Origin of the sequence: Nocardia uniformis NBRC 13702, from assembly GCF_001613345.1 — a bacterium.
GTDB classification, from domain to species: Bacteria; Actinomycetota; Actinomycetes; order Mycobacteriales; family Mycobacteriaceae; genus Nocardia; species Nocardia uniformis.
On sequence record NZ_BDCE01000099.1, the window covers coordinates 1 to 46,899 of the forward strand.

General features: G+C 64.6%; 44 protein-coding genes and 2 pseudogenes. 20 read left to right on the top strand and 26 right to left on the bottom strand.

Going from position 1 to position 46,899, the window contains the following annotated elements:
- Positions 1–214: 214 nt before the first annotated feature.
- On the bottom strand, positions 215–1,708 hold the full coding sequence (locus tag NU1_RS35095) for an MFS transporter (RefSeq protein ID WP_067528325.1): 1,494 nt from the start codon (positions 1,706–1,708) through the stop codon (positions 215–217).
- Positions 1,709–2,616: 908 nt separating this feature from the next.
- Between NU1_RS35095 and NU1_RS35100 the strand changes: the two genes are divergently transcribed.
- Positions 2,617–2,979: a nuclear transport factor 2 family protein gene (locus NU1_RS35100; protein WP_157553439.1), complete on the top strand. Its 363-nt coding sequence runs from the start codon at positions 2,617–2,619 to the stop codon at positions 2,977–2,979.
- A gap of 108 nt (positions 2,980–3,087) precedes the next feature.
- Here the strand turns inward: NU1_RS35100 and NU1_RS35105 are convergent, their stop codons facing one another.
- Positions 3,088–3,801 (bottom strand): GbsR/MarR family transcriptional regulator, encoded by a 714-nt coding sequence (locus NU1_RS35105; RefSeq protein WP_067528329.1) that lies wholly within the window; start codon positions 3,799–3,801, stop codon positions 3,088–3,090.
- 307 nt (positions 3,802–4,108) lie between these two features.
- On the opposite strand from NU1_RS35105, the gene NU1_RS35110 reads away from it, so the two are divergent.
- Positions 4,109–4,849, top strand: coding sequence for an alpha/beta fold hydrolase (locus tag NU1_RS35110; RefSeq protein WP_307645609.1), 741 nt, complete (start codon positions 4,109–4,111; stop codon positions 4,847–4,849).
- A 72-nt stretch (positions 4,850–4,921) separates the two neighbouring features.
- Entirely contained in the window at positions 4,922–5,125 is a 204-nt protein-coding gene (locus NU1_RS40875) for a DUF1330 domain-containing protein (RefSeq protein WP_084522099.1), read from the top strand.
- A 228-nt stretch (positions 5,126–5,353) separates the two neighbouring features.
- On the opposite strand, the pseudogene NU1_RS44415 reads toward NU1_RS40875, so the two are convergent.
- Positions 5,354–5,483 (bottom strand): annotated as a pseudogene (locus NU1_RS44415) (barstar family protein); the annotation flags it as partial.
- 763 nt (positions 5,484–6,246) lie between these two features.
- On the opposite strand from NU1_RS44415, the gene NU1_RS35120 reads away from it, so the two are divergent.
- A complete protein-coding gene (locus NU1_RS35120; RefSeq protein ID WP_067528335.1) occupies positions 6,247–6,555 on the top strand; it encodes a DUF7677 family protein in 309 nt (102 codons plus the stop codon).
- Positions 6,556–6,633: 78 nt separating this feature from the next.
- Here NU1_RS35120 and NU1_RS35125 read toward each other — a convergent pair whose 3' ends face one another.
- Positions 6,634–8,361, bottom strand: a complete 1,728-nt coding sequence (locus NU1_RS35125) for a hypothetical protein (RefSeq protein ID WP_067528337.1) — start codon at positions 8,359–8,361, stop codon at positions 6,634–6,636.
- 92 nt (positions 8,362–8,453) lie between these two features.
- On the opposite strand from NU1_RS35125, the gene NU1_RS35130 reads away from it, so the two are divergent.
- A complete protein-coding gene (locus tag NU1_RS35130; protein ID WP_157553441.1) occupies positions 8,454–8,684 on the top strand; it encodes a hypothetical protein in 231 nt (76 codons plus the stop codon).
- A 433-nt stretch (positions 8,685–9,117) separates the two neighbouring features.
- Here NU1_RS35130 and NU1_RS35135 read toward each other — a convergent pair whose 3' ends face one another.
- From NU1_RS35135 to NU1_RS35140, 3 genes are all read right to left on the bottom strand, one after another.
- Positions 9,118–9,864, bottom strand: a complete 747-nt coding sequence (locus NU1_RS35135; RefSeq protein ID WP_067528342.1) for a DUF4190 domain-containing protein — start codon at positions 9,862–9,864, stop codon at positions 9,118–9,120.
- Positions 9,865–10,094: 230 nt separating this feature from the next.
- The gene (locus tag NU1_RS40880; protein ID WP_084522100.1) at positions 10,095–10,286 is read right to left on the bottom strand and encodes a DUF397 domain-containing protein; all 192 of its coding nucleotides are present in this window, start codon (positions 10,284–10,286) and stop codon (positions 10,095–10,097) included.
- Positions 10,283–11,176, bottom strand: coding sequence for a DUF5753 domain-containing protein (locus NU1_RS35140; RefSeq protein WP_067528344.1), 894 nt, complete (start codon positions 11,174–11,176; stop codon positions 10,283–10,285). Before NU1_RS35140 ends, NU1_RS40880 begins: the two co-directional genes overlap by 4 nt.
- A gap of 196 nt (positions 11,177–11,372) precedes the next feature.
- Between NU1_RS35140 and NU1_RS35145 the strand changes: the two genes are divergently transcribed.
- Together NU1_RS35145 and NU1_RS35150 are read left to right on the top strand one after the other, a co-directional pair.
- Positions 11,373–11,591: a hypothetical protein gene (locus NU1_RS35145; RefSeq protein WP_157553443.1), complete on the top strand. Its 219-nt coding sequence runs from the start codon at positions 11,373–11,375 to the stop codon at positions 11,589–11,591.
- Positions 11,588–12,016, top strand: a complete 429-nt coding sequence (locus NU1_RS35150) for a hypothetical protein (protein WP_157553445.1) — start codon at positions 11,588–11,590, stop codon at positions 12,014–12,016. Before NU1_RS35145 ends, NU1_RS35150 begins: the two co-directional genes overlap by 4 nt.
- 165 nt (positions 12,017–12,181) lie before the next feature.
- Here the strand turns inward: NU1_RS35150 and NU1_RS35155 are convergent, their stop codons facing one another.
- From NU1_RS35155 to NU1_RS35200, 12 genes are all read right to left on the bottom strand, one after another.
- Entirely contained in the window at positions 12,182–13,165 is a 984-nt protein-coding gene (locus NU1_RS35155) for a glycoside hydrolase family 113 (RefSeq protein ID WP_067528350.1), read from the bottom strand.
- 498 nt (positions 13,166–13,663) lie between these two features.
- Positions 13,664–13,921, bottom strand: coding sequence for a hypothetical protein (locus NU1_RS35160; protein WP_067528352.1), 258 nt, complete (start codon positions 13,919–13,921; stop codon positions 13,664–13,666).
- A 5-nt stretch (positions 13,922–13,926) separates the two neighbouring features.
- On the bottom strand, positions 13,927–14,268 hold the full coding sequence (locus NU1_RS41995) for a DUF6247 family protein (protein WP_067528354.1): 342 nt from the start codon (positions 14,266–14,268) through the stop codon (positions 13,927–13,929).
- Between the two features lie 159 nt (positions 14,269–14,427).
- Positions 14,428–14,895, bottom strand: coding sequence for a DUF6881 domain-containing protein (locus tag NU1_RS42890; RefSeq protein WP_212762202.1), 468 nt, complete (start codon positions 14,893–14,895; stop codon positions 14,428–14,430).
- Between the two features lie 280 nt (positions 14,896–15,175).
- A complete protein-coding gene (locus NU1_RS35170) occupies positions 15,176–15,439 on the bottom strand; it encodes a DUF6959 family protein (protein WP_067528356.1) in 264 nt (87 codons plus the stop codon).
- Positions 15,440–15,477: 38 nt separating this feature from the next.
- Positions 15,478–15,951 carry a hypothetical protein gene (locus NU1_RS42000; protein ID WP_157553447.1) on the bottom strand — a complete coding sequence of 158 codons (474 nt, stop codon included), beginning with the start codon at positions 15,949–15,951 and terminating at the stop codon, positions 15,478–15,480.
- A gap of 1,656 nt (positions 15,952–17,607) precedes the next feature.
- The gene (locus NU1_RS44505; protein ID WP_443093790.1) at positions 17,608–17,859 is read right to left on the bottom strand and encodes a DUF7660 family protein; all 252 of its coding nucleotides are present in this window, start codon (positions 17,857–17,859) and stop codon (positions 17,608–17,610) included.
- Positions 17,847–23,999, bottom strand: a complete 6,153-nt coding sequence (locus tag NU1_RS35180) for a putative T7SS-secreted protein (RefSeq protein ID WP_067528358.1) — start codon at positions 23,997–23,999, stop codon at positions 17,847–17,849. The genes NU1_RS44505 and NU1_RS35180 overlap by 13 nt, the downstream gene beginning before the upstream one ends.
- A gap of 8 nt (positions 24,000–24,007) precedes the next feature.
- On the bottom strand, positions 24,008–24,673 hold the full coding sequence (locus NU1_RS35185) for a hypothetical protein (protein ID WP_084522105.1): 666 nt from the start codon (positions 24,671–24,673) through the stop codon (positions 24,008–24,010).
- Positions 24,674–24,723: 50 nt separating this feature from the next.
- On the bottom strand, positions 24,724–25,062 hold the full coding sequence (locus NU1_RS35190) for a YbaB/EbfC family nucleoid-associated protein (RefSeq protein ID WP_067528360.1): 339 nt from the start codon (positions 25,060–25,062) through the stop codon (positions 24,724–24,726).
- A 144-nt stretch (positions 25,063–25,206) separates the two neighbouring features.
- A complete protein-coding gene (locus NU1_RS35195; protein ID WP_067528362.1) occupies positions 25,207–25,605 on the bottom strand; it encodes a hypothetical protein in 399 nt (132 codons plus the stop codon).
- A 129-nt stretch (positions 25,606–25,734) separates the two neighbouring features.
- Positions 25,735–26,301, bottom strand: a complete 567-nt coding sequence (locus tag NU1_RS35200; protein WP_067528364.1) for a TetR/AcrR family transcriptional regulator — start codon at positions 26,299–26,301, stop codon at positions 25,735–25,737.
- Between the two features lie 113 nt (positions 26,302–26,414).
- Here NU1_RS35200 and NU1_RS35205 point away from each other — a divergent pair, with 113 nt between their 5' ends.
- Both NU1_RS35205 and NU1_RS35210 read left to right on the top strand, forming a co-directional pair.
- Positions 26,415–27,863, top strand: coding sequence for a DHA2 family efflux MFS transporter permease subunit (locus NU1_RS35205; RefSeq protein ID WP_067528366.1), 1,449 nt, complete (start codon positions 26,415–26,417; stop codon positions 27,861–27,863).
- A 32-nt stretch (positions 27,864–27,895) separates the two neighbouring features.
- On the top strand, positions 27,896–28,417 hold the full coding sequence (locus tag NU1_RS35210; RefSeq protein ID WP_067528368.1) for a DoxX family protein: 522 nt from the start codon (positions 27,896–27,898) through the stop codon (positions 28,415–28,417).
- On the opposite strand, the gene NU1_RS35215 is transcribed toward NU1_RS35210, so the two are convergent.
- On the bottom strand, positions 28,374–28,754 hold the full coding sequence (locus tag NU1_RS35215) for a winged helix-turn-helix transcriptional regulator (RefSeq protein WP_084522106.1): 381 nt from the start codon (positions 28,752–28,754) through the stop codon (positions 28,374–28,376). The genes NU1_RS35210 and NU1_RS35215 overlap by 44 nt on opposite strands.
- 78 nt (positions 28,755–28,832) lie before the next feature.
- Here NU1_RS35215 and NU1_RS35220 point away from each other — a divergent pair.
- Positions 28,833–29,467: pseudogene (locus NU1_RS35220) on the top strand (nitroreductase family protein).
- A gap of 8 nt (positions 29,468–29,475) precedes the next feature.
- On the opposite strand, the gene NU1_RS35225 reads toward NU1_RS35220, so the two are convergent.
- From NU1_RS35225 to NU1_RS35235, 3 genes are read right to left on the bottom strand one after another with little or no spacing between them, the layout of a single operon-like run.
- Complete coding sequence (locus NU1_RS35225) at positions 29,476–30,051, bottom strand: hypothetical protein (protein WP_157553449.1); 576 nt, start codon at positions 30,049–30,051, stop codon at positions 29,476–29,478.
- Between the two features lie 26 nt (positions 30,052–30,077).
- Positions 30,078–31,550, bottom strand: coding sequence for a hypothetical protein (locus tag NU1_RS35230; protein WP_067528372.1), 1,473 nt, complete (start codon positions 31,548–31,550; stop codon positions 30,078–30,080).
- A complete protein-coding gene (locus tag NU1_RS35235; protein WP_067528374.1) occupies positions 31,550–31,861 on the bottom strand; it encodes a hypothetical protein in 312 nt (103 codons plus the stop codon). The genes NU1_RS35230 and NU1_RS35235 overlap by 1 nt, the downstream gene beginning before the upstream one ends.
- Before the next feature lie 256 nt (positions 31,862–32,117).
- Between NU1_RS35235 and pheS the strand changes: the two genes are divergently transcribed.
- The 3 genes from pheS (at position 32,118) to NU1_RS35250 (ending at position 36,997) form a co-directional block, all read left to right on the top strand.
- Entirely contained in the window at positions 32,118–33,179 is a 1,062-nt protein-coding gene (gene pheS, locus NU1_RS35240) for a phenylalanine--tRNA ligase subunit alpha (protein WP_067528376.1), read from the top strand.
- A 31-nt stretch (positions 33,180–33,210) separates the two neighbouring features.
- Entirely contained in the window at positions 33,211–35,712 is a 2,502-nt protein-coding gene (gene pheT / locus NU1_RS35245; protein WP_067528378.1) for a phenylalanine--tRNA ligase subunit beta, read from the top strand.
- Positions 35,713–36,205: 493 nt separating this feature from the next.
- Positions 36,206–36,997 carry an alpha/beta hydrolase gene (locus tag NU1_RS35250; RefSeq protein WP_067528380.1) on the top strand — a complete coding sequence of 264 codons (792 nt, stop codon included), beginning with the start codon at positions 36,206–36,208 and terminating at the stop codon, positions 36,995–36,997.
- A 237-nt stretch (positions 36,998–37,234) separates the two neighbouring features.
- Here NU1_RS35250 and NU1_RS35255 read toward each other — a convergent pair whose 3' ends face one another.
- Genes NU1_RS35255 through NU1_RS35265 form a run of 3 tightly spaced genes read right to left on the bottom strand, consistent with a single transcriptional unit; the run spans position 37,235 to position 39,449 of the window.
- On the bottom strand, positions 37,235–37,642 hold the full coding sequence (locus NU1_RS35255; RefSeq protein ID WP_067528382.1) for a RidA family protein: 408 nt from the start codon (positions 37,640–37,642) through the stop codon (positions 37,235–37,237).
- Positions 37,643–37,659: 17 nt separating this feature from the next.
- Positions 37,660–38,409, bottom strand: coding sequence for an IclR family transcriptional regulator (locus NU1_RS35260; RefSeq protein ID WP_067528384.1), 750 nt, complete (start codon positions 38,407–38,409; stop codon positions 37,660–37,662).
- On the bottom strand, positions 38,406–39,449 hold the full coding sequence (locus tag NU1_RS35265) for a sugar kinase (RefSeq protein WP_245720454.1): 1,044 nt from the start codon (positions 39,447–39,449) through the stop codon (positions 38,406–38,408). The genes NU1_RS35260 and NU1_RS35265 overlap by 4 nt, the downstream gene beginning before the upstream one ends.
- Before the next feature lie 187 nt (positions 39,450–39,636).
- Between NU1_RS35265 and NU1_RS35270 the strand changes: the two genes are divergently transcribed.
- The 7 genes from NU1_RS35270 (at position 39,637) to NU1_RS35300 (ending at position 46,785) form a co-directional block, all read left to right on the top strand.
- Positions 39,637–40,947: a type III PLP-dependent enzyme domain-containing protein gene (locus NU1_RS35270; protein ID WP_067528386.1), complete on the top strand. Its 1,311-nt coding sequence runs from the start codon at positions 39,637–39,639 to the stop codon at positions 40,945–40,947.
- Positions 40,948–40,958: 11 nt separating this feature from the next.
- Positions 40,959–42,566: an N-acyl-D-amino-acid deacylase family protein gene (locus NU1_RS35275; RefSeq protein WP_067528388.1), complete on the top strand. Its 1,608-nt coding sequence runs from the start codon at positions 40,959–40,961 to the stop codon at positions 42,564–42,566.
- A complete protein-coding gene (locus tag NU1_RS35280; protein WP_067528390.1) occupies positions 42,563–43,183 on the top strand; it encodes a bifunctional 4-hydroxy-2-oxoglutarate aldolase/2-dehydro-3-deoxy-phosphogluconate aldolase in 621 nt (206 codons plus the stop codon). Before NU1_RS35275 ends, NU1_RS35280 begins: the two co-directional genes overlap by 4 nt.
- Before the next feature lie 8 nt (positions 43,184–43,191).
- Positions 43,192–44,637, top strand: a complete 1,446-nt coding sequence (locus tag NU1_RS35285; RefSeq protein ID WP_067528392.1) for a GntP family permease — start codon at positions 43,192–43,194, stop codon at positions 44,635–44,637.
- Positions 44,638–44,717: 80 nt separating this feature from the next.
- Positions 44,718–45,224, top strand: coding sequence for a hypothetical protein (locus NU1_RS35290; RefSeq protein WP_067528403.1), 507 nt, complete (start codon positions 44,718–44,720; stop codon positions 45,222–45,224).
- 41 nt (positions 45,225–45,265) lie between these two features.
- On the top strand, positions 45,266–46,303 hold the full coding sequence (locus tag NU1_RS35295; protein ID WP_067528405.1) for a hypothetical protein: 1,038 nt from the start codon (positions 45,266–45,268) through the stop codon (positions 46,301–46,303).
- 122 nt (positions 46,304–46,425) lie between these two features.
- On the top strand, positions 46,426–46,785 hold the full coding sequence (locus NU1_RS35300) for a DUF6188 family protein (RefSeq protein ID WP_067528394.1): 360 nt from the start codon (positions 46,426–46,428) through the stop codon (positions 46,783–46,785).
- The last annotated feature ends 114 nt before the right edge of the window (positions 46,786–46,899 follow it).

Sequence of the window (46,899 nt, forward strand, 5' to 3'; positions counted from 1 at the left end):
CCTGCTTCCGCAGAGCAACGGCTAGCGATCATCTCGGACCGTTTGGCATCCTCGGAACGTTCGCATCTGCCGCCTACGGCGCTGATCGGAGCGGCCACGGAGCGCGCCCGAAGACCAACGGGCTGAGGTCATCTCGATCAACTGCAACGCACGGTGAGGGCTTCTGCCGTTCAGCATCGGTCGTACCAGGCGGGCCCGGTACGACCGATGCTACTTACCCGGCGGACTCCTCGGTCTGGTCGTTCGCGTGCCGGGGCAGGTAGAACATCAACGCCCACATCGCTATCACCGTGCCACCGACCCACCACAGCACACCGGTGAACGCGGCACGGTTGAGCGCCCCGTCGGGTGAGCCGCCGGTGACGGCAAAGAACACGAGACCGTTCAGGGCGATGCCGAGCGCGTAGCCCAACTGCAGGGCGGTGTTGAACAAACCGGAGGCTGAGCCGACGCGTTCGTGTGGAACCTTCGCCAGAGTCAGGTCGGCGATCGGTCCGCTGATCATGCCGAGCCCGAACCCGAGGAACAGGACCGGGACGGTCATTGCGAGCAAGGTCAAATCCGCACGCCCGCTACTGATCTGGAGCCCGTACGCCGCCATCGCCGCGAGGGTGATCAGTGCTCCGGTCTGAGGCAGTCGACGCGCGAAACGTCCCGCGGTCTTCGTCGCGAGCATCGCACCCACGAACTCGCCGACCGCGAGCAGCACGAAGGCCAGTCCCGCCATCAGCGCGCTCCTGCCCAGACCACGCTGCAGGTACAGCGTCCAGGTCATGAAGAACAAACCGACCAACAAACCCATCATCAGCTGCGTGGTCAGACCACCGGAGAACTGCCTGACCCTGAACAGCGACAACTCCACCAGCGGGGCCTTATCAGCGCGGCGCCGCTGCTGGCGCAAGAAGACACCGAGTACGACCAGCCCACCGGCGAGCATGACGAAACACCACAATGGCCAGCCGTGGGCGTGGCCCTCGGTGAGCGGAAAAACGATCAGCACCATCGCGATCGCGGACAGACCCACTCCGGTGAGGTCGAGCCGGTCGGCCTCGGCCGCGGTCGACTCGGTGATGAACTTGCGCCCCAGGATGATCACGGCGAGCCCGACGGGCACGTTGATCAAGAAGATCGGCCGCCACGACAGCCCGAACAGGTCGGCGTCGGTGAGCACGCTGCCCAGCACCGGGCCCACGACATTGCCCATCGCCAGCACCGCTCCGAAGAGCCCGAAAGCCCTGCTGCGGTTCTCGCCGACGAACGTGACATGCAGGGTCGCCAGGACCTGCGGCATCATCACCGCGGCGGCACCGCCTTGGAGCACGCGCGCGGCGATCAGCATGCCGGGATCGGCCGCGAGCCCGCACAGCAGCGAGGCCACGGTGAATCCGATGGTGCCCAGCAGGAACACCTTGCGGCGGCCGTAGATGTCGCCAAGCCTGCCGCCGGTGATCAGCGCGAGAGCGAAAGTCAGCGCGTAGCCCGCGGTCACCCACTGCACCGCGGCCGGTCCGGCACCGAGGGACTGTTGCAGGGTCGGGATGGCGGTCAGGACGACCGAATCGTCGACGATATTCATGAGCTCGCCGGTCAGAAGGACCGCGAGGGCGATTCTGGCGGTCGTTGTCATCGCTGACGACGTGCCGGACGAATTCTGGGTTGGTGGCTCGGGGATGTGCTCGGGCTCGTTGTCGAGCGCGGAAGAACTCACGACAGGACTCCTGTTCAGGAATCGGGGAGCTCACCGTCGACCACACCAGGGCAAGACAACACACACCTAGGGCAGACGGCAGAGCTGCACCCGGGAAACAGCGGAAAAGAATGGGTGGTGACGCAACTCAGGCCAGCGCGACGTCCGCCCCTCACACATCCGAACAATCAGGACATGGGGGAATACGGACGGCTACATGGCCTGGGATATAAGTCACCACCTCCAATCCGCTACAGAAACAAGAGTCCACGCCCCGCCTCGCAGGAAAACATGCGGGGCAAGACCCAGTCCACCGTACGACAACCCGTAGATCGCCCGACACCGGACCTGCGGTGTCCTCCGCCACATCATGCAGACAGCGCGCCTCGAGGCCCCAGGACCCGTAGCAATAACCATCTGCTCACGCCGCGTGGCGCGCTGTTCGAACCGGCCACGCGGCACGGCCGAAGATCAACGCGCCGACTTCATCTCGGGCCTCGCGACGCACCACAATGCCGATGATCGAGCATGAATCGTCCTGTAGTTCCGAGGATCCGACGCTGTCACGGCACATCGCTGGTCTGTGCCCATATCGACGTTGCTGACCGCCATCCGAACCCTTGACAGCGTGACCGAATTTCTGGTCTGGCCTGGAGATTTCGATCTCGATAGATCTGACCGTGTCGAGGACGTTCACCTGGCTTCGGGTGCAAGATCGGTGGGGTTCGCAGGGGGCGGCGCTGGGGAGCGACGAATCCGCGCTGATCTTCACGCTCGAAGGAATAACTTACGAACACCTGTTCGTGACGTAGAACCGGGCAGCTCGCCGTTACGCGCGCCGGATGTCCAGTCCGACATGCTGTTTCGTGTCGTTCCGCTACCAGCGAAACGTAATGCCGCACCGTCACCGAGCTGACAAGGTCAGGACCATGGAGAATGAGCTACGGGAAGCCGAACTGCGACTGCAGGCTGCGCAATTGGCCGGGGACGTGGACGCACTGGATGAGTTGCTCGACGATCGGCTGATCTTCACTTTCGGCGCCGACACTTTCACCAAAGCCGACGATCTCGAGTTGCACCGCACCCGAGCTCAAGTGATGAGCAAACTCGAGGAAGAACAGCTGACCGTGCTCGTGGAAGGCACCACCGGGGTGACGTGGTTCCTCGGTGTCGTAGCGGGAAGCGTCCACGGGTCACCATTCGCGGCGAGGATGCGTTATACCCGTGCGTGGGCACACGACGACTCGCGTGGATGGCGAGTCGTTGCCGCTCATGCCTCGACTGTCGAGTAGTCAGCGCTTCGGGCGGCGGTCCCTGTCTGCCCGAATACTGATCCGCGCAGGATTCCAACACGCCTGACGCCAGCCTCTGGCCAGCCGCACGACGCACCATAATGCCGATTACCGCGCATTCGGGTAGAGGGCCTCACGGCCCTGCGCCGCAGCTCGCAGGATGGTCTCGCTGATGAAGTCGCTGAAGCGGGCCATGTTCGCCAGACGGGCGGCGGTCGGGGTGCCGGGGCCGAAGATCTCGACGCCTTGACGGGTGATCTCGGCGACCTCGGCCATGCCGCGGGCACTGTCGATCGTCGCCTGATACCAGACGTTGTCATCGACGATGTAGCGCACGCGGCGGCGTTCATCGGTTTCGCGGCGGACCAGGCCCTGGAGTTCGAGAAGTTTGATCGCCTTGGAGACCGACGGCGGGCTGATCTGAAGTCGCCCAACGACTTCGGAAGCGGTGAGACTGCCGGTGTCCGCGGTGAAAAGGCAGGTCAGCACCCGGGCCGTCGTTCTCGGCATGCCCTGATGCATGAGCATGGTGGTGAACGTTTCCTCGTAGTCGCGCACGGATTCGGCATCGCGTCCGTGGCCGGGTGCCGGGTATGGCCGCTCCCGGGGTGCGGGCTGCGCGCGTCGTAGGGCGCGGCGTTCGGTGGCGCGTTGGGCGAGGTCGGAACGGTAGGACGCGGGCCCGCCGTTGCGCATCACCTCACGCGTGATCGTCGAGGTCGGACGATCCAGACGCCGGGCGATCACCGCGTAAGGGAGGTCCTCGGCCAGTCCCAGGGCGATCTGCCTGCGTTCGGCCTGGGTGAGCCTGCCTCCCGACATGATGATCTCCTTTGTTCTCGATGCCGCCAATGTAGTGGCTCTGACTTGATCATCGCAACGACCCGACCACCCGTCGTTGCGTTATCTTCAAAGCCATCGCAACAATATTTGCATGACTAGCTGCATTTATGGCCACCAAGCGTCACCGAATCGATTGCTCGATCCAGGAAAGCTACGTAGCTTTTCCATTGTCAGGAAAGAGTGATTTACTCAGCAAGACCAGGAGAAACACATGCGGACCAACAGCAACGCCTCGACCGATTCGGCCTGGACCGGGATGGTGCCCGTCGGTGACACGGCGTTGGCCGTGACCGACACCGGCGGTCCCGGCATCCCGGTGCTCTACGTCAACGGCCACGTCGCCACCCAGAAGTACTGGCGCCATGTCATCACCGAGCTGGGGCCGGGATTCCGCCACATCACCTACGACATGCGGGCTCGTGGCAAGTCGGGGACCTCGGCTGACTACTCGTTCGAAACCAACGTCGCCGACGTCGACGCCGTCCTCGCGGCCCGGAATGTGGAGCGGGCGTTGGTGATCGGCTGGTCCTACGGTGCCTTCGTCGCGGCGCACTGGGCCAGCCGAAACCCCGACCGGACCGTGGGCACTGTGCTGGTCGAGGGCGCTCAGCCGCACGACTGGATCGACGAGGTCGATATCGAGGGCATGCGGAAACTATGGCGGCGGCTTGGCTGGTTGATGCCAATGATGCGCGCGGTGGGCCTGGGGGCGCGGATGAGCGCCGATCAGATGGCCGACAGCAACATCGAGGCCGGCGAGATCGCCCGCGAGCGGGTGCTGGGCCCGGTGATGGACGCCATCACCGTCCCGACCCGCTATGTGAACGCCTCCGGGTCCTCCCTCGGCAGCAAAGGCGATGAGCAAGAACGGATTCGCGCCAGTCTGGACAAGGTGGTGGAACGCAATCCGAACATCGAGATCCACGCGAAGGTACCCAGCAACCACGGCAACATCTTGCGCAAGGACTTCCGCACTGTCGCCGAGGCTGTCCGTGTGGTCGCCGAGCTCGACCGCACGCCGCGGTGAAGATCGACCCGAACCGGTTGTCGGCAAACGATCGTGCGCCGACAACCTTCGGTAAGAGCGTGATCGACAGCGATGCCTGAGGTTCGGGAAGGCGACTGGCCGGGACGTGTGGTTGTGCTCGAGTTTCCCGATCTCGTTCGGGTCAGGGCCTGGTACGACTCACCGGAATACCGTGCCGCTCGCGAAGTCCGGTGTCACCGTGCGGCTGGTCTTCGCCGATGGGATGTGAGCGGCTCGGGGCGCACTGCGGCAGGCAACGCCCGCAAATTCCGCTGACCGCGCTGAGGGAACCGGCCAGGCCGCGGCCGATCGAACGCACTGATCTGCCGAATTGAGTGCATTCGGATACAGGGTGTTACCGCAGGATGACCTCGATACCGTTGTCATCGAGGATCTTCAAAAGCAAATCGAACAAGGTTTGCCCTGCATCCACGCCCGGGTGTGTCAGCAAATGCTCCCGCGCCACATCGGAGTGCAGCCATTCCAGCGTGAACGGGCTGGAAGCGCCCCACCCTCCGCGCAGGCAGTCCCACAGAGCATCGAGGTTCCAGCCGAAGTAGCCGCCGGGGCCGTTGATCGTCTCGCCGAGCGCGCAGTAGAAGCTGACGATGTCGGTGACAGCCCGTCCGTCCAGGGTGAAGACATGGCCTGGGGCAGAGTCCGGCCGGCCTCGGCGTTGGTAGGCACTGGTCCAGAGAGCAACCGCCAACCACGCGGTTCTGTCTTCGGTGTCGAGCCCATGCCAGATGTCGCGGCGGTCCATTCGACCGTCACGGATCAGATTCCACACCCACTCGCCGCCGTACTGGGCGCTATCGCAGTACAGCGTCACGCTGAGATCGACCAAACGTGAATCGAGGCTCGATGGGCGAGTCGCGGTGACCGTCATCTCGTACACGAAATAGGAGCCCATCGATACACCGTTGGAGTCGAGCACGTCGAGCCAAGCGCCACCGAGCTGGACTCCGCCCGCAGACAAGGAGTCCAGGCACGCGCGGAGGCCTCCCTGTGGGTGACAGCCCAGAAGCTCGACCGCGAGCAGGTCTTCCTCTGCCCGTGCGGCGAAGAGTCCGCGGACATCGTGCACCTGCCCCCAATGTTCGCCATCCTCATCAGCTTTCAAAGCGCACATACCCAAGCCATCGGACTGATCGGCTGACATCCCTACCCCCTTCGCAAGCTGCCTATCCTATGCAACCCGGTACCGGCGGCGGCAAGCGAGAATGCTCGGCAGGATCGTTCAGACGACCGCACGAACACACGCACATGCCGCGACCCGCGCGGTCCGAAGCGGTCAGCGAGGGTCTGCCAAAGATGAACGAGCAGAGATCATCTCAGCGTCAGCAACGCACCGAATATCGGATGCCCGCGACCAACGACGTTGATACCCTCCGCGCATGTCGGATCGACTGAGCAACGGCGCATCGGGAGCGCTCCGCCGTTTTGCCGGATTGGTGGCCCGTGGATCGGTCGGTCATCCGATGCTGGACGGGATCAACTATTGGGACGAGTTGAAGGACTCGCCCTCGCAAATGGAGATCTGCTTCGCCATCTTCGCCAATGTTCTCGAGCTCGACGACCAGGGCGAGCCCGTCAACGAGAAGTTCGCCGAACGCCGCGCCGCACTGTGGCTCTATAAGTACTGCACGGGGGTACTCCCACCGGGAGAAGTAGCCCTTCAGCCGTGGGAGGTCGAGCTCTACTGACCAGACGGCCTACGCCGAATGCACGGTCATGCCGCGACCTGCGCGGTCCGAAGGGGGCCAACGCGGGTCTGCGGAAGATCAAGGGCCCAAGTCCATGCGGTCGCGCACAAGGCTCCGTGCGGTGTGGAAGAGCGTGGGCAGCGGGACGCGAGGCGCTGAGGCGCCGGTGAAGTACTTCCGGGCGTAGGATATGTCGAGTCCGTGCAGCTCCCACTTGTAGGCCTCGATGCCGGGCTTATCGATCCAGTCGCCGGGCAGAAACACCTGACGTCCGACCCTGCCGCGTTTGCTGCGGACCACCAATCCCTTGTCCACCAACGCGGATTCGGCGGCCCGGTGCCGGGCCGGTTTCCACCCGTTCCACATCCGGATGCTGCGATCAGTGGGTGCCGGCAGTGCGGCCAGCTGCAGATACAGCGCCGCGGCATCCGGGTGCACTCCGAGTTCGGTTGCGATGGTATCGACCAGATCCGGAACGCTCAGCGTGGGATCAGTCTCGAAACGGCCCGCGGGCGTGCGTCCGGAGTCGATGGACGCGCGCATTGCGTCGACTTCGGGGCCGAATACCCAGTCCAGGAGCAGGAGCGCGGCGCGGCGGTAGTCGCGCACGACCGCGCGTAGATCGGCGCTGCGGTCATCTCGCTGGAAGCTCGCCGGGCGGAAGTACAGTTCCCACTCGTCGGACCGACGGCGTTTGGCCACGATCAGACCGTCGTCGAAGGTGTCCGCATCCGGGGACTTCGGCCACGGCTCCGATTCGCGGCGGGTGTGCAATGCGGTAATCGTCTGGGCAGATACGGTACCCAGAGATAGCAGCAGGCCGGGCTGGCGCAGCTGCGCGCGCAGGAGTTCGATGGTGCGTGGGACCCCATCGCGGACGGGATCGCTTGCGGGGAGGTAGGCGTAGGCCCAGCGGCAGAACTGGATCAGCGGTTCCCAGCGCTGTCCGAAAGGCCACAGGGCGTCCGATTCTCCGATGATGTTGAATCCTGTAGTGAGGGTGCTCTTTTCCAGACGAGAGTCCAGCTGCGCCGTCAACATCGCGGAGCCATCCGGGTCCGCCAGCGTCGCGCACAGCACCGCCGCCGATGGCCGGAAGACCAGCTGCGAGTCGTTCAGTTCCATCTCGACCAGCACCGCGGCAGCGAGAGTCGCGGGTGGCACGTTGGGTCGTCTGCCGAACTGTTCGACCCAGTAGGCCGCGAGCCGTTCGGTCAGGGCGTGGATTCCGCCTGGCTGCCAAAGCTCAGCAGGGTCCTGCGGGAGAGAGCGCTCGAACAGCGCTGTCGCCGTGAGCTTGTCGCGGTCGTAGATCTCGCTCAGCTCCCGCTGCGCGTCTTTGGACTCCGCCGCCGTCACACCTAGTGCCGGGCGCTCCCGCGCATCGAATCTGCTGTCCCAGCCGTACCATTCACCACGACCGATCAGCACCTGGGTCGAGGCCGCGTGACTCAGGCCCGTCCGCTCGGACAACAGCCGGGGCGCTTCCGGATCCCAAGGCACCCGGCCCAGGTCCCGCACCAGAGCCGGGAAACGGTCCGCGTCCCAGTCATACTTTGCGGCAATGGAACCCATGCACATCCCCCGGAAGAAGCGGCGACCAATGGTCGCGGTGTACTCGATATGGAACCATCCGGGACCGACATGCCGCGCACCCGGGCGACGGCGCCAGACGTCGTAGAGATCGACGACGCCGAGGTCACCGGCAACGCCTCGCCACCCAACGCTATTCGCCTTTTCCGCGTGCTTGGCACGTCTGGACCGTGCTACAACCAGGATCGCCGACCGAACGTGCAGTTCCTCCACCAGAGGAGAAAAGCTGGTCTGAGCCTCCGTCGGGCACGCCGTAATGCCGATGAGGGTGAACTACTGGCCTCGTTTCGAGATACCTTCGCTCCATGACGGTTAGCGTGCAGTCGGCCGACGTCACCGAGCGCAGCGTCACGGAACTGCTCTACCTGGCCGTGGGCGGTGCTCGGTCTCGACTGGCCCGGGTCATTCAGCGCTATGGCGACAATCCTGCCGCGACCCTGCTGTCTGCGACCGCAGATGACGAGGTTGCTGGCTACGAAGCACACCCAGACAGAATTGTGCTGCTGCACATCGCAACCCGGCCATCGCAGCGCTGATGCGGAACCGGCAGACAGCTCCTCCTCGAGATCCGAGCACGACACCCCGGGCAGGCCATTGTCGCGGAAACCGATCGTGAAGCCCTCGGGTTCTATCTAGCCGTAGGGTTCACCGCACGATCCTTGGGCGAGAAGTACCTCGAGGTCGAACGATTCGAAGTGTGCTGGTCCCCGCCGGTCTGACGGGCAGTCGATCAAGCCGAGCGAGAATATCCGGAAATGCCGCTGATCGCTCGGTTCGAAGCGGTCACGCGGCACGGCCGAAATTCAACGCGCCGAAATCATCTCGGTCTAGACAACGGACCATCCCGCCGAGGCGTCGGGCGCGAGGCCGGGACGTGATGGCCTGCCCCCACAGCCATTTGATGCTGTCGCCATCGATGTTGGTGTATTCCGGTTGAGAAGTAGCGCCGATTTCCTGGTTGTGTTTGCCTCAGCGCGGCACAGTTCCGGTGAGCTTGCCGCCATTCGCGTCGACGACCGAGCAGGTGACCTTCGTACTGGTCTTCCATCTGGCCTCGTTGGAGGGATACAACACGAAGACCCGCAACTGCTCCAACATGGGACTCTCCGCCAGCATTTCGCCCAATGTGGCGGTACAGGCATCTGCTGCCTGCTGCTTCACCTCCGACACACCCGGCCAGGAACCGTCGAGGAAGACCTCGGTGATTGCTTCCGAATGGTGCGGTTGATCGCAGGGCACCACGGTTACCTGACCGACGCGATCGGACTCCACGCCGTCCTGGATGCAGTCGCCCACCTTCACGTCGAAGATCGATATCGAACCTGGGCCGTCCACCGATGCCGAGCTTTCCACCGATTTCGACGACGTGTCGTCGGAAAGCAGAGCGCCACCGGCAAAACCGCCGACGGCCACCAACACCCACAAACTCGACGCCACCAGTCCGCCGATGGCCAGCCCCCGACCCGCTTGCCCGCGTGACCTGATCTGACTCAACGCGATCAGCCCGAACGGTATGGCGAACAGGCACATACCGAGCACACCCGTAATCAGTGCGGCGATGGCGAGACCATTGGTGCCGGGACGCTGCGGCGGTACGCCGGGCGGGTACCCGGGTGGCACGCCGGGATAGTAGGGGTGCGTGCCGTATACCCCACCCGGTGCGGATAGCGGGTAGTCGGACGGCATGGGCATGTGCTGTGGCGGTTGCGGATTCATGACCCCCCTGGATTCTGGCTGCTCGGTCAGCGCTAGCCGGTCGTTACCGTACCGTCTAGTTCATGAGATGGGCACATCGAGGGCGATGTATCCATCAGACGCTGCTCGTGTACAGCCTCGAATCCGTAGGCGGCAGTTGATAATCCGCGGTGTCAGGCCCGCCGCCCGGCTCTGAATTGTTCAGTGTCGCTGATGGAAATGTTCTGGTCAGGACACTCGTCTGTATGAGGTCAAGCCTTCCAGATGCCGCTCTCCAGGAACGCATCCCACGCCTCACCACGGAACCACAACTCCGGCCCGCCAGGGTTCTTCGAGTCGCGCACGCCGACCCGAGTTCCATCCTGGTAAACCTCTACGCAATCGGCGGCGTTAGAAGATCGACTGGACTTATACCACTGCCGAACGGGCGGCTGACTGTTCACGCCTCGTACTCCTTCGCAACTCGCGACACCAGATCGCGGGTGTCGTCTTCCGACAACGCTACCGCTCGCAGCGCCGAGATCGCTTCCTGGTACCGAGCCACCACGTCGGCTTGCTCGTGATAGAGCGCACCGACCGCGCCTTCGAGGTAGACAACGGTGGGTTCGACCAGGCCACCGTTCAGACGCGGGAATTCGAGCATGTGAAACGACTGGATCGCCAACCCTCGGTGCGGCCCGGTCTCGAATGGAATCACCCGAACGCTGATGTTGTCGCGGTTGCCGACCTCCGCCAGCCAACGCAGCTGGGCCGCCATGACGGCGGGTGTGCCTGGCCGGTGGCGCAACACGGCCTCGGACAGGAGCACGTCGGTCCTGAACCCGCTATCTGTCAGTCTGACTTGTCGCCGTTCGGCCAGCTCGATCCGGCGTTCGACATTGACGGCCGACAACCCGGGGACTTCCAGGCGAGCGAGCGCCCGCCGGTAGTCGGCCGTCTGCAGCAATCCGGGGACCAGGACGAGTTGGTGTGCTGTAAGGCAATTGGCCGCCGCCTCCAACCTCAGGTAGTGCGGGAAGTGTGAAGCGAACTGATCCGCGTAAGGTTGCCAGAATCCCTTCGAATTCCCTTGCAGCTTATCTTGTTTCGCCTGTTCCCTCACCTCGCCCCAAAGCCGCAACGCCTCACTCCGGACATCCGGTGCCACCTTGTACAGGTCGAGTAGTTGACCGATTTGCGCGGTAGCGATCTTGGTAGGGATGCCATCTTCCAGACGCAGCAAGGTCTGCTTGGACGTCTCGATGTGCAATCCGGCTGACAGCCCACTGACCTTCGCGCCTTCGCGAATTTGGCGAAGGAACTTTCCAAATGCTCTGCGGGACACCGTGCTCATTTCATTAGCCTCGCTATCCGGGTTGTCACTAATTGGACCGAACCAATCTGGCCCTCCAACAGATTTTCATGGTCGGGCCAATTCGCGCGGTCCTTTAGGTGAATTGGGGGTCTACTTGAAACACACCTCCGGGCGACGACCTCGGCCAAGCCGCCACTCGGAAACCAGAGCGGATACCGACAAAGAGGACATCGAAATGCCTTGGGAATCCTGGGTTTTGCTCCTACTGCTCATCGGCGGTCTGGCCACCACTCTCGGCTCACTGGTGGCGGACCTGCGCGACACCGACAGCCGTCAGGCTCGACAGACCGCGCTCGCACTCGAACTGTCCACCGGCAGCACCTATCCCCGCGCCGTGCGACACCCGCACGGACGCCACCGCGCGGGCGGCCCGGTCCGGCGGTGGCGGCCATGACCGGCGTGTACTCCCGCCTCGACCACCATCCTGTGTCGGCGGATCGACTCGATCTGCGCTCTCCTCACGGTGTCCGAGCGCTGCTGCACCCGCACCGCCAGTGCATCCCCGGACCAGGACACGCCGCCGGAAGTTGCGCCCGATTGCGGCAACTGCTCGACATCGCCGACCGCAACGAATGGTATTGGCTGCGTGCGGAAATCACCCAGCGCTACGGCCCACGCCTGAAAATGCTCGAAGAGCACACCGTCGCCGCCACCGAGGGCCGAATGACCCAAACGGAGGCGATCGAAGCCAGAGTCCACCACCGTGACTGCGACCCACCGTGCGCCCGCGCCCGCGCCGCCTACGAAACCCTGAAGGACGATTTCCTCGCCCCGAAATCCGCGATCGTCCTGCGATTCCCCGATCGCGGCGACCTCTGAACATCGTCGCTCGCCCTTCGTGCGGTTCAGTGCGGTTCAGGGACAACCGGAGAGGCAAGAGATCACCCGCGCCATTTTTGATGTGCAGCAGCATGTTTGACCGTGACCTGCGCTCAGGCGGTTGGGGCGATTTTGTTGTTGACGCGGCAGTTGCGCGGCGGAATGTCAGTCTTGTTGCGGTGCGCGCGTTTTCGACTCGCCATAGCGTTGTGCGACCGCGTGGAATGCCGCCTTGGGGCGGCGCGGGGTGGATTCGCTGACCGCCACGACTCCGAACCCGGCCTTGTCGAGGTCTAGCCGGGGGTCGTCCCGGTGCGGGAAATCGGGCATGGCGAAAGTGAACACGAAGCAGCCGTATACGCCTTCCGCGGTGTACTGGTCGATGAGTTCGCTCAGGTATCGGGCCTGCACGGTCTCGTCGCGGGGGTGGTCGCCGCGGATGTGCGGGGCGGCGGCGAACCAGTTGACGATCTGGAAGGAGCCGGCGCCGCGCAGGTCTGCCCCGGTGAACGCGCCGCAGCCGAATTCGGTGATGACGACGGGCTTGTCGTGGTCACGGACGAGGCTGCGCAGGCGGTCGGTGTAGTCGGCATGGTTGCGGGCGCCGCGGTAGAGGCTGACACCGACCAGGTCGAACAGCGACCAGTCGACCTGCTCCCACCCGGCCGCGCAGTAGGTGAGGGGGCCGTGGAAGCGGCGGCGCGCGGTGGTCGCGGCGGCGGTGAGCAGGGTGTGCAGGCGGCGGTCGAGTCTGCGGCGCAGCAGGCGGTGCCAGCGCAGGATGAGTTTCAGGCGGATAAACGACTTCGGCCCGGGGACGATGCCGGGCGCGGTGTGAGTGAACTCGCTGCCGACCATGAGCGTTACCCGGTCCGGATGTTCTCGCCGCAGTTCCTCCGCTGCTTGCGCGACGGTGTCGAGATGTCGCAGCAACTCCGGCTGCGGCCGGTCGGGCACGTTGGGCCGCAGGTAGACGTCGAGACCGGTCTCCAGGGCGGTGTGGGCTGCCTCGATCAGCTGTGCTGTGTCGCTGCCGATGAGCATCACGGTGTTGCAGTGCAGGTCTCGGGCGATGATCTCGAGATCGCGCCGTTTCTCGGCCTCGGGTGTATCGCCGACCAGATAGGAGATACCGCGGACTGTCAGCATGCGTGGGCCGGTGCCGTAAGCACCCGACTCCGCCCCATCGACCGACCTCCGCCCGCTACCGCAGATAGTTTTTCGAGTCGTCCGAGCGCGAAAGGCGCCTCACGCCAGGACGACTCAGACGTTATCGCACATAAGTACATCAAACCGGAAGGACTGCAACATCCGCGCATGCCGCTGTTGACCGCGCCAGGCGTTTCGGTCACAGCCTGTTCAGGGAAGTCTCATCCGATCCACCTCGGCTCAGCATGGCCCAACGATCCGTGTGGCCGGTAATTGCTGTACACGATGCGCCAGTTAGTACCTACGAATACGTAAGCGGCAGTTGATAGCCCGCGGTATCAGGTCCGCCATCCACGACGTGATCCTGTCCGGTCAGTTCGGGATACTGCGGCGTGAGCGAAGAGGCGTGTGGTCGCGGAATGCCTCAATGGCGGCGGCAACTTCGAACGGTGTCGCTGCCTGTGCGATGTGGAGGAGATATGGGCTAGCGGTTGGGTGTCAGGCGAGCCACTGGAGACGAAGAATATGCACGGCACGGTCGCGTTCATCGATCATGAAAATCGCCTGCCCGGAGCCGGTCGGCCACATGAACACCCAGCATCGGACCGCGCCATCGGGGTTGTCAGGGTTCAGCGGCTCCCCGTTCCACGGAGCGACGCTCAAGGTTGCGCAGAGCTCGGCGAAGGCGTCGAGGGAGTCGACGGGTAAAGCCGCGATCTGGGAGACCACTTCCTCGTCGTGGACGATGCGGTACAAGGTCGTCAGCTGGCTTGCTGGCGTCGCTGCTCGATCAACGCCAACACGTCCTCCATCGAGCGGCCCGCGGGATTACCGCCGCTCGCTTCGATTTCGGCGGCCTTGGCGAGGACCCGGAAGTAGGCACCGGGGTCGCGGGCTTCATCGGCGGCGATGTAACGCCACTGGGTGAGGAACTTGTGCACACCGGTCAGAGATCGGGCATCCTTGGCTTGGTCCATGACCAAACCCCATTCGCGGTCGAAGACGGCGCGGAGGCTGGGGGTGAGGGACGCGCGCAGGGCCGCCGGGTCCGTGGGGGGCACCGCGGGACCGGAGGGGGCGGGGTGTTCGGCGGGGGCGGCCATGGGTTCACGATAGCCGGTGGTGGCGACAATGTCGCTGGTGTCGGCCTCCTATGGAGATCCCCCGACCCGTGGCTCCGGCGCAGTTGCAGCCGTGACCGAGGGTATCGATGTCGGTGGCGTCGAAGAGGTTGCCGACGCGGTGGTGGAGTTGTCGGACGGTCATCCTTGGTCCTCGTATGCGACAGCCGGCATGTCGGTCGTGGCCGCGGCACAAGTTGCCCAATGCTCGCCAAACCAGATGACCTGGTGCGTGGGGATGCCGTCGTATGGACAAGCAAGCCAACAGTGGAAGGAAACGTCATTGTTATCCGTCGAGTCCGCCACGGTTGGCGTCGTCGGTCGTAACATTGCATCTACCCTGCTTTGCCCCATACATCGTTGAACTGGTCCGGCGATATCACGAATGCCGAGAATTCTGGCTGCGCAGCAACGTCTTCGATTTCCCCCCACGGGGATTTCGCTTAATCCTACCTCGGCATTCTCGTTGGACCCGTCGGTGCGCAGCAAGCGCCCGTCTCGATACTGCTGAACCTTGCGCACTTCATATCCGTTATTGGCGATCTCGCTGAATATAATGACTGGCTCGGTGTCGAAATCGTGGTGCCAGATGATTTTCCAGTGTTTCATGTCTCATCGCTCTACATGGCTGACAGATAATTGCCGAGGTAGTCTTTGTGAGTTGCCTCGGTCTCTCACAGCGTAGTTTTGGACTGCGTGAGTCGCAATGTGGGATGAGGCCTATTAGGTTGCCCAATCACTCTTCGGCTATATTCCAGCCTGTTGTCTCAGCTACAGATTCGGTGGACGAGTTGATTTTGTCGGGTACTGGACGGCAAATCTCTCGGATTACTTCAAGTAGTTCTGGTGGCACACGATCTGAAGCCGTCAGTCCCGCGATCGCTTGCATTCAGTAAGGCAACCGCAATCCCTTCTTCTGCATCATTTCACCATAGGCCTTCTCCATAGAAGAAACCTGCTCCACAGCTTCCCTGATGCTGAATGCGGCATCATCGATGTTTCCGCGACTGAGTTCCGACTGAGCTCCCTTTAGAGTCTCGTTCAGGAGATGTAGGCTGTCTCCTTGTATTGTCAATGCTGGAAATCTCCTCCCCTCCCAGCTGATAAGAGAATAATCGCCCTGCGAATCTATTATTTTCGCTTCGTATTCCATTTGGTGCTTTCATTACCTCTCGTCCAAGGCGCAACATTTCATTTGGCACTGTTTCGATAGTCTTCCGCTACCTCTACGATATTGGGATCTTTGGACGTCGAGGCGCGATCTACAACTGCCCTCAGTAGATCCGACGCGTGTGCTTCGTCGAGAAGTTCGCAAACCCGTCGATACTCCCAATCTGTGATATCGTCTCGATCCAGTAGATTGTGCACGTGCGGATATAGTTGTTGGCTGAGCGCGTACTTTTCGAGGCGCATCAATGCTGCACGTGCAAGTCCGACATACTCGGGACTGCCCAGCGTTTCATCGAACAGCTCCGAGAAGAGTGAAGCTATGAGTGGCTTCGGTGCATCTTCCAGTGTGCGCAGAGCGGTTCTTCTGTATTTAGCACTCTTCAAGGCCGCGCGAAATTGAGTTGCCGCATCGGGTGAGGACCAGATTTCGTGCCTGAGGTGAAAGTGCTTTTGCTCCGTTTCGCGCAGTGCTTCCCATTCGGCATCGTCAACCATTTCACTCCTATTCTATTTTCCTGGCGTACTGCCGCAGAGTGGCGAACAGGTCTTGGATTAGAAAGTGTCCTGGGTTGCGTGGGGTAGATCGTACGGCTGCCAGCAGGCATGTCGATACGCGGAATCTCCAGGGCGACCCGCGACTCATAAACTCGGTCCGACTGCGGGCCTAACAGACACGGCGCCGAGTTGGAGATCTCTAATATTATTCTGGTCCACCAAGCGCGATTGACTTGTAGGACAGTGCCTTGTCTACGATCTGCTCTGATGTCAGGGGCGGAGTCGAGAAATCGTGGAAGATGTAGTCAATTATGTTGGGGTCGGCGACTGAGGCGTGTATCTGAGCGACCCATTGGTCTTCGATATCCTCGTTTTCGGCGTCACCTCGTCTCAGGTGCTCAATAAGTTCGACAAGCTGTTGCCGATTCAGTTTCTCCACGGCATCCTTGGGTAATGAGATACGGTCGCTGTTGCGGAATTGTTTCGGTATTCCGTTGGGGATGATGCGAGTTCTTGCGTACGATTTCCCAGGGATGATCGGTCGATATCCATGCGATCACACGCTCTATCTGTATTGTCGATGCCGTGCCGGAACTCTCTCAGGCTTCTTCTTATAATATGCAGGACCGCGTCTTACTCCGCAGGGTCGGTACGATCATGCTTCTCCTGCGCAATGCTGAAGTCGGCAGCTAGCGCGCTGACTCTAACGGGTGAGCGCTCATCGTCCAGGATAACCACGTTCAGCCTGTCTCCCACGGTCTGCGGTGGTGTATCAGCGAGCCAGTTTGGGTTCTTTGTATTGTCAAGGAATCCAATTAGGCCGCCTTCGAGTTCCACGTTGATCCCCCATGGCAGTATCTGCGCGACAATGGCACTGGATTCTCCGTGCAGCAGGCTAGCGGATCGCTCCAGGCTGTTATGCTCAGCATTCAACTAATAATCTCCACGGCGGAATCGAATAGCTCAGGCAAGCTTTGCCTCGTGTTTAGTAGTGTATTCTGTGCTATTTCGATAGCCTGGCGCTTCGCATGTGTGTGAGGGCGTCTCTTAGTCCGTTCGCGTTCGCTTCGTTTCCTAGTTTCCCCAGTCCCATCGCGTTGACGATAATTAGCACGCGATCGATAGAGTTTAGGTCAGTTGTCACAGAATTGTATCTATCGATTTCATCGAAGCTTGCGCGAAAGATCTTACGAATGTGACTACGCGCCTTTTGTTGTCCCTCGTCCCAACGGGTAAAGGGCCCATACATTGGGGTGGCAACTATCAGGTCAGGCCCTCCGTCGCCGCGAAGATTCTCCAGAGTCTGAGCATTGTCAAAATTGGGTGTTCCTCCATAGCGATCGTGCGCTAGGAAGGCGGGAAGAATCTGAGCATCACATCCAAATCCAACGTCAGGAAGGGTCCCAACTCTAAATTCAACACTATCGATATCTAGGAGGGCATCGCGCCAGGGTTTCAGCGAATCCTGAGAAGGGCCAGCCAGTGCCAGTTGCAATCTATCACTCTCAAACCGTAGGGCAGAATCCGCAGCCTCAGCCTCGGAAACTGGCTTCATCGTAGAATCTCCTTGAATCTACTCTCTCCCATCGGGCTTCTGTGTCAGGTCTGACGTCGCGGTGCCCAACTGCGTTGGTTCGGTGAGTCGGCGAACGCTCTCTACTCGTATACAAGTCCAGCGCAGAATAGCTGTGCAATAAATCGCCAGTTTATGTCATGTGGGACGGGCTCCGAATTCTTTTCATAGTATCCATCCATGTCATCGATCCATGCCGCTGCTGCTTCGATGAATCGCCCCGAATTGAGATTTTCGTATGCATTAGGATTTTGATCTACTGACGATGAAAGTTCGTTCAGGAATCTCACGAATGAAGTGCGATCGTACACGCCATCAGAGCCTAGCTCGGCCATATCTGACCTCCTGTTCCGCGGATCTTGATACTGGTGCCATCGGTCGTCGTTGTCATCTTAAAAGCGTCCCGAGCCACCTCGGCGGGCGTGGCCATAGTATATGGAACATGCGTGCCTGCCATTTGGAAGGCTACCAATCGTCTGTTGTCCAGCGTATATAGATGACCATCTTGTTCGAACAGTCTGATTGGTGGAATTGAGCCCACATCAACTCGTCCAGATTTTAGATCATCGGCAAGATCGAATACTGACCCGCCATCTCGGAACGACCCACTCACCGAATTCTGAGTAAACCGAACTGAATGTGGATCTATCGTCGTCGGCTGTCGACCGCTCGGAGAATCGCCTCTGTACGGTGTGAGCCCTAATGGGTCTATCCACGTGCTCGGATTGTGCGGGTAGATGTTTGGGTTAGGGGCCGGTGCAAGACCAAGCAAGTCCTGGGTGAGGTAGCGGCCTGTTGCGGGGTCGTAGATCCGATGGAGATTGTAATGTAGTCCGGTTTCTGGGTCGTGTATCTGCCCTGGGAATCGATAGGGTATGTCAGCATCGGGGTGCCAAGTGGTGACTCCCCAAAGGCTAATGCTTGCGGTCGCACCGATTTCGGTGGTGGTGGGATCTATTAAATCAATGGGAGTGCCGACTAGGTCAGAAATGATGGCGTAAAAGGCGCGATCGACTGATGGCTGGTCGGTGGTTTGGGTGATCGGCGTATGCGAGTCCGGCTTGTAGTTCCAGCGCATGGTGGACTCGGCGGTCGCTTGCTCGACGAGATGTGTTCCATCCCAGGTGTAATCGATGCGTTCGATGCCGGTGCCGTTGGTGGCGAGGTGCTGTTTTGAAGTCCGCCGACCGAGTGCGTCGTAGGTGTAGTGCCACCACTGGTGATCCGGCGTCCACACGTCGGTGAGTTGGTCGAAGGCGTCGTAGCGGTAGTGCCAGACGTCGGGTTTGCGGGAGAGACGGGTAGTTGTTTTTCGAGTGAGGCGGCCGGATTCGTCGTAGTGGTAGCGGGTGCGGCCGTTGCGGATGAGGAGGTTGTCGCGGAATTCGCGGCGGCAGTCGTCGGTGGCGGGTGTGTCTGTGGGGGTCTTTGCTGTGGTGGTAGGCGCACCGGGGGTGTAGCTGTCGGTGATGTTGCTGAGCGGGTCGTAGCTGTATTGCTCCGCGACATCACCGTTTCGAGTGAGGGTGGTGACGCGGCCGATCGGGTCGAGTTGGTAGTCGCGGTGGTCGGTGCCGATATCGGTGTGCGAGGTGTGGCTAGTGATGTATCCGTCTGGACGCCAGGCGTATTCGTCGGTGCGGAGCTGACGCGGTTCGGGCCGGGGGCTGGTGTCGAGGCCGAGGGTGGACAGGCGGGTTGGGAAGCCGGTGACGGTCTGATGGTGCAGGCGGCCGAGGGGGTCGTAGTCGTGGGTGATGGCGAGTTCGCCGATGGTCCATTCGGTGAGCTGCCCGGCGGGGTCGTGGGCGAAGCCGATGCTGTGGCCGTCGGTGTCGAGGCCGGTGGGGCGGCCGCACCAGTCCCAGCGCCAGCGGGTTTGCGCGCCGGTAGGGGTGGTGCGGAGGTCTCTTCTGCCCAGCGGGTCGTATTCGAACCGCATGGGCGTGCCCGCGTCTACGGTCTGGCTGCTCAGCTGTCCGCCGGGAGTGTAGGCGAAGTCGAGGGTGTGGATGGCGTCTTCGCCGGTGCCGCTGGTCGCGGTGAGCAGGCGGCCGAGGGGGTCGTGGGTGTAGCGGCGCCAGTCCCCGGAGTCGGCGGCGATTTCGGTGAGGCGGCCGAGGAGGTCGTAGCGGTGGTGGCGGGCGACGCCGGTGGCGGGGGTGACGGTGGCTACGCGGCCGGCGAGGTCGTGGGTGTAGGTCGTGGTGGCACCGTTGTAGTCGGTCTCCGAGGTCAGGCGGCCCGCGGGGTCGTAGCGGTAGTGCCAGGTGTGGCCGAGGGGGTTGGTTACCGCGGTCAGGCGGCGTTCGGTGTCGTAGGTGTAGCGGGTTACCGAGCCGTCGGGGTCGGTGCGGGCTACCGGCAGATCCCAACTGCCGTAGGTGAATCGGGTGATGCCGCCCGCGCGGTTGGTGTGGGTGAGTGGGTTGCCTTCGCCGTCGTAGGTCCACGACTCGTGGTGCCCGTCGGGGTCGAGGCGGCGGAGCAGTTTTCCTGCCGGGGACCACTGGTAGCGGGTGGTGTGGCCGAGCGGATCGGTGACCGCGATGGGGCGGCCGAATGCGTCGCGCTGGACGTGGGTGGTGGCACCAAGAGGGTCAGCCACTGTGACGGGGAGGCCTGCCGCGTCGACGGTGACGGCGGTGCGGGCGGTGTTCGGTTCGGTGATCGTCGCGACCGCGCCGTTGGAGTGATAGCCGTATTCGGTGCGGACCCCGCCGGGATCGGTGGTGGCGGTGAGGTTTCCGAGAGCGTCCCAGTCGCGGTGCTCGGTGCTGCCGTCGGGGTGGGTGATCGTTTCGGGGCGGTTGCGCCAGGCATAGTCGATGTCGATGGCTTGGCCATCGGGGCGGACGATGCGGGTGACGTCGCCGTCGGGGGAGTAGGTGTAGTGGGTGACCGTATTGTCGGGGGCGGTCACCCGCAGTGGTCGGCGGTCGGGGTTGTAGTCGATGCGGGTGTGCCCGCCGAGAGGGTCCATGAGGTCGCGGACCCGTAGGTCGTGGTCGAATCCTCGGGTGGTGACCGCGCCCTGGGAGTTGATGTGGCGGGTCAGGTGCCCGGAACCGTCGGGATAGTCGAGGTAGTCGAACCCGGCGTTGAGGATGCCGTCGGTGCCGTGCTGGAGGATCACGCGACCGGCACTGTCGTAGGTGTTGACCATCGAGGTGCCACGGGAATCGGTCCACGACAGCATGCGATCGCGTTCGTCGTAGGTGTAGCGGGTGGTGGCGCCGACCCCGTTGGTCACTGCCGTCAGATTGCCTGCCGCATAGTCGAATCGGCGGATCTCGGTCCTCGCTCCGTGGCCGCTGTCCGCGTGGGCGGCCGTATCGGGAAGGCCGGTGCGTGTATCGGGGGAGGCAGGGACTTCGACGTCGTCCCCGGATGTGCCGTCGACGACAGTCAGGGCGGTGATTCGGCCGACTGTCGGGTCGGTGGCGATCTCGACGCGATAGCCGCCGGTGTGGGTGATGGCGGTCGGTGCGCCATCGGCGTTGTAGTGGAAGCGGATTCGGTTGCGGTGCCGGTCGGTGATCGCCGAGATCGCATACACCCCGAGTCGCGCGTCGAGTCCGTCCAGAGCCGGTTCGGGGGCGAAATGCCAGACGATCTCGCGTTCGGGATCGGCGACACGGTAGGTGCCGATATCGGTGCGCACGCACGTGTACCGCACCCCACCGGCGAGCGGCTGCACCGCGGTGCCAGGGTCGGCATGCGGGTAGGCGAGCAGTAGTCCGTCCTCGCCGACGAAGGTCACCCGCTCGTCGTCGACGACCACACGCATATCCAATGTCGACGACCAGGTGGGGCCGAACCAGCGGCCCCACCGGTATTTCGAGCGATGCCGCCGCCGCAACACCAGGGGCAGCACCCCCGGCAGTGTGAGATCGGTTTCGGGGAGCAGGAATTCGCCGGTCGCCGCGTCGACCGGATCACCGCATTCCGCGACATCGCGAGCGGTTTGCGTGTTCGCGGGGTCGTTCGCCGCGTCGGCGACATCGCTGTTGGGATCGGCCGGGTCCGAAGGGGAATCCGAATCCGGTTGTCCGCCTTCGTTATTACGCTCCGGATCCGGGTCTCTGTTGTTCGAGTCATCTCGCTGTTCACCGTCATTGTCACGGTTGGAACTGTCGGTGTCGCGGTCTCCGGCACCGTCGCGATCACCGTTCGTATCTGAGTCGCGAGGAGGAGCCGATCCGCTATCAGGCTCCTGGCGTGGACCCGGCGCGGGGTCCTGGCGTGTCGTGTCCGGGCTGTCGGAGTGCGGACGAGTCGAGGGCCCGGCATCCATGGTGGTTCGTGGGGTAGTTCCGTCGCCGGGTTGTGGGCGCGGACCTACCGGAGTGCCCGGGGTCGGTCGAGCGCTCGGAGCGGGGGTTGTTCTCGGACTGTCGGGGGTGGCCGACGCGGGAGACGCTGGTCCTCGCGCGGCGGGGCTGTCCGCGCGGGTCGGCCCAGTGACCGGATCGGGGCGGGCGGCGGGCGCGGGTGCATCCCGCACCGGCGGTGCGGTAGCGGACGCGGGCTGCACGGCCGGTTCGTCCGCCCGCGGAGTGTGCTCCGGGGTCCGTGTGGGTGGGGGACCGGTGGTGTCGGTGCGCGCCGGCCCGTCGCCGGGTGTGCTGCCAGCGGGTTGGGTATGTGCTGGATCGGTGGTGCGCGGTTCGTCCGGGGTGGTGTCGGCGTCGGCGCGTGCCGGTGCGAGCGGCGAATCACCGGCCGGCCGGGTCGCGGGTGGGTCGGAGTCCGGACGTGTGCTCGGCGTCGCTGGTTCGTCGGCCCGTGCCGGTCCGTTCGTGGTGTCGTTCGGGCGTTGTACCGGCGCTTCGGGGGTCTCGTCGGGACGGGTCGGCGGGGTGTAGGTGTCTCGTTGCGGATCGGGTGGGTCGGAATCCGGCCGTGGCCCTGGGGTGTTCGTGTCGTCGAACCGTACTGGCGTGAGCGAAGGGTCGTCCGGTCGTTGCGCCGGTGCTTCGGGAGTCGGTTCGGGACGTGGTGCGGGTGCGTCCGTATCAGGACGCGACGGCGTATCGGAGACGTCGAGTTGCCCGCCGTCGTCGTTGTGTTCACGGCCGCTGGGCTGCTCGCGTGCGGGCGCGGGCGAATCCTGTGGGGCGGCTTGCACATTCGGGTCCGGACGCGCCGCTTCCGGGGCAGCCCCCGCACCCCGGTCCGGTGCCGGAGCATCGACATCGCGTTGGGGCTGCTCGTCAGGGCCTGTCGTATCCCGTTGCGGTGCATCGGTATCGACGTCGGAGCGGGCGGGTGGGGTGGATCCCTCGGGCACTGAGCGGTCGACGTCGGGGGTGACACGGCCCGGGGTGCCCAGGTTCGGGCGTCCGGAGGGAGCGAGGTTGTCAATCTTGTTCAGCAGCGATACGGGTTTGGCGGTGAGGCCGACGCCGCCGGTCGAAACGGCGGTCACCGCGTCGAAGGTCAACGCGCCGAGTGCCTCGAACGGGTTGGCCTTCGCGTCGTCGATCATCGCGTCGACCACCGGTCCCGGGTCTGCGGCGGTGACCGCCAGGTTCCCGGCCAGGTTCGACATGTTCTCGAGGTATTCGCCCGGATGGGTGAGGTTGTAGGTGTCGGTGGGGTTGAGTTGGCGGACGAACTGCACCAGCCCCGACCCTGCGGTCAGGAATCCGTCGGTGAAGCTCAGTTGGGCGTATTCGCCGATCTGCAATGCGTCGTCGAGGTTCGCGCCCATACGCGAGACGAACGGCGGTTCTTCCGGTGCCAACGCTTTGGCCGCCACCAACGAGGAGACCGTTTGCGCGGCGGCGGTGTCCCGGTTGCCCCGTGCTCGGGTCAGGATGTCGCGCGCCGCCTGGAACTTCGGCGTCCAGGTGTCGGTGACCTTGGCGGTTTCCTTCTGCTCATCGGTCAGCGAATTCCACCACTGCAGTACCCGGCGGCGCTCGGCGACCGCGGCGTTCCATTCCGTGATCGCGTCCGCGGCCAAACCCTGGGCCGCCGATACCGCCGCCGACCAAGCGTCCAGGGCGTTCTTCGCGTCGGTGAACGCGTCCGCGGCCTCGGTCCACTTGCCCGGTTGCGGTGTGAACCCGACCTGAAAACCGTCCGCGCCCAGACCCTCCCACTCCTCGATGTTCCCGACCGAGCGCAACCCCTCTCCGGTCTGATCGGCGGCGGTCGACAGCTTTCCCAAACTGGTGCCGGACTCGGTGATCGCCGACGGTTCCCCGCGGATCAGCTCCTTCGGATCCTCGGTCTCACCGAGTTCGCGTTCTTCGACCTGCCCACCCAGCGCCGAGGACACCTGGTCACCCAGATCGTCGAGATACTCGCCATAGGAATCCAATCCGACGCCGCGCGCTACATCGGCACCGACATCGAGTACGTCGTCGACGAACTCTCCCACCTTCGCGGTGGCCGATTCGACCGCGTTCTCGACGGCCCCGCCTATTTGATTGGCTTTGTCCTCGAGCCAGTCCCCGATCCCCACCTGAAGCCTTACTCCCCTTGACTGCCTTGCGGATTCAACAATGGCGCGTACTTCTGCTGGATCGCTTCGACCTGCGCGGCGGCACCGGTATTCCAGCCCGGCGCGGGCTGCCCATCGGAATCGGTGAGCAGTGCCGCAGGATTCCCCGCATTCAAATTCGCCAACGCCTGCGGGCCGACCGCTGCGACGATCTCGGAATTCATCTGCGACACCAGCGCGGCCCGATCGAACGATTCCCGGCTGTAATCGGCGTTGCGAATATGATTGAAGGGGTTGTCGGAGAAGGTATCGCCCCAGTCGCGTGCGGCCACCTCGTCACGAGTGAGATGCGGATTGCCCGCCAGGTTGGTCCACAACACCTTGAACATTTCCTCGGCCTTGGCATCCATCGCCTGGTAGCGACCCGCGCTCAGCCCCAACGCCCGCGCTATCTCATTGCCCGCCTGCACCAGCGCCCGCACGCCCCACGACCACCGCTCGGTGTAGGACTCGAACTCCGTCTGCACCGAAGCCTTACCCGCCTCCAACGCCGACAGCGCCAGCAATGACAACCCGCGCCCGGAAGCGGCGGTCTCCTTGATCCCCACCTCCGCCAACGCGTCGATCATGCCCGTGATGCCTTTGGCCGTCTGCTCCAACGCGGCCGGATCGACCCGCAACCCGTCAACCGACACTGCCAGCCTCCCCCATCAGGAATTCCACACCGAACTGAACTCGACCATGCCTACATCCGGTACGTGATCCGAAGCGGGGCAACCTCTTCCCACTGCGGATGTTTCGCGGCGGTCGGCACCGGACGGTTATCTTGCGCGAGTTGCCCCAGCAGGCGGGCGGCTTCGGTTTCGGCTTTCTCCCGTGCCTTGCGATGGCATTGGGAAATGACGGCAGCGAGCCGGGCGGCGTCGGAACTCATCGCGGCGTCGGAAATCCGCAAGTCCGTGATCGTCCCGTACGCATCGGTTTCGACTTCTACCAGCCCTCGCGATTCCTGCGCTCGACCACGCACTGCCGACATCGCCTCATCGACCTGCCGGGCGCGGGCGCCCTGCGATTCCGCATTCATGCGCGCTACCCCCTCGCCTGCTCCCCGGGAAACGCGGCCCCGAAGTGCCGCCCAACCGTCTGCCCGATGCTAACCGCGAGCCCGGGGGTCGACAACTCACGACACCGCCGAAATCCCACGACGTAGCGGGACTCACAGGAACGCCTACGCCCCGGCCGCAGCGTCGGAAGCCTCGGTCACGGTGGGTGGAAAGGCCATCGGCGCTGGACCGGTGATATCCACCGTCACCCCGGTCGGTTTCACACACCCTGCCGCGTAATCGGCCAGCCGCCATCCGCTCAACGTGTGATAGGGGTACTCGTCGGCAGTATCGAGCTCACCGCGCCGCGACAACCATCGGGCATACGGCTCCACGCCGGTGAACGCGCAGATCCATTCCACCCCACCGAATTCCGAAATACGGATCCGGTTACCTTCGGCCAGCGGCACCAGCAGCACCGCCGCCCGGAATGCCGCTTCCAATGCGGTCGGATCGCCGAAACCCGTATAGAAGGCGTCGATCTCCGCACGTAATGTTCCGATTTCCGGGCCGAGTTCGACCACACTTCCCCCTTCGGGCCATCCGCCGCGTCCCTGCTCCGGAGCATAGCGGAGGGCAACGGGCCGGAAACTCTCGTGGCACGGTGCGGAACGACCCGCGGGTGCGCCGGATCGGGTGGGTAGTTCTCGTCGCTAGTCGCCGTGTGCCTCGAGATCGTCGAGCATCTCTGTGGCCCACGTTGTTTCGATGGCGTCGGGGCCGACGACCTGCATGGCCGCCATGACGGTCATGAGCATGCCGGTGGCCATGAAGCGGCGGACTTCGCTGACCGGGGCGCCGGTGGTTTCGCGGATCATGTTGTACATATGGCCGTAACGGTCGCGGACATCGGGGCCGATGGCGGGGTCGCTGGCGGCGGAGAAGCCGTGGAGCAGGACCAGGAGTAGGTCGCGGTCGGCCAGGAAGATCTTGTAGGCGTGGCCCATGGCCGGGAGGATCTCGTCCGGATCGGTGGTGGCGGCCTCGGCGGCGGCCGTGCGGAAGACCTCCTCGATGCGATCGCAGACGCGGTGCAGTGTCGCGAGGAACAGCTGCTGTTTGGATTGGAACAGCCGAATGACGTACGGCTGGGAGACTCCGGCGCGGCGGGCGATCTCATCGGTTTTGGTTGCGGCGTAACCGGATTCGGCGAAGGCGGACACCGCCGCGGTCAGTACCTCCTCCATGCGTTCGCTTGCCTTCATGCGTGCCCGGGTCATGCGCTCATCCTCCTCGTCTCGTTCGGTATTGACATGTTATCAGTGGATGCATACTCTTCTGGCATCAAGTTATCAGTCGATAACAACAAGTTGAGACGTCGAAGGATCAGAGCATGACCTCCACCCTCACCGCCGCGGCTACGGCCGCAGCGAAACCCCGTCCCCTCGGGGCCGTACTGGCCGCTGTCGGCATCCCCATGTTCATGGTGACGCTCGACAACCTCGTAGTGACGAACGCGCTGCCGGTCATCAAGGCCGAGATGGGCGCATCGCTGGCCGATCTGCAATGGTTCGTGAACGCCTACACACTCGCGTTCGCCTCGCTGATCCTGACCGCCTCCGCCCTCGGCGACCGGTTGGGGCGGCGCCGGATGTTCCTGGCGGGCATCGCTGTCTTCACCGTGGCCTCGGCGGCGTGTGCACTGGCTACCGAGCCGTGGATGTTGATCGCGGCACGTGCTGTACAGGGCTTCGGTGCGGCGGCGGTGCTCCCGCTGTCCTTACCTCTGCTCGCGGCCGCCGTGCCGGAGAAGATGCGCAGCGCCGCCATCGGCATCTGGGGCGGTATCGCCGGCCTCGGTGTAGCGCTCGGTCCGGTGGTGGGCGGTGCGGTCGTCGATGGGCTGAGCTGGCAGTGGATCTTCTGGATCAATGTGCCGATCGGCATTGCCGCGATTCCGCTGGCGGCGCGGGTGCTCGGTGAATCCTTCGGCGGTGCACGGCGATTGGACATTCTCGGCCTGCTGCTGTCGGCAGGTGGCGTACTCGCGGTGGTGTGGGGTGTGATTCACGGTGCCGAGGACGGATGGACCACCGGCCCGGTGCTCACCGGACTGATCGGTGGTGTGGCGCTGCTGGCCGTCTTCATCGGTTGGGAGCGGCGTGCCGCGGATCCCATGCTGCCGTTGCGGCTGTACCGGGTGCGCGCGTTCGGTGCGATCAACACGGTGATGTTCACCTTCTCGGTGGGTGTCTTCGGCGCGATCTTCCTGCTGGCGCAGTTCTTCCAGGTGGTGCAGGGGTATTCACCGTTCGAAGCGGGTGTGCGGACGCTGCCGTGGACCTTGGCCCCGATGGTGGTCGCCCCGCTCGCCGGTCTCATCGTCGACAGGGTGGGCCCGCGCCTACTGGTCACCGTCGGGCAGGTGCTGCTCGCGATCGCGCTGGGCTGGATGGCATTCATCACCAGTATCGACGTGTCCTACGGTTCCTTCGTACTTCCCTTCGTGCTGGGTGGTATCGGCATGGGGCTGACCTTCGCGCCGTCTGCCACGGTGGTCATGTCCAGTGCGTCCCCGGCCGATCAGGGCATGGCCTCGGGAACCAACAGCACCATCCGTGAGGTCGGTGTGGCCATGGGCGTCGCGGTGCTGGCGTCGGTGTTCGCCTCGCACGGCTCCTATGTCTCCCCGCAGTCCTACGTGGACGGCCTGGTGCCCGCGGTGTGGGTGGGTGCTGTCGTGGTCGCCAGCGGGGCGCTGGTGGCGTTGCTGCTGCCCGGCCGCGAGACGAACGTCGCGCATGCCGAAATAGAAAGCCCCGCAACAGTGTCCGCGCGTTGACATAGATCTGCTCGAGCGCCTGGAGATTCATCATGTTCCAAACCCTCGCCCTGCTGATCATCCCGACCCTGTGTTTCCGGCTGCTGGGTGCGCTCGGCGTCACCCGCTTGGCTACCTGGCAGGTGTCGTTCGCACACGGTCTGGCGGTCCTGGTGTTGTTCACCGGCGCCTCGCACTTCCTGCCCGATTCCGTCGAGGCCGCCCCGAGCCACGACGATCTGACCGCCATGGTCCCGTCGTTCGTGCCCTTCCCCGACTTCATGGTCTACCTGACCGGGGTCTTGGAGCTGCTCGGCGCGGTGGGGCTGATCCTGAACCGCACCCGCCCGCTCGCGGGCATCGGTCTCGCGGTGCTGTTCGTGCTGATGTTCCCCGCGAATATCTATGCGGCCGTAGAAGATATCCCGCTCAACGGTGAGGCTCCCACACCGCTGTGGTTTCGCCTGCCGGAGCAGATCGTGTTCATCGCGGTCGCCCTCTGGGCGGCGGGGGTGCCGATGCAGACGGCCGTCAGTGCTCGGCTGCGCTCGCTCGTGCCTGCTCGATCTCGTTGATATGCAGCTCGGCCCAGTGTCGCAGCGCCGAAATCGGTTCTGCGAGACTGCGGCCGAGCTCTGTCAGTTCGTACTCCACTCGCGGCGGGATGGTGGGATGCACTGTGCGCGTGAGAAAGCCGTCGCTCTCCAGGCTCCGCAGGGTCTGAGTGAGCATCTTCTGCGATACGCCGCCGATGCGACGGCTCAGATCGGTGTAACGCATGACGCCCTGCTCCATGAGCGCATCGACGACGAGGACCGTCCACTTGCCCGCGATGTGATCGAGCACCTGACGCGTCGGGCATTTGGCGGAGTAGCAGTCGGCGGCCAGTCCGGAGGATTCGACGGTGGTCACCTCATCGAGAGTAACGCACCAATTAGTGCCTACTTCCGATAAGTGCCTCACTCTCCAATAGTGAGTGACATGAATACGATGTCTGTCGCCGAAGCGATCCGCACCCGCCGCACCGTTCGCCACTACCTTCCGACCGAGGTCTCCGCCGCCCACCTCAACGCCCTGCTGGAATTGGCCATGGAGGCCCCTCCAGTTGGAATCTCCAGGACCGCTCCATAGTCGCGGTTACCGATCCCGAGGTCCGCGAGGGCCTCACCCGGGCGACAGGCGGTCAACCCCAGCCCCGGGAAGCGCCGGTCATGCTGGTCTTCGTCGCCGAACCCCATGCCTGGCAACAGGACCGGTCCGACATCTATGACCAGGCCCGCGCCAACCAGGCCTGGAACGAGGAATTCATCACCGGATTCTCCGCTGCCGCAACGCAATTCCAACAGTCACTCGCCGAACGCGACCTCCTCCGCGAATACGCCGTGAAGGACGCGATGATCGCCGCCAGCTACGTCATGCTCGCAGCCACCGAACTCGGCCTGGCCACCTCACCCATGAACGGCTGGGACGAGGCCGAAGTCAAAAAGGTCATCGGCATCGACAATCGCGACGACCTGGCCATCGCCCTCCTGATGTCCATCGGCCACCCCGCCGAACAACGCCACCACCCCGGCCGCCGCCCCCTGTGCCATACCGTCTTCCGCGACAGGTACCTGGCTGCGTGACGGCATGGTCACCGTGCGGCGGCGACCCCGTGGGAGATGGCCAAGGTAATCAGATAGAGCACCGCAGGTGGCCCGAGGATGACCACAGCGCCGAACAGGAGATAGGGCCACAAAGGAGCTGCCAGCGCGATGAGGATGCCGATTCCACACCTCCTGGCAACACCGCCGAACCAGATCATCGCCAGAGGTATCGCGATCTCCGGCACCAGCCACCAGCCCAACCGCGGATGGATACCGCTGTCATGGAAGTTGACCGAGAGCACGATCAGGGCAGCGGCCGTCAATATGCCGACATACCCGACCCATTCGCCGAGAAAGGCGCGGATACGTTGCAGTCGCGTGCCACCGCCCACGAATCCGCGATCCCACAATGTCCGCGTCCCGGAAAGCAGTGCAATGGGAAGCCAGAATGCCCAGGCCCCGAAAACAGCTGCCACCTTGTCAGCCTGATGACTCGCTGCCAGTCCGATCATCAACGCCGTACCCGCGACACCGATGCCGAGAGATATCAAGGTGTAGGGCGAAGGTTTGACCGTCGACGACTGGCTGGGGCGAGGCTGAGGTGAGAGCTGATCGGCAGGCATGGGGTCCTCGGAAGGTAGTGGAGGGTCTACGCGGTCGGTAGTTCACTGGGATGCCGAGAAACGGTTGGCGGAGTGTTGGGGTTACCGAGCGGTGTCCCCGGCACATCCACCTTGACGTCGTACAGAGAATTCCAGCCCTTCCATTTGTCGTCATCGAGAGCTTGTCCGCCCGAGCCGATCTCGTGATGGCCCTGCAGATTGATCGATGGACCGAAGCTGGAACCCGTACCCAGGCCAGTTGGTGGGTCTACCGCGATCTCGCGGTTTCCTTGTGCAATGGAGGTCTGATACGCCTCGAGCCATGGGTAGTTCGTGCGAGTGCCGTCGATCCTGACACCGTTTTCAGTCGGAGTGAACACCAGATCGCCGTTCACCGACCAACCGAATTCTCGCATCGGTCCGCCCATACCAATGGGATCGGCGGCATCGTATTTGATGCGTACCGATCCGTCTGTCGCCTGTACAACCGTCGCCTCGGGCCTGCCCACTTCGACATGGCTTCCGCTGCCATCGGCTTCCTGCACTACGGACGGGTTCTGCCGAAACACCACAATGCCGTTTTCGTAGTCCACATAGGTGGCTACACGGGTGTGTTCGGGATCGAAGTTCGGGTCGGCCGTTCGATTGTCACCCTTATTTCTCCCGAAGGCATTTTTCGACGATGGGTCGACGACATCCCGTTCCTGGATGTACTGGCCGGTGCGGACGACACCCTGGCCGGGTACCGGCTTGATCCGCGCCACCACGATATTGGGCGGAACGCCTTGGTATTTGGGGTCGTAGCTGTTGGGATTCAGGGCGTTGGCCGTCGCTCGGTCGACATCGGTGACGGGCGGGTGGCCGAACATCTTCTCGAAGGCGGCCGACGAAGCCACGGTTCGAGGATCTGAGCTGTCCGGGGCGGGGATCGCCGTGCCGGGGATGGTCGGTGCATCGACCCCATCGCCGAAATTGCTACCCGCATCGCGGACCTGCTGGGCTGCGGTGCGGATAGCCTGGTCGAATTGGGCTGCGGCGTCACGGAGACTGTAGAAGGCGGCGTTGATGAGGCCCTGGTGGGCGGTGACACGGTCGGTGATTGTGCGGCGGTCGTCGTCGGTGGCGTTCGGGGGATAGGTGGCGATGACTTTCCATACGTCGCTGACCTCGAGGGTCTCGCCAGCGATGGCGGACCGGGGGTCCTCGGCGTCGGCGACCTTGCCCAAGAGAACGCTCTGCTCATCGGCGAGGCGTCCGGCGGCGTGGTTGAGAAGGTCCGCCAGGTCGGTGACTTCCTCGTTGATTTTCCGGGCTTGCCAATGGTCTTCACCGATGCGGTTGTAGGCGGCGGCATACGCCTGGCCTGCCCACGCGCCATTCAGGTCGGCGAAATGTCTCGGGCCTCGATCGATCTGGTCGGCGTAGGTGGTGTTGCCGCCGCCGACCGCCCCGGCTAGATCTGACAGGGCACCGGTATTCCAGGCGGCGACGTTCGTTCGGGTCAGAGCCCAACCGGTCATCAGCGACCACCGGTGCGGAAATCCAGGCCGTCGAGACGGTGACGGAAAGTGTCGTCGGTCGCGGCGACATCTGCTGCGACCGCGGTCATGGCCGTCGATACCTGCTCGACTCGCTGCGAGACTCGCCACCATGCGCCCTCCGTGTATTCGGTGGCCTGTGCGCAGGCCGCACCGAGAGGTGTTCCGGGCAATGCTGCGGCAATCGATTGGGCGGCGGTGCGGACGTCGATCGCGTCAATCTGGGCCGCCACCTCGCCGAGGGTCTTCGCGAGTGCGTTGATCTGGTCGATATCGGCCTGGAATAGAGCCACGAATCCCCCCCTTCGCGGTGGATTGTCACGAGTATTCGAAGCGTCACCATAGCCGTTGGGTATGCGCTGCAAGTTAGCTGGTCAGGTCGGCGCGGGGGTGTCGACGGGCGGTCTCGAGGGTGCTGACTGTCGCTGCCGTGCCTACGCGGGGGAAATGGATGTGAACCGGGCTGAGTGCATCGCCTACGATTCGACCAGCAAGAATGAATGATGGGCAGCCGCCCTACTCGTACCAGTCAGGGGAGAGACGACCATCGTGGCCGACGAAATCGACCGTGCCGAGCAGACCGCGGCGTTGAGCGAGGAATCGCTCACCGCTGCCGCGGAAGCAGCCGAGAAGGCGTTCGCGGCGGCCGCTGACCTGGATGCGCTGGCGGTGGCGAAGACCGAGTACATGGGCGGGAAGTCGCCTATCGCGCTGGCGCAGCGGTCGCTGGGCACGCTGCCCAAGAATGAGAAGGCCGATGCCGGTAAGCGCGTGAATGTGGCGCGGCAGCGGGTGTCGCAGGCGTTCGAGGAGCGGCAGCGGGTGCTGCTGGCCGAGCGGGACGCCGCGGTACTGGTGGCCGAGGCCATCGATGTGACGCTGCCCGCGCGGCGGGCCGCGGTGGGGGCCCGCCATCCGATCGAGGTGCTGTCCGAGCGGGTCGCCGATGTCTTCGTGGCCATGGGCTGGGAGGTCGCCGAAGGTCCCGAGGTCGAGACCGAGCACTTCAACTTCGATGCCCTGAACTTCCTGCCGGACCATCCGGCGCGCACCATGCAGGACACCTTCCATATCGCGCCGGAGGGTTCGCGACAGGTGCTGCGCACTCACACCTCGCCGGTGCAGGTGCGGTCCATGCTGTCGCGCGAACTGCCCATCTATGTGGTGTGCCCGGGGCGTACCTTCCGCACCGATGAACTCGATGCCACGCACACCCCGGTGTTCTCGCAGGTCGAGGGTCTGGCCGTCGATAAGGGCCTGACTATGGCGCACCTCAAGGGCACCCTGGACGCTTTCGCGCGGGCGCTGTTCGGCCCGAACACGACCACCCGGATGCGGCCGTCGTTCTTCCCCTTCACCGAACCGTCCGCCGAGGTGGACGTGTGGTTCGAGGATAAGAAGGGTGGCCCGGGCTGGGTCGAGTGGGGCGGCTGCGGCATGGTGAACCCGAAGGTGCTCATCGCCTCCGGTATCGACCCCGAGGTGTACACCGGTTTCGCGTTCGGCATGGGTCTGGAGCGGACCCTGCAGTTCCGCAACGGCCTGCCGGATATGCGCGACATCGTCGAGGGCGACGTGCGATTCACGCTGCCCTTCGGCATCCAGTCCTGACTCGAACCCAACACCGAAAGCGAAACGTCAAGTGCGAGTAGCGCAGTCCTGGCTGACAGAAATCCTGCAGCGCACCACCCCCGGGTGGTCCGTGACGCCGGAGGAACTCGACGCCGGGTTCGTCCGAGTCGGTCTGGAAGTCGAAGAGGTCGACCAGTTGCAGCGGGTCGGCGGTGAGATCGAGCATCCCCTGGTGGTGGGCCGGGTCGCCGAGATCACCGAACTGACCGAGTTCAAGAAGCCGATCCGTTTCTGCAAGGTGGAGATCGGTCAGCCTGAACTACAGGAGATTGTCTGCGGTGCAACGAATTTCGCCGTCGGCGACCTGGTGGTCGTGGTGCTGCCGGGTGGTGAACTGCCCGGCGGCTTCAAAATCGCCTCGCGAAAGACTTACGGGCACACCAGCAATGGCATGATCTGCTCGGTCGCCGAACTCGGCATCGGCAAGGATCACAATGGCATCCTGGTACTCGAGCCCGGCACCGCCGAGCCGGGTACCGATGCCAACGCGCTGCTCGGTCTCGACGACACCGTTATCGAACTGGCCATCACCCCCGACCGCGGCTACGCCTTCTCGGCGCGCGGCCTGGCCCGTGAGCTGGCCTGCGGCTTCGATCTCGAATACGCCGATCCCGCCGTGCGCCTGCTGCCCGAGACCGATACCTCGGCGTGGTCGGTGAAACTCGAACCCGAATCACTGTGCACCCGTTTCGCGGTGCGCCGTGTCACCGGCGTCGACCCGAAGGCCGTCAGCCCGTGGTGGTTGCAGCGTCGCCTGCTGCTGTCGGGTGTGCGACCCATCGCCCCGGCCGTGGACGTCACCAACTACGTCATGCTGGAACTCGGCCAGCCGCTGCACGCCTTCGACGCCGCCAAGGTGGCGGGCGGGCTGGTCGTGCGCCGCGCCAACAAGGGCGAAACCCTGCGCACCCTCGATGATGTCGAGCGCACCCTGGATGCCGAAGATGTGGTGATCGCCGATGATTCGGGCGTCATCTCATTGGCGGGCACCATGGGCGGTGCCAGTACCGAGGTCGGCGACGAGACCACCGATGTCCTGCTCGAGGCCGCGACCTGGAACCCGATCGCCATCGCCCGCACCGCGCGTCGCCACAAGCTCTCCTCCGAGGCGAGCCGCCGCTTCGAACGCGTCGTCGATCCGGAGCTGAATGTGGCCGCGCTCGACCGCGCCGCCACCCTGCTGGCCGAAATTGCCGGTGGCACAGTCGAATCCGTACTCACCGACGTGCGGGTCGTAGTTCCTGCCGCCGCGCCCATCAGCATGGATCTCGACCTGGCCGACCGCACCGCGGGCGTGCAGTACGCGTCCGGCACCTCGGCGCGCCGCCTGCAGCAGGTCGGCTGCACCGTCGAGATCGGCGTCAGCGATATCGGACAGGGCCAGCTCGTCGTCACCCCGCCGAGCTGGCGGCCCGATCTGGTGCAGCCCGCCGATCTGGTGGAGGAGGTGCTGCGCCTCGAGGGTCTCGACAAGATTCCGTCGGTGCTGCCCACCGCCCCCGCCGGGCGCGGTCTCACCGCGCAGCAGCGCCGCCGCCGCTCGGTGAGCAAGGCCCTCGCATTCCACGGGTGTGTCGAGGTGCAGCCGCCGGTCTTCATGTCCGCCACGGTGTTCGACACCTGGGGCCTGGACGCCGACGACCAGCGCCGCAAGACGCTGAAGGTGCTCAACCCACTCGATGTAGACCGCCACGACCTGGCCTCGACCCTGCTGCCCGGTCTCCTAGAGGTGGCCGCCCGCAATATCTCTCGCGGCCAACGCGACCTCGCCATCTACGGCATCGCCCAGGTCGTCCTGCCCAGTGCGGAGACCGGTGCCGTCGATCCGCTGCCCGTGGACCGTCGCCCCACCGAGGACGAGATCAATACCCTGGTCCGTTCGCTGCCCGACCAGCCGACGCACATCGCCGCCGTGCTGACCGGTAAGCGCGAGCCGCGCGGTCCCGGAAACGCGGGCCGCCCGGCGGAGGCCGCCGACGCGTTCGCGCTCGTCGACGCTATTGCCGACGCGGCCGGTGTCACCATCGAGCGTCGCTCGGCGGTACACCTGCCATGGCATCCGGGCCGCTGTGCCGAACTCGTCGTGGACGGTGTCGTCGTCGGGCATGCGGGCGAACTCCACCCGGCGGTCCTGGAACGCGCCGGCCTGCCGCCGCGCACCTGCACCGTCGAACTCGACCTCGACGCTCTGCCGCTGCGCGAAAACCGGCCCGCGCCCGTGGTTTCCGCCTTCCCGGCGGTACTGCAGGACGTGTCGGTGAGCGTCGAGAAGACGGTTCCCGCCGTCTCGGTGGAATCGGCGCTGCGCGAGGGCGCGGGCGAACTCCTCGAGGATGTCGCGCTGTTCGATGTCTACGAGGGCACACAGGCGGGGGAGGGCCGCAAATCCCTCACCTACGCCCTGCGCTTCCGCGCGCTCGATCGCACGCTGACCGAGGACGAGGCGAGTGCGGCACGGGACGCCGCGGTGGCCGCGGCCGCTGCCGCCGTCGGGGCTGTACTGCGCAGCTGACGCTTCTCCCGTACGCGGAAGGCCCCGGACCCGACGCGGGTCGGGGGCCTTCCGCGTCGGCCGAATCGCCGCAGACCTGCGCGGATCGTTGTCGTGGTGACCAGCGATCGCGTAGGATGAACCGCGTCACCTCGTGTGATGACTGAGAGGGTCGAGCGCCGCGGTAACGGCACCCGACCCGGGCGGGCTACCTACCCCGACGTATCAGTCGGACCAGGCACACAACCCCGGCGACTGCCGCAGCGACCGCTACGTACACTGCCCAGTCGACCGGGGTTTCCTGTGCGCGGGAATGCTCTCCCATGACCCACCACCTCCTTTCTGGCGGGGCGGCGTGGACCAGACCATGCGCCGCCACCCCCCCTCGAAATGAGGTGGCATCACCCTAACTGCGGGTTGAGTGCCTGTGAGTTCTTTTGCGGGTGTCAGGCTTTCAGCGCCCCGCGTGTCTCGGTACGTCGGGCGGATCGTCCGAGATGATAGGAAAGGTGTCATGCAGCATCCGGCCCGGCCCATACTCAATCTGCTGACATACATGCCGCAGCAGCGGCGGATCGAGCTGACGCCCGCGCATTTCGGTGTCGACTACACCGAGCTGCGGCTGCCCACCGAGGACGGCGAAACCGTTGACGCCTGGTTCGTGGGTGCGAAGCGGGAACCGGTGGGGCACATTCTCTTCGCGCACGGGAATGCGGGCAATATCGGGGACCGGTCGCCGATCCTGGCCTTGCTGGCAGGGGTCGGGTTCGATGTGCTGATCTTCGACTATCGCGGATATGGGCGCAGTACCGGCAGCCCGAGTGAGCGGGGGACGTACCTGGATGCGCGGGCGGCGCGGCAGGCGCTGCTCGGACGGCCCGGGGTGGATCCGAATCGGATTGTCTACCTGGGTAAGTCACTCGGGGGTGCGGTGCTGCTCGAACTCGCGATGGCCTATCCACCGGCGGCGATGGTGCTGATTTCGAGCTTCACCGGGTTGCGCGACGCGGCGACGGCCGTGTACCCGTTCCTGCCGAAGATGTTCATTCCGGACGCTTATCCGAGCCTGCGCCGCATTCGTCGGCTGCGGTCGCCGCTGCTGATCATGCACGGTGATCAGGACGAGCTGCTGCCGCTGCGGATGGGTGAAGAGCTGTTCGCCGCCGCGCCCGAACCCAAGCAGATCGTCGTGTTCCCCGGTGCGGGTCACAATGATGTCGTGGTGGATCCGGAGTGGCCCGCCACTCTGACGGCGTGGATTACGGCCACGCTGGCCGCACATGATGAGGCATCGGCGGGCGAATAGCCGCAGATTGTTCCGCAGCGACACCCTGCCTGGCGGGCTCACCTGCGAGGTCGAACGTGCGACAGCGGCTGCCCTCGCCGTCACCCCGGCATGGTTTTGGCCGGGGGGCCACTACTTCGGGATGTGGATTCCGGCCAAAAGCATGCCGGAATGACGAGGGTGGGTAGGCGATGTCGTGACGCTGACCTATTGCGGCCGGAACGATGAAGGTGGGCCGGGCGGTGTCGTGACGCTGACCTACTCCGAGACGATGGCGACCGCGTCGATCTCGACGAGCATCTCCTCGCGCGGCAGGCCGGTGAAAACCGTGGTGCGCGAAGGCAGTACATCCCCGGTGGTGTGCGCGTTCACGAATTCGCCGTAGGCGTCGTTCATGATGGGGAAATCCTCGCGTTTGGTGAGGTACACGCGCAGCATCACCACATCGTCGAAGCTCGCACCGCTGGCCTCGACAATCGCCTTCACATTCTCCAGCGTCCGAATGGTCTGCGCGGCCACGTCTCCCGGATACAGGTACTCGTTGCTGACCGGGTCGACGGGCCCCTGACCGGAGACCTGGACGAACGGACCCTTGCGCACGCCCTGCGAGAATGTGTGCGCGGGGGCGGGTGCGGCGGTGGTGCGGACAGCGATCTTCTCACTCATGGTGAACCTTTCGTGGATCAGTGCTTCGGATTCCAGCCGAGTTCGGTGGAAATGGCTTCGGCCGTGGTGCGCACCCGTGGTAGCAGGGCGAGCACCTGATCGTGGTCGAGCAGCATGTCGGGTACCGACATGGACAGGGCGGCCACCACCGCGCCGGTACCGTCGCGGATCGGGACGCCGACGCAGTTCACGAAGGTTTCGTGTTCCTCGTGATCCTCGGCATAGCCCTGGGCGGCAACGAGTTCCAGCTCCGCGAGATAGGCGTCGGGGGAGGCGATGGTGCGCTCGGTGAACCTCTTGTACTCGATGCCCTCGGCGATCGCGCGCCATTGGCCGCGCGGTAGGGCGGAGACCAGCACCTTGCCCACCGCCGTGCAGTGCAGCGGTGCGGGTCGCCCCACCCGCGAATACATGCGCACACTCTGTGTGGCATCGAGTTTGTCGATATAGATGGCCTCGCCGGACTCCAGTACGGCCAGATGGATGGTCTGCCCAGTGAACGCGTTCAACTCCACCAGATGCGGCCGGGCGAGGGTGCGCACATCGCGCCGTTCCAGGGATCGGTTGGCGAGCTCGAACAGCCTGGACCCCAACCGGTATCGGTGTTCGGCATCGTGGGTGACGAAGCGCTGCGCCTCCATGGTCTGTAGCAGCCGCAGCACCGTCGATTTGTGCACACTCAGATGAGTGGCCAACTCGTCCAAGGACTTCGAGTCCTCACCGAGTTCGGTGAGAATGGTCAGCGCGCGTTGCAGACTCTGGCTCATGAGGGCACATTCTCGATTACGGCCGACGCGGCGGGATAACGCAGCCCCGCCCAATCGGAAGGGCCTGCCTCGGCGAGGGATTCGAGCAGCGCCAGTGGCGGCAGCTCCGCCACATCACCGATGCCGGTGAGGGCCGCCGCCGCGCACAGGTGCCCGAAGCGCAGCAACTGCTCATGCGCTCGGCCCTGGAGCAGTGCGCCCAGGTAGCCACCCGCGAAAGCGTCACCCGCGCCGATCCGCTCGGTCACGGTCAATTCCAGTGCGGGCACCTCGACGCGAACGGCCCCCAGGAATCCGGTCACCGAATGCGCGTCGTTCTTGATCACCAGGTGTCGCGGCTGCGGAAACAACGCACGCAACCGATCCGGATCGCCGGTGCCGAAGACCGCCTCGGCCTCATCGGAGCCGAGGAACACCACATCGCTACCGCGGACATGGCGCGCGAGTACGTCGGCGGCATTCACCTCGCGCCGATCCCACAGCGCCGGACGGTAATTCAGATCGAAGCTGATCAGCCGGTCAGCGCGCGGACGACCGATGAGTGTCTCGGTGAGCGCCGTCGCCGACTCCGACAGGGCAGTGGTGATGCCGGTGAAGTGGATCAGTTCGCAGCCGTCGAGCAGTCCGGTGGCCGTGCCGAGATCGGCGGGGGAGAGCGCGCTGGCGGCGGATCCGGTGCGGTAGTACAGCATTCGGCTCGCACCGGCCGCCATATCGCCGGGCACACCGGAACCGTTGCCGCGCTCCTTCACATACACGGCGGTGGGCCGGTTGGAATCCACGGCCACGGCCGAGATATCCACCCCCCGATCCGCGAGATGCCGCACCAGGTACCGGCCGAACCCATCGTCACCCACCCGGGAGATCCACGCCGTCTCGATCCCGAGCTGGGTGAGCACGGTCGCCACATTCGCCTCGGCCCCGCCCGCGCCCCGTTCGAAGGCGGGCGAATCCTCGAGCGGACCCGGCTGGGCGACCAGGACGGCAAGTCCCTCGCCCACGGTGACCGCTCGCGGACGGCTCGACATAGGCCAGGTCACACGAACTCCCTTCGAATGCTTGCGGCTATCGGTCATCACGTGCAGAATAACCACCGAAAACACGATACGCAACACGCGTTGCAGAATACGCAATGCTCGATCGCTATCGGATAGAGCGCTATCGAACCGGCGCTATCCAACAGAGCGCGATCACTCATTCCGAGCGTGACATGCCGAAAGGAACGTCGTGGCCATCGACAAGGACGCCGTCGCCGCATTGGGCGAGCGCAGGCTGGGGCCGGAGCACAAGGCCCTGCCACCCACCGCGTGGGGGCTGACCGTGCGTGACTTCCTGGCCACCGCACCGCATCTCGACGAGTTCGAAACGCCGGTGCTGACCGTGGACCGGACCGCGGTCGATGCCAATATCGCGGTGATGGCCGAATGGGCCCGCGCCGCGGGTGTGGAGCTCGCACCGCACGGCAAAACCACCATGTCGCCGCAGCTGTGGGCGGATCAGTTGGCCGCGGGCTCCTGGGCCATCACCCTGGCGACCGGATGGCAGGCGCAGCTGGCGCGCTCCTTCGGAGTGAGCCGCATCCTGCTCGCCAATGCCCTGGTCGACCCGGTCGGATTGCACTGGGTGGCGGCGGAACTGGCGCAGGACCCGGAGTTCGAATTCCTGAGCTGGGTGGACAGCGTGGCCACGGTCGAACTCATGGACCGGCATCTGAGCACCGCGCCCGGTACCGAAAAGCTCACGGTCCTGGTCGAACTCGGTGGTGCGCACGGCCGCACCGGCGCGCGCTCGGTCGATATCGCGCTCGAGATCGCCGCGGCCGTCGGGCGCTCGGCACGGCTACGGCTCGGCGGCGTCGGCGGCTACGAGGCCGCCCTGGCGCACGATCGCACCCCGGAATCGCTCGCCACCGTGCGCGGCTACCTCGACGAGCTGGCTCGACTGCATCGCGAGATTGCCGCTGCCGGAGGGTATTCCGGGGCCGCGGTGGTCACGGCCGGTGGTAGCGCCTACCCGGAGCTCGTGGTGGAGCGCCTCGCCGGACTCGCGAATGAGGCAGGCGCGCACGCGGTTGCGACCTCGGTGGTGTTGCGCTCGGGCGCGTACATCACCCACGACGACGGCTTCTATGCGGGGATCTCCCCGTTGACGGCCGCCTACACCGAGCGCCCGCTGCGCTCGGCCATACACGGCTGGGCTCGCACCGTCTCCCGGCCGGAACCGGAGTTGGCGCTACTCGATGCCGGTAAGCGCGATCTCCCGTTCGATGAGGGGCTGCCGGTCCCGCAGCGGATCGTGGGACCGGCGGTCGAATCCCGGGAACTGCCGTCGGGCGCATTGATATCGAAGCTGAACGACCAGCACGCCTTCCTGCGACTGCCGGGTGGGACCGCCGCCGATGTGCCCGTGGGCAGCGTGCTGCGGCTGGGCCTGTCCCATCCCTGCACCGCCTTCGACAAATGGCGGCTCATTCCCGTAATCGACGACGCCGATGCCGAGCGGCCCCGCGTCATCGACCTGCTGCACACCTTCTTCTGAGGCGGGACATTATGGCCGATTTATTGATTCGCGATATCGACATTGTCGACGGAACGGGTGCGCCGCGCTATCGCGGTGATGTGGTGGTCGATGCCGGTCGCATTACCGCCATCGCGCAGCCGGGGACCGTCGCCGGAGCCGAACGCACGGTGGACGGCGGCGATTCGGTGCTGTCACCCGGCTTCATCGATATGCACGCCCACTCCGATCTACATCTGCTGACCGAGCCGGGACATTTCCCGAAGCTCAGCCAGGGCGTCACCACCGAGGTCATCGGGCAGGACGGGTTGTCCTACGCCCCGATCGACGAACCCACCCTCGCCGTGGTGCGCCGCCAGATCGCGGGGTGGAACGGTAATCCCGATCTCGATTTCGACTGGCGCTCGGTCGGTGAGTACCTGGACCGCCTGGATCGGGGCATCACCCCCAATGCCGCCTACCTGGTCCCGCAGGGCACTCTGCGGCTGCTCGTCGTCGGTGCGGACAAGCGTGCCGCCACGGCCGCCGAAATCCGCCGTATGCAGGTGCTGCTCGCCCAGAGCCTCGCCGAGGGCGCGGTCGGCATGTCCAGCGGGCTCACCTACACGCCCGGAATGTATGCCGACACAGCCGAATTGGCGGCGCTGTGCGAGGTGGTCGCCGCGGCGGGCGGCTTCTACGCACCGCATACCCGCTCCTACGGGGCGGGCGCGCTCGACGCCTACGCCGAAATGATCGGCCTGGCCCGTAGCACGGGCTGCGCGGTGCATCTCACCCACGCCACCATGAACTTCGGCGAAAACCGCGGGCGCGCACCGCAACTGCTCGATCTCGTCGACGCTGCGCTGGCAGACGGCTGCGATATCAGCCTCGACACCTACCCCTATCTGCCGGGCTCCACCACCCTGTCGGCGCTACTGCCGAGCTGGGCCATGTCCGGCGGCCCCGACGCCGCCCTGGCCCGAATCGCCGATCCGCAGCAGCGGCTACGCATCTCCGAGGACGTCAATCTCAATGGCTCCGACGGGTGCCACGGCGTCACCGTCGACTGGGACACCATCCAGATCAGCGGCGTCGGCAACAGCGAGCTCGACCGGTACGTCGGCCGCACCGTCACCCAGATCGCCGTCGATCGCGATCTGCCGCCGGTCGCGGTGTTCTTCGACCTGCTCACCCGAGACCAACTGGCCACCACCATCCTTCAGCATGTCGGCCACGAGGAGAATGTGCGCGCCATCATGCGCCACCCGCGGCATATGGGTGGCAGCGACGGTCTGCTCGTCGGTGAGCGCCCGCACCCACGCGCCTGGGGCACCTTCCCGCGCTACCTCGGCCACTATGTGCGCGAACTCGGCCTGTTCGGGCTGGAGGAGTGCGTCAATCACCTCACCGGCCGTCCCGCCGAACGGCTGCGACTGCGCGACCGCGGGCTCATCCGCGAGGGCTACGCCGCCGACCTGGTGATCTTCGATCCGGCGACCATTACCGATACCGCCACCTTCGATAACCCGAAACAGCAGGCGCACGGCATTTCCCACGTCCTGGTCAATGGCGTCTTCGCCCTCGACGGCGGTAAGCCCACCGGTGCGCTGGCCGGTCGTGCCCTGCGCATGAATTCCGAACGAAAGGAGACCCGTTGACCGCCGCCCTGGAGGTGATCCGCGCCGATCGGGTGCTCACCGTCGTGCGCGCCCCCGAGATTCCGGACCCCGTAGCGCTCGCGGAGGCGTTGGCAGGGGCCGGGATTCGAGCCCTCGAGCTCACCTTCACCACCCCCGGTGTCCTCGATTGCCTGCGCAAGGTCGCCGACTCCGGTCGCGGCGTGGTGGGCGCGGGGACGGTACTGACCGCCGAACAGGCCGAGGCCGCCATCGACAACGGCGCGCGGTTCCTGGTCACCCCCGGTCTCCGGGTCAGGGTCGCGGCGGTCGCCGTGCGGCGCGGAATCCCGGTTGTGATGGGCGCTTTCACGCCGAGCGAGGTCATGCAGGCGCTCGACCTCGGTGCGGCGGCGGTGAAGATCTTCCCCGCCCGCACCCTCGGGCCGGGCTATCTGAAGGACCTGCACGGCCCCTTCCCGGAGGTGGATCTCATTCCCTCCGGCGGAGTCAATGCCGGTAATGCCGCCGAATTTCTCGCGCACGGCGCGGCGGCCGTCACCGCCGGCACCGATGTCGTCGCACCCGCCGATGTCGCCGCGGGCCGCTGGCCCGAAATCGCCGCACGCGCGGCATCTTTTGTTCGATCCATGAAGTGAGGTAACCCATGGGCGCCACCATTGACTGGCTGCGCACCACCACCCCCGGACTGCTGGTGCTGTGCGGGCTGGCCATAGCCGTGCTGCTGCTCGCGATTATTCGGTTCAAACTCGAACCGTTCATCGCGCTGCTGCTCACCGGTCTCGGCCTGGCGCTGGCCGCCGGACTGCCGGTATCCGAAATCGTCGGCAATCCGCTGAAAGCCGGTGATTCCCTACTGGAAACCGGATTCGGCGGCATTCTCGGCCATATCGCCGTCATTATCGGGCTCGGAACCGTGCTCGGTGCGATCCTCGAACGCTCCGGCGGCGCGGATGTACTGACCGAGAAACTGCTGAATCGCTTCGGCGACAGGGGCGCTCCGATCGCCATGGGTCTGCTCGGACTCATCTTCGGCATCCCGGTGTTCTTCGATGTCGGCATCTTCGTACTCGCACCGCTGGTGTACGTGGCCGCCAAACGCGGTGGCCGGTCGCTGGTGCTCTACGCCATGCCGATGCTCGCGGGCCTGTCCATGACACACGCCTTCCTGCCGCCGCATCCCGGTCCGGTCGCCCTCGGCGGACTGCTCGGTGTCAGCCTGGGTTGGCTGATCCTCATAGGATTCGTCTGTGGCCTCCCGGGATTCGTCGCGGCGGGCATTGTCTGGGGCGGCTGGATCGGCAAGCGCGTGCACGTGGAGGTGCCGGAGGACTTCCTGGTGCGGCCATCGCTGGCCGCACCCGGTGACGGCCCGGGTACGCCCAGCGCTCCGGGAACCGCGGTCCTGGAACGCAAAGCGCCCGCTGTCTCGCTCATCGGCGGCATTATCGCCATCCCGCTGCTGCTCATCCTCGGCGCGACCTTCGGCAGCCAAATCCTCGATGAGGGGTCGAAAGCCCTCGCGGTGCTGACCTTCCTCGGCACCCCGGCCGTCGCACTGCTGGTCGCGGTCCTGATCGCCTTCTACGTTCTCGGCATCCGGCGCGGCTCCACCGTGCAGGAGCTGAGCACGCTCACCGGTGAATCGCTGCGGCCGATCGGCATGCTGCTACTCGTCGTCGGAGCGGGCGCGTTCTTCGGAAAGGTCATCTCCGCCACCGGCATCGGTGCGGCGCTCGCCGAAACCATGTCCGCGGCTGGACTTCCCGTGATCGTGCTGGCGTATCTGATCAGCTGCGGTCTGCGGGTGGCGCAGGGTTCCGCGACGGTCGCCATTGTCACCACCGGCGGCATTGTGGCGCCCCTGCTGGTGGGGGAGGGCTACTCGCAGATGGCCCTCGCGCTCATCGCCATGGCAATCGCGGCGGGGTCCATCATCCTCAGCCACGTCAATGACGGCGGTTTCTGGATTATCGCCAAGTACTTCAATCTCACCGTGAAGCAGACCCTGCAGACCTGGACGGTCTTGGAGACGGTGCTGTCGGTGGTGAGCTTCGTGGTGGCGGCGGTGCTGTTCGCCCTGTTTGCCTGATCGGTGCGGGAGCGGCGGTGCGAGAGCCCGCCGCTATCACTTCCCGCGTCCACCGCGGCGGTATGCGTAGCCTGGGCGGTATGACTGATGCCGGTGAACTGGCCGAAGCGCTGACGAAGCTCTCGGATGTCGAATTGGTATCCGTGGTGGCGACCGCGACCGATGGCAGGGCGGCGCTGGGTGCGCTGCACGAGGTAGCGGCGTCACTGGCCGCCACCACCAGCCATGTGCCGCTGAGTGTGAGTGTGAGTCCGGACACGCACACCGATGGGGTGTCTGAGTCGGTTGGCGCATTGGAGCAGGTCGGAGCGGCTGCTGTGATCACCGGCATACCGGTGCCGACGGCCGATATCGGCCCCGGGCCCGGGATCGGCGGTTATTCGCCCGCCGGTGTCCCTACTTTCGAGTCAGTTCGCGATAAGGTCGAGCAGCGCTACGGCACCGCACAGGGGATGGACGAGCTCGATCGGCAGACACCAGCGGGCCGCAGCGCCGACGAACAGTGGGATGCGCGGGCCAAGGCCGCGCGGGAACGCCTGGAGCAGATCCGGAAATCGGTGCGAGGCAACGACACCGATAAGACGTAGTGCTTTCGGGCGGTCCGAATTATCTGATGGGTGGAAACTCCATGACCGAGCCGCGCGAAATCGCAGAACGACTGCTGGACGCCCAGGTCGAATACATCGTCGGAGAGGTCAGTGGCGACCGGTTCGCCGAGGTCGTCGCCCGTGACGTGGATGCCGTCCTCGGCGTCGCCGACACCATTGTCTTCCGCGATGTGGTGAGCATCGACGAGGCCAAACGGACCGTCGGCAATATCATCGACCTGATCGGCGGCAGCCCGGTACTACGCGATGTGGTGGGCGTTTTCGCCGACTCCATCTACGACAATATCGCCGCCAATAACGAATACACCCTCGGTGACGTGGTGGAGCGTGAGCCCGTCGAGCAACTGTTGGAGCAGATCTTCGGCATGCACCAGGCGCAGGAGCGCATTCTGGAACGGCTCACCGAGAGCCCGCTCATCGCCACCGTCGCGTCCAAATTCGTGGATAAGCTGATCTCCGATTTCATGGAGAGCAACCGGCAGATGGCGGGCAAGATCCCGGGTGTCGGTTCGCTGGTAAACCTGGGCACCTCGGCCGCCAAGCAGGCCCGCAAGGCGGCTGAGCGGGCGACCGGCGACGGTACCTTCCTCGGTGAAATGGCCGGTAAGGGAGCGCAATTCGCGCTCAAGCGCACCAATAACGCCATTCGCGAAATGCTGCGCGACGCACCCGTGCACGACGCCGCCATGGAGTTCTGGGATCTGCACGCCGGAGAGCCGGTGAGCGGCCTGCGCGACTACCTCTCCCAGCAGGAACTGCGTGAGCTGGCCCTGATCATCTACCAGATCGCGCTCACCACCCGCGAGAAGGAGTACTTCGGCCTGCTCGTCGACGAATGCGTGGACGTGTTCTTCACCAAATACGGCGACCTCACCCTCGCCGCCATGCTGCCTGAGCTCGGCCTGTCCGGTCAGGACATCGGCAATGAGATCCTGCGCTACGGTCCGGCTGTTATCGAGCAGGCCAAGCGAAATGGTGTACTCAGCAAGCTCGTTCGCGAGCGGCTCGAGCCGTTCTTCCTCTCCGAATCCACCCTCGCCATCCTCGCCGACGCCTGACAGGTCACTATCGCTGCCGCCTGTGAGGCTTCCCACCAGCGGGTACGCCGACGGAGCGCGTCGCGGCGTCGCGGTCTCCGGGTCGGGCACTCTGGAGGAGTGTCCGATTCGGAGGGAAAACGATGGAGCTACCGATTACCGGTAAGAACCTGTGCGTGCTGTCCATGGAACCGCTGCTCGCCATAGGCGTCGGCGAGTACGAACTGCACATCACCGGTGAGCTGACCGTGGAAACGCCCAATGGGACCGAACACTACGTGGTCGGCGACCCGGCGCGCGGCAATGGTGATCTGGTGGTATCCCTCGACGGGGTCATTGTGTCGGCCTCGGTGAACGACGCCGGCGGACTGCGGGTCGGATTGGATTCCGGCAGCTGGGTGGTCGTCGACGCCGATCCGTACTACGAGGCGTGGTCGGTCACCGGTCCGAACTATCTGGTGGTGTCCATGCCGGGCGGAGAGCTGGCCACCTGGTCGGCGTAGGTGGATACGCTGCTGAACATGGGTGCGCCCGAACGGCTTTCGTCCGCTCGGGCGCACTGCGCGCTGCTGCGGTCGACGTCGCGATGCCGCCTGCCGCCATCGTCATTCCGGCGC

Excerpts from the sequence above, each read along its gene's own strand:
- NU1_RS35100 (WP_157553439.1), top strand. The coding sequence starts at position 2,617 with ATGGAGAATGAGCTACGGGAAGCCGAACTGCGACTGCAGGCTGCGCAA.
- NU1_RS35105 (WP_067528329.1), bottom strand. The coding sequence starts at position 3,801 with ATGTCGGGAGGCAGGCTCACCCAGGCCGAACGCAGGCAGATCGCCCTG.
- NU1_RS40875 (WP_084522099.1), top strand. The coding sequence starts at position 4,922 with ATGCCTGAGGTTCGGGAAGGCGACTGGCCGGGACGTGTGGTTGTGCTC.
- NU1_RS35120 (WP_067528335.1), top strand. The coding sequence starts at position 6,247 with ATGTCGGATCGACTGAGCAACGGCGCATCGGGAGCGCTCCGCCGTTTT.
- NU1_RS35130 (WP_157553441.1), top strand. The coding sequence starts at position 8,454 with ATGACGGTTAGCGTGCAGTCGGCCGACGTCACCGAGCGCAGCGTCACG.
- NU1_RS35135 (WP_067528342.1), bottom strand. The coding sequence starts at position 9,864 with ATGAATCCGCAACCGCCACAGCACATGCCCATGCCGTCCGACTACCCG.
- NU1_RS35140 (WP_067528344.1), bottom strand. The coding sequence starts at position 11,176 with ATGAGCACGGTGTCCCGCAGAGCATTTGGAAAGTTCCTTCGCCAAATT.
- NU1_RS35145 (WP_157553443.1), top strand. The coding sequence starts at position 11,373 with ATGCCTTGGGAATCCTGGGTTTTGCTCCTACTGCTCATCGGCGGTCTG.
- NU1_RS35150 (WP_157553445.1), top strand. The coding sequence starts at position 11,588 with ATGACCGGCGTGTACTCCCGCCTCGACCACCATCCTGTGTCGGCGGAT.
- NU1_RS35155 (WP_067528350.1), bottom strand. The coding sequence starts at position 13,165 with ATGCTGACAGTCCGCGGTATCTCCTATCTGGTCGGCGATACACCCGAG.
- NU1_RS41995 (WP_067528354.1), bottom strand. The coding sequence starts at position 14,268 with ATGGCCGCCCCCGCCGAACACCCCGCCCCCTCCGGTCCCGCGGTGCCC.
- NU1_RS42890 (WP_212762202.1), bottom strand. The coding sequence starts at position 14,895 with ATGAAACACTGGAAAATCATCTGGCACCACGATTTCGACACCGAGCCA.
- NU1_RS35170 (WP_067528356.1), bottom strand. The coding sequence starts at position 15,439 with ATGGAATACGAAGCGAAAATAATAGATTCGCAGGGCGATTATTCTCTT.
- NU1_RS42000 (WP_157553447.1), bottom strand. The coding sequence starts at position 15,951 with ATGGTTGACGATGCCGAATGGGAAGCACTGCGCGAAACGGAGCAAAAG.
- NU1_RS44505 (WP_443093790.1), bottom strand. The coding sequence starts at position 17,859 with ATGGCCGAGCTAGGCTCTGATGGCGTGTACGATCGCACTTCATTCGTG.
- NU1_RS35190 (WP_067528360.1), bottom strand. The coding sequence starts at position 25,062 with ATGAATGCGGAATCGCAGGGCGCCCGCGCCCGGCAGGTCGATGAGGCG.
- NU1_RS35200 (WP_067528364.1), bottom strand. The coding sequence starts at position 26,301 with ATGACCCGGGCACGCATGAAGGCAAGCGAACGCATGGAGGAGGTACTG.
- NU1_RS35205 (WP_067528366.1), top strand. The coding sequence starts at position 26,415 with ATGACCTCCACCCTCACCGCCGCGGCTACGGCCGCAGCGAAACCCCGT.
- NU1_RS35210 (WP_067528368.1), top strand. The coding sequence starts at position 27,896 with ATGTTCCAAACCCTCGCCCTGCTGATCATCCCGACCCTGTGTTTCCGG.
- NU1_RS35225 (WP_157553449.1), bottom strand. The coding sequence starts at position 30,051 with ATGCCTGCCGATCAGCTCTCACCTCAGCCTCGCCCCAGCCAGTCGTCG.
- NU1_RS35230 (WP_067528372.1), bottom strand. The coding sequence starts at position 31,550 with ATGACCGGTTGGGCTCTGACCCGAACGAACGTCGCCGCCTGGAATACC.
- NU1_RS35250 (WP_067528380.1), top strand. The coding sequence starts at position 36,206 with ATGCAGCATCCGGCCCGGCCCATACTCAATCTGCTGACATACATGCCG.
- NU1_RS35255 (WP_067528382.1), bottom strand. The coding sequence starts at position 37,642 with ATGAGTGAGAAGATCGCTGTCCGCACCACCGCCGCACCCGCCCCCGCG.
- NU1_RS35260 (WP_067528384.1), bottom strand. The coding sequence starts at position 38,409 with ATGAGCCAGAGTCTGCAACGCGCGCTGACCATTCTCACCGAACTCGGT.
- NU1_RS35275 (WP_067528388.1), top strand. The coding sequence starts at position 40,959 with ATGGCCGATTTATTGATTCGCGATATCGACATTGTCGACGGAACGGGT.
- NU1_RS35285 (WP_067528392.1), top strand. The coding sequence starts at position 43,192 with ATGGGCGCCACCATTGACTGGCTGCGCACCACCACCCCCGGACTGCTG.
- NU1_RS35290 (WP_067528403.1), top strand. The coding sequence starts at position 44,718 with ATGACTGATGCCGGTGAACTGGCCGAAGCGCTGACGAAGCTCTCGGAT.
- NU1_RS35295 (WP_067528405.1), top strand. The coding sequence starts at position 45,266 with ATGACCGAGCCGCGCGAAATCGCAGAACGACTGCTGGACGCCCAGGTC.
- NU1_RS35300 (WP_067528394.1), top strand. The coding sequence starts at position 46,426 with ATGGAGCTACCGATTACCGGTAAGAACCTGTGCGTGCTGTCCATGGAA.